At 49.2% G+C, this 57,242-nt stretch carries 49 protein-coding genes, 2 tRNA genes and 1 pseudogene (1 of these 52 running past the window's edge); 10 read left to right on the top strand and 42 right to left on the bottom strand.

From position 1 onward, the window contains the following. Positions 1 to 165, top strand: a pseudogene (locus C7U56_RS16060) (IS110 family RNA-guided transposase); the annotation flags it as partial. A 219-nt stretch (positions 166 to 384) separates the two neighbouring features. Here C7U56_RS16060 and queA read toward each other — a convergent pair. Next, the gene (gene queA, locus C7U56_RS12615) at positions 385 to 1,410 is read right to left on the bottom strand and encodes a tRNA preQ1(34) S-adenosylmethionine ribosyltransferase-isomerase QueA (RefSeq protein WP_107001497.1); all 1,026 of its coding nucleotides are present in this window, start codon (positions 1,408 to 1,410) and stop codon (positions 385 to 387) included. Between the two features lie 170 nt (positions 1,411 to 1,580). Then, positions 1,581 to 2,366, bottom strand: a complete 786-nt coding sequence (locus tag C7U56_RS12610) for a hypothetical protein (RefSeq protein WP_107001496.1) — start codon at positions 2,364 to 2,366, stop codon at positions 1,581 to 1,583. 120 nt (positions 2,367 to 2,486) lie between these two features. Between C7U56_RS12610 and C7U56_RS12605 the strand changes: the two genes are divergently transcribed. Together C7U56_RS12605 and C7U56_RS12600 are read left to right on the top strand one after the other, a co-directional pair. Next, positions 2,487 to 2,558, top strand: a tRNA-Arg gene (locus tag C7U56_RS12605). Between the two features lie 75 nt (positions 2,559 to 2,633). Further along, positions 2,634 to 3,533, top strand: a complete 900-nt coding sequence (locus C7U56_RS12600) for an MBL fold metallo-hydrolase (RefSeq protein WP_181357244.1) — start codon at positions 2,634 to 2,636, stop codon at positions 3,531 to 3,533. Between the two features lie 33 nt (positions 3,534 to 3,566). Here C7U56_RS12600 and C7U56_RS12595 read toward each other — a convergent pair whose 3' ends face one another. The 22 genes from C7U56_RS12595 to C7U56_RS12490 form a co-directional block, all read right to left on the bottom strand. Continuing rightward, positions 3,567 to 4,169 carry a DedA family protein gene (locus C7U56_RS12595; protein WP_107001494.1) on the bottom strand — a complete coding sequence of 201 codons (603 nt, stop codon included), beginning with the start codon at positions 4,167 to 4,169 and terminating at the stop codon, positions 3,567 to 3,569. 148 nt (positions 4,170 to 4,317) lie between these two features. Next, complete coding sequence (phoU, locus tag C7U56_RS12590) at positions 4,318 to 4,980, bottom strand: phosphate signaling complex protein PhoU (protein WP_107001493.1); 663 nt, start codon at positions 4,978 to 4,980, stop codon at positions 4,318 to 4,320. A gap of 104 nt (positions 4,981 to 5,084) precedes the next feature. Next, positions 5,085 to 5,840, bottom strand: a complete 756-nt coding sequence (pstB, locus tag C7U56_RS12585; protein ID WP_107001492.1) for a phosphate ABC transporter ATP-binding protein PstB — start codon at positions 5,838 to 5,840, stop codon at positions 5,085 to 5,087. A gap of 21 nt (positions 5,841 to 5,861) precedes the next feature. Then, positions 5,862 to 6,737: a phosphate ABC transporter permease PstA gene (gene pstA / locus C7U56_RS12580; protein ID WP_107001491.1), complete on the bottom strand. Its 876-nt coding sequence runs from the start codon at positions 6,735 to 6,737 to the stop codon at positions 5,862 to 5,864. Beyond that, positions 6,730 to 7,665 carry a phosphate ABC transporter permease subunit PstC gene (gene pstC / locus C7U56_RS12575; protein ID WP_107001521.1) on the bottom strand — a complete coding sequence of 312 codons (936 nt, stop codon included), beginning with the start codon at positions 7,663 to 7,665 and terminating at the stop codon, positions 6,730 to 6,732. Before pstC ends, pstA begins: the two co-directional genes overlap by 8 nt. A 197-nt stretch (positions 7,666 to 7,862) precedes the next feature. Then, positions 7,863 to 8,780: a phosphate ABC transporter substrate-binding protein gene (locus C7U56_RS12570; RefSeq protein WP_107001490.1), complete on the bottom strand. Its 918-nt coding sequence runs from the start codon at positions 8,778 to 8,780 to the stop codon at positions 7,863 to 7,865. A 301-nt stretch (positions 8,781 to 9,081) separates the two neighbouring features. Then, complete coding sequence (tyrS, locus tag C7U56_RS12565; RefSeq protein WP_107001489.1) at positions 9,082 to 10,305, bottom strand: tyrosine--tRNA ligase; 1,224 nt, start codon at positions 10,303 to 10,305, stop codon at positions 9,082 to 9,084. A gap of 511 nt (positions 10,306 to 10,816) precedes the next feature. Beyond that, on the bottom strand, positions 10,817 to 11,041 hold the full coding sequence (locus C7U56_RS12560) for a hypothetical protein (RefSeq protein ID WP_107001488.1): 225 nt from the start codon (positions 11,039 to 11,041) through the stop codon (positions 10,817 to 10,819). Positions 11,042 to 11,043: 2 nt separating this feature from the next. Next, positions 11,044 to 12,111, bottom strand: a complete 1,068-nt coding sequence (locus C7U56_RS12555) for a M56 family metallopeptidase (protein WP_107001487.1) — start codon at positions 12,109 to 12,111, stop codon at positions 11,044 to 11,046. Continuing rightward, on the bottom strand, positions 12,108 to 12,503 hold the full coding sequence (locus C7U56_RS12550) for a BlaI/MecI/CopY family transcriptional regulator (protein ID WP_107001486.1): 396 nt from the start codon (positions 12,501 to 12,503) through the stop codon (positions 12,108 to 12,110). The genes C7U56_RS12555 and C7U56_RS12550 overlap by 4 nt, the downstream gene beginning before the upstream one ends. A 64-nt stretch (positions 12,504 to 12,567) precedes the next feature. Next, positions 12,568 to 12,873, bottom strand: coding sequence for a hypothetical protein (locus C7U56_RS12545; protein WP_107001485.1), 306 nt, complete (start codon positions 12,871 to 12,873; stop codon positions 12,568 to 12,570). Between the two features lie 17 nt (positions 12,874 to 12,890). Next, a complete protein-coding gene (locus C7U56_RS12540) occupies positions 12,891 to 13,475 on the bottom strand; it encodes a hypothetical protein (protein ID WP_107001484.1) in 585 nt (194 codons plus the stop codon). A 195-nt stretch (positions 13,476 to 13,670) separates the two neighbouring features. Next, complete coding sequence (gene mfd, locus C7U56_RS12535; RefSeq protein ID WP_107001483.1) at positions 13,671 to 17,201, bottom strand: transcription-repair coupling factor; 3,531 nt, start codon at positions 17,199 to 17,201, stop codon at positions 13,671 to 13,673. Next, positions 17,198 to 17,827, bottom strand: a complete 630-nt coding sequence (gene pth, locus C7U56_RS12530; RefSeq protein ID WP_107001482.1) for an aminoacyl-tRNA hydrolase — start codon at positions 17,825 to 17,827, stop codon at positions 17,198 to 17,200. The genes mfd and pth overlap by 4 nt, the downstream gene beginning before the upstream one ends. 239 nt (positions 17,828 to 18,066) lie before the next feature. Next, positions 18,067 to 19,335 (bottom strand): S41 family peptidase, encoded by a 1,269-nt coding sequence (locus C7U56_RS12525; protein ID WP_022359888.1) that lies wholly within the window; start codon positions 19,333 to 19,335, stop codon positions 18,067 to 18,069. 212 nt (positions 19,336 to 19,547) lie between these two features. Continuing rightward, the gene (locus C7U56_RS12520; RefSeq protein WP_107001481.1) at positions 19,548 to 20,825 is read right to left on the bottom strand and encodes a murein hydrolase activator EnvC family protein; all 1,278 of its coding nucleotides are present in this window, start codon (positions 20,823 to 20,825) and stop codon (positions 19,548 to 19,550) included. 67 nt (positions 20,826 to 20,892) lie between these two features. Continuing rightward, positions 20,893 to 21,801: a permease-like cell division protein FtsX gene (gene ftsX / locus C7U56_RS12515; RefSeq protein WP_107001480.1), complete on the bottom strand. Its 909-nt coding sequence runs from the start codon at positions 21,799 to 21,801 to the stop codon at positions 20,893 to 20,895. Continuing rightward, positions 21,791 to 22,474 (bottom strand): cell division ATP-binding protein FtsE, encoded by a 684-nt coding sequence (gene ftsE, locus C7U56_RS12510; RefSeq protein WP_022359885.1) that lies wholly within the window; start codon positions 22,472 to 22,474, stop codon positions 21,791 to 21,793. Before ftsE ends, ftsX begins: the two co-directional genes overlap by 11 nt. Positions 22,475 to 22,553: 79 nt before the next feature. Next, the gene (locus tag C7U56_RS12505; protein ID WP_107001479.1) at positions 22,554 to 23,642 is read right to left on the bottom strand and encodes a PucR family transcriptional regulator; all 1,089 of its coding nucleotides are present in this window, start codon (positions 23,640 to 23,642) and stop codon (positions 22,554 to 22,556) included. A gap of 293 nt (positions 23,643 to 23,935) precedes the next feature. Further along, positions 23,936 to 24,310 carry a RidA family protein gene (locus tag C7U56_RS12500; RefSeq protein WP_107001478.1) on the bottom strand — a complete coding sequence of 125 codons (375 nt, stop codon included), beginning with the start codon at positions 24,308 to 24,310 and terminating at the stop codon, positions 23,936 to 23,938. A 21-nt stretch (positions 24,311 to 24,331) separates the two neighbouring features. Continuing rightward, entirely contained in the window at positions 24,332 to 25,165 is an 834-nt protein-coding gene (locus tag C7U56_RS12495) for a CvfB family protein (RefSeq protein ID WP_107001477.1), read from the bottom strand. 135 nt (positions 25,166 to 25,300) lie between these two features. After that, complete coding sequence (locus tag C7U56_RS12490) at positions 25,301 to 26,059, bottom strand: acyl-[acyl-carrier-protein] thioesterase (RefSeq protein WP_353956889.1); 759 nt, start codon at positions 26,057 to 26,059, stop codon at positions 25,301 to 25,303. Positions 26,060 to 26,300: 241 nt separating this feature from the next. On the opposite strand from C7U56_RS12490, the gene C7U56_RS12485 reads away from it, so the two are divergent. Further along, positions 26,301 to 26,373 (top strand) — tRNA-Gln (locus tag C7U56_RS12485). A 183-nt stretch (positions 26,374 to 26,556) separates the two neighbouring features. On the opposite strand, the gene C7U56_RS12480 is transcribed toward C7U56_RS12485, so the two are convergent. After that, positions 26,557 to 27,057: an HAAS signaling domain-containing protein gene (locus C7U56_RS12480; RefSeq protein ID WP_107001476.1), complete on the bottom strand. Its 501-nt coding sequence runs from the start codon at positions 27,055 to 27,057 to the stop codon at positions 26,557 to 26,559. Positions 27,058 to 27,147: 90 nt separating this feature from the next. Next, positions 27,148 to 29,085 (bottom strand): fructose-1,6-bisphosphatase, encoded by a 1,938-nt coding sequence (locus tag C7U56_RS12475; protein WP_107001475.1) that lies wholly within the window; start codon positions 29,083 to 29,085, stop codon positions 27,148 to 27,150. Positions 29,086 to 29,317: 232 nt separating this feature from the next. On the opposite strand from C7U56_RS12475, the gene C7U56_RS12470 reads away from it, so the two are divergent. Continuing rightward, on the top strand, positions 29,318 to 30,130 hold the full coding sequence (locus tag C7U56_RS12470; RefSeq protein ID WP_107001474.1) for an MBL fold metallo-hydrolase: 813 nt from the start codon (positions 29,318 to 29,320) through the stop codon (positions 30,128 to 30,130). 15 nt (positions 30,131 to 30,145) lie between these two features. On the opposite strand, the gene C7U56_RS12465 is transcribed toward C7U56_RS12470, so the two are convergent. Next, the gene (locus tag C7U56_RS12465; RefSeq protein ID WP_181357243.1) at positions 30,146 to 30,595 is read right to left on the bottom strand and encodes a PaaI family thioesterase; all 450 of its coding nucleotides are present in this window, start codon (positions 30,593 to 30,595) and stop codon (positions 30,146 to 30,148) included. A gap of 318 nt (positions 30,596 to 30,913) precedes the next feature. On the opposite strand from C7U56_RS12465, the gene C7U56_RS16055 reads away from it, so the two are divergent. Next, positions 30,914 to 32,179 (top strand): M23 family metallopeptidase, encoded by a 1,266-nt coding sequence (locus C7U56_RS16055; protein WP_338108868.1) that lies wholly within the window; start codon positions 30,914 to 30,916, stop codon positions 32,177 to 32,179. A 199-nt stretch (positions 32,180 to 32,378) separates the two neighbouring features. Here the strand turns inward: C7U56_RS16055 and C7U56_RS12450 are convergent, their stop codons facing one another. The 10 genes from C7U56_RS12450 to scfA all read right to left on the bottom strand — a co-directional run bounded on the left by C7U56_RS12450 (position 32,379) and on the right by scfA (position 45,212). Then, complete coding sequence (locus C7U56_RS12450; RefSeq protein WP_022359875.1) at positions 32,379 to 33,542, bottom strand: phosphoglycerate dehydrogenase; 1,164 nt, start codon at positions 33,540 to 33,542, stop codon at positions 32,379 to 32,381. A gap of 140 nt (positions 33,543 to 33,682) precedes the next feature. After that, the gene (serC, locus tag C7U56_RS12445; RefSeq protein ID WP_107001472.1) at positions 33,683 to 34,768 is read right to left on the bottom strand and encodes a 3-phosphoserine/phosphohydroxythreonine transaminase; all 1,086 of its coding nucleotides are present in this window, start codon (positions 34,766 to 34,768) and stop codon (positions 33,683 to 33,685) included. A 54-nt stretch (positions 34,769 to 34,822) separates the two neighbouring features. Further along, positions 34,823 to 36,505 carry a biosynthetic-type acetolactate synthase large subunit gene (gene ilvB, locus C7U56_RS12440; protein WP_107001471.1) on the bottom strand — a complete coding sequence of 561 codons (1,683 nt, stop codon included), beginning with the start codon at positions 36,503 to 36,505 and terminating at the stop codon, positions 34,823 to 34,825. Between the two features lie 92 nt (positions 36,506 to 36,597). Next, entirely contained in the window at positions 36,598 to 38,274 is a 1,677-nt protein-coding gene (ilvD, locus tag C7U56_RS12435) for a dihydroxy-acid dehydratase (RefSeq protein ID WP_107001470.1), read from the bottom strand. A 145-nt stretch (positions 38,275 to 38,419) separates the two neighbouring features. Then, positions 38,420 to 39,505 carry a 3-isopropylmalate dehydrogenase gene (leuB, locus tag C7U56_RS12430; RefSeq protein ID WP_107001469.1) on the bottom strand — a complete coding sequence of 362 codons (1,086 nt, stop codon included), beginning with the start codon at positions 39,503 to 39,505 and terminating at the stop codon, positions 38,420 to 38,422. Between the two features lie 342 nt (positions 39,506 to 39,847). Further along, positions 39,848 to 40,123, bottom strand: coding sequence for a preprotein translocase subunit YajC (gene yajC / locus C7U56_RS12425; protein WP_022359870.1), 276 nt, complete (start codon positions 40,121 to 40,123; stop codon positions 39,848 to 39,850). 17 nt (positions 40,124 to 40,140) lie between these two features. Continuing rightward, positions 40,141 to 41,277: a tRNA guanosine(34) transglycosylase Tgt gene (tgt, locus tag C7U56_RS12420; RefSeq protein ID WP_022359869.1), complete on the bottom strand. Its 1,137-nt coding sequence runs from the start codon at positions 41,275 to 41,277 to the stop codon at positions 40,141 to 40,143. 17 nt (positions 41,278 to 41,294) lie between these two features. Then, positions 41,295 to 43,457: a protein translocase subunit SecD gene (secD, locus tag C7U56_RS12415; protein ID WP_107001468.1), complete on the bottom strand. Its 2,163-nt coding sequence runs from the start codon at positions 43,455 to 43,457 to the stop codon at positions 41,295 to 41,297. Positions 43,458 to 43,476: 19 nt separating this feature from the next. After that, entirely contained in the window at positions 43,477 to 44,880 is a 1,404-nt protein-coding gene (gene scfB / locus C7U56_RS12410) for a thioether cross-link-forming SCIFF peptide maturase (RefSeq protein ID WP_107001519.1), read from the bottom strand. Between the two features lie 185 nt (positions 44,881 to 45,065). Continuing rightward, positions 45,066 to 45,212, bottom strand: a complete 147-nt coding sequence (scfA, locus tag C7U56_RS12405) for a six-cysteine ranthipeptide SCIFF (protein WP_022359867.1) — start codon at positions 45,210 to 45,212, stop codon at positions 45,066 to 45,068. A 336-nt stretch (positions 45,213 to 45,548) separates the two neighbouring features. Here scfA and C7U56_RS12400 point away from each other — a divergent pair, with 336 nt between their 5' ends. Then, positions 45,549 to 45,908 (top strand): TIGR04086 family membrane protein, encoded by a 360-nt coding sequence (locus C7U56_RS12400; RefSeq protein WP_107001467.1) that lies wholly within the window; start codon positions 45,549 to 45,551, stop codon positions 45,906 to 45,908. Here the strand turns inward: C7U56_RS12400 and C7U56_RS12395 are convergent. Then, entirely contained in the window at positions 45,843 to 47,171 is a 1,329-nt protein-coding gene (locus C7U56_RS12395; protein ID WP_107001466.1) for an HlyC/CorC family transporter, read from the bottom strand. The two genes, C7U56_RS12400 and C7U56_RS12395, sit on opposite strands and share 66 nt — an antisense overlap. Positions 47,172 to 47,816: 645 nt before the next feature. On the opposite strand from C7U56_RS12395, the gene C7U56_RS12385 reads away from it, so the two are divergent. Further along, a complete protein-coding gene (locus C7U56_RS12385; RefSeq protein WP_107001464.1) occupies positions 47,817 to 48,659 on the top strand; it encodes a BadF/BadG/BcrA/BcrD ATPase family protein in 843 nt (280 codons plus the stop codon). Here the strand turns inward: C7U56_RS12385 and C7U56_RS12380 are convergent. Beyond that, positions 48,589 to 49,128 (bottom strand): signal peptidase II, encoded by a 540-nt coding sequence (locus C7U56_RS12380; protein ID WP_107001463.1) that lies wholly within the window; start codon positions 49,126 to 49,128, stop codon positions 48,589 to 48,591. The genes C7U56_RS12385 and C7U56_RS12380 overlap by 71 nt on opposite strands. Positions 49,129 to 49,265: 137 nt before the next feature. Between C7U56_RS12380 and C7U56_RS12375 the strand changes: the two genes are divergently transcribed. Next, complete coding sequence (locus tag C7U56_RS12375; RefSeq protein WP_107001462.1) at positions 49,266 to 50,957, top strand: S8 family peptidase; 1,692 nt, start codon at positions 49,266 to 49,268, stop codon at positions 50,955 to 50,957. Between the two features lie 110 nt (positions 50,958 to 51,067). On the opposite strand, the gene clpX is transcribed toward C7U56_RS12375, so the two are convergent. Both clpX and C7U56_RS12365 read right to left on the bottom strand, forming a co-directional pair. Beyond that, positions 51,068 to 52,555: an ATP-dependent Clp protease ATP-binding subunit ClpX gene (gene clpX / locus C7U56_RS12370; protein WP_107001461.1), complete on the bottom strand. Its 1,488-nt coding sequence runs from the start codon at positions 52,553 to 52,555 to the stop codon at positions 51,068 to 51,070. A 291-nt stretch (positions 52,556 to 52,846) separates the two neighbouring features. Further along, positions 52,847 to 54,376 (bottom strand): S1C family serine protease, encoded by a 1,530-nt coding sequence (locus C7U56_RS12365; protein ID WP_107001460.1) that lies wholly within the window; start codon positions 54,374 to 54,376, stop codon positions 52,847 to 52,849. A gap of 290 nt (positions 54,377 to 54,666) precedes the next feature. On the opposite strand from C7U56_RS12365, the gene C7U56_RS12360 reads away from it, so the two are divergent. Continuing rightward, complete coding sequence (locus C7U56_RS12360; protein ID WP_107001518.1) at positions 54,667 to 55,875, top strand: class I SAM-dependent rRNA methyltransferase; 1,209 nt, start codon at positions 54,667 to 54,669, stop codon at positions 55,873 to 55,875. 538 nt (positions 55,876 to 56,413) lie between these two features. Here C7U56_RS12360 and C7U56_RS12355 read toward each other — a convergent pair. Further along, positions 56,414 to 57,242 carry the 3' portion of an AEC family transporter gene (locus C7U56_RS12355; protein ID WP_181357242.1) on the bottom strand. The gene runs 86 nt beyond the window's last position, so the window shows 829 of its 915 coding nt (coding positions 87-915); the start codon falls outside the window, past its right edge; its stop codon occupies positions 56,414 to 56,416.

Here is a 57,242-nt window from a genome sequence, read left to right as displayed (position 1 = left end):
ATTAAAACAATGCCGCAAGATGATCCTGTATATCAATTCATGGACAGAAAACGTGCCCAGGGTAAACCGTACTATGTTTACATGACTGCAGGCGCTAATAAATTTCTCAGAATTTATTATGGACGAGTGAAGGAATATCTCTGTATTCTTTCTGAGTCAAGCTAATTCAAAACTTTTATTTGCAGACCAGCACTGCTTGTGGTGGTCTTATTTTAGTGCCTAATTTTAACCATGTAAAATTTTATATTTTTTTCCCCATTAAGTCTTGACTTTTTATTTGCAGGCTAAAGTAACGAGAACGCGGTGTGCCGTTTTTCAAACATTTTTCGAAATAAAAAGACCCATAGCCTTTCACTATGAGTCTTTTTCATACATCCCTTTTCTCTACTGGATAAACATAGCATCCCCAAAACTAAAGAACCGATATCTCTGCCGGATCGCCTCTTCATACGCCGTGAGCACGTGTTCTCTGCCTGCCAGTGCGGATACCAGCATGACGAGTGTGGACTCCGGCAGGTGGAAGTTTGTGATCAGGCAGTCCAGAATCTTGAACTGGTAGCCTGGATAAATGAAAATGTCCGTCCAGCCGCTGCATGCGCGGATCGTGCCGTCCTCGGCTGCTGCGGATTCCAGCGTCCGGCAGCTTGTCGTACCGACACAGATAATGCGTCCGCCATTTTTCTTCGTCTCATTAATCATATTAGCAGCGTCTTCTTCGATGCGGTAAAACTCCGAATGCATATGATGATCTAAAACATTTGAAACCTTGACCGGTCGGAAGGTTCCCAGACCCACATGGAGTGTCACATGCGCGATCTTCACTCCCATCTCCTGAATCTGTGCCAGCAGTTCCTTGGTAAAATGAAGTCCGGCAGTCGGAGCAGCCGCGGATCCCTCATGTTCTGCATAAACGGTCTGATAACGGTTTTTATCTTTCAGACGGTGTGTAATATACGGTGGAAGCGGCATCTGGCCAAGCTGGTCAAGAATCTCCTCGAAGATCCCCTCGTAGGAGAACTGAATCAGCCGGTTTCCCTCTTCTACCACATCAATAACGGTTCCCTTTAACAGACCATCACCAAAATTAATCACGGTTCCCGGCTTTGCCTTTTTGCCCGGCTTTACCAGCGTCTCCCAGATATCGTTCTCACGGCGTTTCAGAAGAAGAATCTCGATGTGTGCATCCGTTCCCTCCTTGCTTCCGATCAGACGCGCCGGGATAACCTTTGTGTCATTGATCACCAGGCAATCGCCCGGATGAAGATAATTGACAATATCCTTAAACACCTTATGCTGCATCTCACCCGTCTTTTTATCCAGCACTAAAAGCCGGGAAGAAGAACGATCTTCCAGCGGATCCTGTGCAATTAACTCCTGTGGTAAATCATAATAAAAATCTTTTACATCCATTCTTTGTGCCTCTTTGTCTTTCTATATCTGTACTTTCACTTTTTATAAATCAATCGATTTTATATCTTATATACTATCAGCCATTTCTCCATACTCCGGCATATCCGCTTTTCAGCTTTCCATACCTTAAAAACTTTATTTTTCCAGCCAGACGAATTCAATAAAGCATTTTAAGGATTTGACGCAGCCGGTTCTGACTCCTCCTGCATATAAGATGCGCCCTGTTTCATAAATTCCACGCGCTCTTTCAGCGCTTCATCCTGCTCCATCGCCGCATCCATTGCTTCATCCGTCTGCTTGCTGAGAAGGCGCACATCCTCATTGACCGACAGCTCTTCAAAATACTGCGTCAGCTCTTCGGACATTTTCCCGTCATCGATCTGCCAGCTTCCGTCCTCCGCCCGGATCGCATAGATCCGCACCAGACTCGGTGCCGGTGTCTCCACGCCCGTATACAAAATCTCATAATACACATACGCTGCCATCTCACCGTCCCTAAGCCCCGGCGTCGTATAACATTTCACATTCTGGTACCCGGAAATGTACTGCTTCTGTTCTTCAAATTCCTGACGGTAGTGTTCTTCCTCACTCGTATCCTGTGAGGTAAACAACTTCACAAACGTATCCATATCACAGTCGGAAACCGCCTGAAAATAAGTATTCATCAGCTCTGTGATCCCCGGCTCGCCATTCTCTGTCAGAATACATCCGCCAAAGTCCTGAATATATTCTTTCGTGTCCGGCTCAATCACCATTCCAGATCCGCCTGTATCCACCATTTCTGCCGGTAAGCCATCCTTTTTCCCCAGAATGTTTGTTATTTTCCCGGAAAACATCGCCACCGCGCCAATCAGAATCAATACAATCACCGCCGCAAGCAGCATCACATAGCGGCGCAGTTCCCAGTCCGTTCCGTTCTTCCGGCTGCGTCCCGGTTTCTTTTTCGGTTCTCCCACCCGACCGCCTCCTGACTTATTCGATTGTTAATATTATAGCGGTGATTTGGTTACTCGGCAAGCGGTATTTCCGAAAAAAAACTTGCAATTTTCTAAATATTATAGTATCATACAAGTAATGCGTCTGTAGCTCAGTGGATAGAGCGCCGGCCTCCGGAGCCTGAGGCGTAGGTTCGATTCCTATCAGACGCATTCTTAAAAAGCGACAGCGGAGATATCTCAGCCGTCGCTTTTTGTGTTATTCATGATAAAAGGAGGACTCTTTCCGTGGAACTCATACACGTTTCTGGAAATACAGACTGCCTGCTTGGCAAAACAGCCGTCGGCGTCTACCGCATCGACGACACCCGCTGCATCCTGTTTGACAATGGTTACTCAAAGGAATATGACGAGCTGGTCGGCTCTCTGAAAGACGCCGGGCTGACCCCGGCGGGGCTGATCGTTTCCCACGCGCACATCGACCATCATGGAAACAGCAAACGCCTGCGCGAAGCCTTTCAGATTCCACTGGCTATGTCGCTTGGCGAAGCCGGGCTGATCGCCTCCCAGGCGGCGCTGGAACGGTATACCAATTATTTCGGGCGCTCCGAGGAGGAAAAGATTTCCATCGACACCGAGCAGCGCTGCCCGGTTGACTGTATCATCCAGCCGGAGGATACTTCCGTGACACTCTGCGGCGTAACCTTCCCGGTTCACCATCTGCCAGGGCATTCCCTCGACCACATCGTCATCGGCACACCGGACGGCGTCTGCTTTGCCGGAGACGCGCTTTTAACCGAAAATGTCCTGCGTCACGTCAAGCTTCCATACTGCGACCACGTCGGTCTGGATCTGGAAAGCAAGGAAGCAATCACAAAACTGCCTTACCAGCACTGGATTTTATCGCACAAAGGTCCATTTGATGGCAATATCCGGGAACTGGCGGACAAAAATATGGATCTTGTCCGTCTGCGTCTCGCAGAGCTGGCAAAGCTTTTGCAGAGACCAATGACGCGTGATGAATTTTATCAGGAAAGCCGACGCCTGATCGGAATGCACATCGGTACCTACGACCAGCTCATCCGTCAGGAACGCCACCTGCGCCCATATCTGGAACAGCTGGTGATCGATGGGACGGCACGGCTGGAAGTAAAGAATGACACGATATATTTTTACTTGAATGAATAAACTCTTTCTGCATGAATTATCACTCTCCTGTTGTTATCGTTTCCGAAAATACACACACGCCACCGCAAATCCCAAGATTCCCGCTCCCATCACGGCGAAGCGGGAATATGTCTTTAACAGCACCAGAATACGTTCCCACGATGCCCCCGCCACCGCGCCGGCTCCGATGAGCACCGTATTCCAGATAAGACTGCCCGCTGTTGTCAGCAGGAGAAACGGCAGCAGTTCCATCTTTGCCATCCCCGCCGGAATCGAGATCAGGCTTCGGATGATCGGAACGAACCGGCAAAAAAAGACGGCTGACCGTCCCGTTCTCTCCAGCCATCCGTCTGCATCTTTTACATCTTCCACTTCCACTCCGAGCCGTTTTCCCCATGCGCCGCCCAAAAAGAAATAAAACTTCTGGACAGGAATTCGTCTTCCCAGTTCATACAAAATCAGTGCTCCAAGTACCGATCCGGATGTTGCTGCCAGGACAGCCCCTGCGATTGACATCCGTGTGTACGTTGTCATAAATCCGCCGAATGTCAGAATCACTTCTGAAGGAATCGGCGGAAAGAGATTTTCAATCAGAATCAAGGCAAACATCCCCGCATACCCGTAAGAACTGAGAAGTTCCAGAACTATATCACGCATGATATATTACTCCTGTTGACTGCCGCATACTTACTTAATTTTATGCACAATTAAGATAGTTCAGCCATACAATTTTGCACTCTGGCCGTTCGCCTTCATTCTTCCCTTGTTGTTTTCAAGCGCTGCCTTTCACAAAATGATTCCACCTTTAGAGAATCATCACATCCCCCACGGCCCCTGTGTCCGAAAACTCTGTCCACTCGCACACATTGACCGCGTGATCGGCGATTCGCTCCAGATACTTGGCAACCATCAAAAGATCGACTGCCACATCGGATTTATCCCCGTCTTTTTTCAGAAACTCAATCACTTCCCGTTTTACCCGTTCAAAGAAGGCATCGATCAGATCATCCCTCTGTTCGAATGTCTCCGCCGTCTCGGTGTCACGCTCAATAAACGCGTGAATCGCATCCTTTACCATCGTTTTCACATTTGCCACCATGGCCGGAAGATGTTTGCTTACAAGACTAATATCTGCATCCTCCAAACGCAGGGACAGATCGGCAATGTCCGCCGCCTGATCGCCCATCCGCTCCAGATCGGTCACAACCTTCAGCGCCGTCGAGATATGGCGCAGATCACTGGCGACCGGCTGCTGCTTTAACATCAGCGTCAGGCAGTGTGTCTCGATCTTTCGCTCCATATTGTCCACATCCCGGTCTCCTTTGATAACCTTCTGTGCCAGCTCTTCATTATGCTCGGTAAGCGCTTGAAAACTACTGTCAATCGCATCCTGCACCATCTGGCTCATCGCGTTCAATTCCTGATTCAGCCCTTCTAACTCCTGTATAAATGCCTCTCTCGTCGCCATCCCGTATCTCCTCTCCATCTCCCCTGTTTTCTGCCCAGAAATTTTCCACTTCTGAACAACAAACTGATTTTCTACTTATTTTTAAATCCTCAATCTTACACCTATCATCCAAACCGTCCGGTAATATAGTCTTCCGTCTTCTTCTCCCGCGGATGCGAGAACAGATCCGTCGTCGGTGCATACTCGACTATCTCACCCACCAGGAAAAATGCCGTGTAGTCCGCAATACGGGTCGCCTGCTGCATATTGTGAGTAACGATGACAACGGTATAATTCTTCTTAAGCTCGCCCATCAGATCCTCGATTTTCAGCGTGGAAATCGGGTCCAGTGCCGAGGTCGGCTCATCCATCAGGAGAATCTCCGGCTCAACCGCCAGCGCACGCGCGATGCAGAGACGCTGCTGCTGTCCGCCGGAAAGTCCCAGTGCAGAACGTTTCAGGCGATCCTTGACCTCATCCCACAGGGCCGCGCCGCGCAGACTCTTCTCCACAATCGCGTCCAGCTCTGGCTTTCCCTTAATGCCGTGAATCCGCGGTCCATACGCGATATTGTCATAAATACTCATCGGAAATGGGTTCGGCTGCTGAAATACCATGCCGACCTTCTTGCGAAGAAGCGTCGTATCAACCTTCGGATCATAGATATCCTCGCCGTCGATCCACACCTTTCCATTGATTGTTACATTCGGCACCAGATCGTTCATGCGGTTCAATGTTTTTAAATAGGTAGACTTACCGCAGCCGGACGGTCCGATAAACGCTGTGATCTGATTTTCATATATATCCAGATTGATATTTTTTAATGCATGATTGTTTCCATAGTACAGATTCAAATCCGACGTAGAAATTTTTGTCTCCATATCATTTCCTCATTTTTTACTTTATTTTAATTTTGTCACATCAAACCGGTTGGTCAAAAATCTCGTCAGCAGGTTGATTCCCAGCACGATAATCAGAAGCACGACCGCGATTCCAAACGCCTGATCGTATTTTGCTTTCTGCATCGACAGGTAGAGCTGGATGGTCAGCGTGCCGCTCGACTCAAACAGTTTTCCAAACAGGTTTTTCGGAAGCTGGAAGCCGCTTCCGGCAGTAAACAGAAGCGCCGCCGACTCGCCCACGATACGGCCAATCGAAAGGATGACGCCGGTCAGAATACCCGGTGCCGCGCTCGGCAGCAGGATCGTCCGGATCATATACCATTTCGTTGCACCGATTCCCAGTGCGCCGCTGCGGTAGCTGTCCGGAACGGTTTTGAGTGCTTCCTGTGTGTTCCGCGTAATCAGCGGAAGCACCATCAGGGTCAGCGTGAAGGATCCGGTCAGAACCGAATAACCCAGCTTCAGCGTCATTCCGAAAAAGACCATCCCGAACAAGCCAAAAATAATCGACGGAATACCGGACAGGATCTCGGTTGTAAATTCAATCGTCCGCACCAGTTTTCCCGGCTTTGCGTATTCGTTCAGATAAATGGCGGAGCCGATTCCGATCGGCGCTGCAATGATAAGGGTAATTACAATGATGTAAATCGTGTTGATGATATTTCCCAGAATACCAAAGGTGCCCTTGAGGGAGCTCTGTACCGTGGACAGAAGCTGCCAGGAAACCTGCGGCAGGCCGCGCACAAACACATACCCCATGATGCCAACTAACAGCGCGATCGCCACGCCAGCTGCCAGATAAATCAGCACTTTTAAGATATTGTCCCCGATGCGGGTGCGCTTCTGGTAAATACTTTTCATTCTATTATCAGTCATTTGCGCCGCCCTCCTTCACAAACATCCGGCTGAGCACCGTGTTGATAAACATGATAAATACGAACAGCACCAGACCGATGGTAAAGAGCACTTCCCGGTGAAGTCCCTCTGAATAAGACATTTCCGCCACGATCGCGGTTGTCAGGAAACGGACGGAGTTAAATGGAAGCGGCAGATTGACTGAACTTCCAGATACCAGGCTGATCGCCATTGCCTCCCCGATCGCACGTCCGCAGCCTAAAACCACCGCCGTGATGATGCCGGAGTGCGCCGCCGGAACGATTACTTTGAAAATCGTCTGGATATGCGTTGCACCGAGCGCCAGCGATGCGCTTTTTAAATGTTTCGGGACTGCCCTAAGCGACGCTTCACTGATATTGATGACAGTCGGAAGAATCATGATTGCCAGAACCAGAACCGCTGATATCAGGTTCGCACCGCCGGTAAACTGATGCGTCGTGGAACCGGCAAAGAGTTTCATTTCCAGCTTATACATCAGGGGATTTAAAATCAAAATTCCTAAGAGTCCGTAGATAACCGACGGAATACCTGCCAGAAGCTCAACTGCCGGGCGGACCACTGCCGCTACCTTCGGCGGTGCAACCTCTGCCAGAAAGATGGCGGTAAACAGCCCAATCGGAACACCGATCAGGATCGCCAGAAAGGTTCCGACGATGGAGGTTAAAATAACGTAGAGGATTCCGAAAGACGCCGGATTTCCAGTCGGCTTCCAGACGGTTCCAAATAAGATTTCCGGAACCCCCACCTTAAAAAGTGCCGGAGTACCGCTGATAATCATGTATAAGGTAATTGAAAAAACTGCCACCACCGCCAGCAGGCCGCAGGCGGTAAAAATAATTTCCGCTGCCCTCTCTACCGCTGATTTCGTGGCATGGCTTCCAAAAATGGTAAATTTCTTTTCGTGCATATGTCTCTCCTGTCTCGGATTGAACAGCGAGCCGCTTTCGGTCAAAGCAGAGTTTCCTTTCTGCGGCTTGACTGCAAGCGACTCGATATTATTTGAATCTATTCAATATTATGTGTATTCGTGAATTTCTGATTTTTCTATCCTTACCTGTCTCCACCGGTAATTTTATCCACATTCACAAATTCCGATGCAGTTTCTTACTTCGTAGTAATCAGGCCTACAGATTTAATCAGGTCATCGCCTTCTGCAGAGTATACATAGTCAAACAGAGCCTGTACCAGCTCGTTCTGCTCAGAAATTTCTCCCTTGGTTGCCATAACGAATGGACGGCTTAAGAAATAGCTGCCTGCCTTGATGTTCTCCTCCGTCGGCTCTACATCATCCAGTTTAACTGCCTTAACGGTATCATCGACTACATCCAGGGAAACGTATCCGATGGAACCCGGTGTAGATGCTACTTTTGCCATAACTGCACCGGTGGAATCCAGCTCGTTTGCATATTTGCAGGCATCTTCCAGACCCAGAAGCTCCTCAAATGCGCCTCTTGTACCGGAACCTGCTTCCCGTCCGACTACGACAATCGGCATATCGCTGCCGCCTACATCCTTCCAGTTTGTGATGCTTCCGTCGTAAATGCCGGTCAGCTCGTCCTTGCTCAGACCATCTACTGCGTTGGACGGGTCAACGACAACGGCAATACCATCGATGGCTACGATATTTTCAACGGCACCTTTTGCCTTCTCATCGTCCTTTAACGCTCTGGAAGAATCACCGACATCACACTGACCTGCCAGTACGGACTCGATACCTGCGGAAGAGCCGGTAAATTCAGCCTGTACGGTCACGTTCGGATATTTCTCCATGAACGTTTCTGCCAGTGCATTCGCAAATTTTTCCATCGAAGTGGAACCTGCTAAGGTGATAGAACCACTTAAATCTTTTGCATCTGCGCTGTTCTCAGTTGTATCCGCTGCCGCATTACTTTCAGCTGCGCTGCTGTCTGCGCTTGTGTCTGCTGCACTTGTATTTGTATTGCTGGAACCACATCCTACCATTCCAGTTGCCAGAACGGCTGCTCCTAATACTGCGATTGTTTTCTGAACATTTTTCTTCATAATAAAATTCCTCTTTCCTCTCTCTTTTTTCTCTCAGAGTTTTTTATCCTTGATTTCTTACAGTACGCAGTATAAAAGATTCCTGGATTTACAGAAATCATGATTTGGTATCGTTTATGTAAAATTTGGGTAATTTTTGTGGGAGTGAATGTAAGATATGGTTTCGGATTTGCTCTGCTTCTCTCCATGATCGGAACCGCCGCCGGACATCTCTCCGGGCTTCGCTTGAAAGCCCGGCAGAGATCGCCGGCGGCGTGATTCTGATTTGTATGGGGTGAAGATTCTGGCGGAACATCTCCACTTATTTTAAAACAACCTTCTTAAAGTTCTTCTTACCTCTCTTGACAACCATTCCTTCGCCAGCGAGCTGATCCTTCGTGAAGACTGCCTTGATATCTTTTACCTGGTTTCCGTCTACAGATACGCCGCCCTGCTCGACATTTCTTCTTGCCTCGGAACGGGACGGAGCCAGACCGGATTTCTGCAGGATGGAGAGAATATCGATCTCATCACCGTTGAAATCATCCTCAGTCAGTTCGTAGGTCGGCATATTGGCTGCATTTCCGCTGGAGAACAGTGCTTTCGCTGCTGCCTGTGCCTTCTCAGCCTCTTCCTCGCCGTGTACCAGCTTGGTCAGCTCGTAAGCCAGGATCTCTTTTGCAGTATTTAACTGGCTGCCTTCCCATTTGTCCATCTCATCGATCTGCTCAAGCGGCAGGAAGGTCAGCATACGCAGGCACTTTAATACATCGGCATCGGCTACGTTTCTCCAGTACTGGTAGAACTCGAACGGGGATGTCTTGTTCGGATCCAGCCATACAGCGCCGGACTGGGTCTTACCCATCTTCTTGCCCTCGGAGTTTAACAGCAGGGTGATGGTCATTGCGTGTGCGTCCTTGCCAAGCTTTCTGCGGATCAGCTCGGTACCGCCTAACATATTGCTCCACTGATCATCGCCGCCGAACTGCATGTTGCAGCCGTATTTCTGGTATAACATATAGAAGTCGTAGCTCTGCATAATCATGTAGTTGAACTCTAAGAAGCTTAAGCCTCTCTCCATTCTCTGCTTGTAGCACTCAGCGGTCAGCATACGGTTGACGCTGAAATGCGGACCAACCTCGCGCAGTAAGTTTACATAATTCAGATTCATCAGCCACTCTGCGTTGTTGACTAAGAGCGCCTTGTCATCAGAGAAATCGATGAAACGGCTCATCTGCTTTTTGAAGCAGTCGCAGTTATGCTGGATCGTCTCCGGTGTCAGCATCTGGCGCATATCCGTACGTCCGGACGGATCGCCGATCATGCCGGTGCCGCCGCCAAGTAATGCGATCGGCTTGTTGCCTGCCATCTGCAGACGTTTCATCAGGCACAGTGCCATGAAATGTCCTACATGAAGGCTGTCTGCGGTCGGGTCAAAACCGATGTAGAAAACGGCTTTTCCTTCGTTGACCAGTTTTTTGATCTCTTCTTCGTTTGTAACCTGGGCGATCAGACCTCTGGCTACTAATTCTTCGTAAATCTGCATCTTCTCTCTACTCCTTTATTAAAATTTGGGGTACAAAAAGCCCCGTCCTCCAAAAAGGACGGGGCAAAATTCCCGTGTTACCACCTTTGTTCACAGATAGCTCGCGCCTATCTGCCTCTGCCGGTACCCTCTGATACCGTGACCGGATAACGTGTGTCTCTCACGTCGCAGCCTACCAAATCAACCGCCGCACATTTTCCACGCAGCCTTTTCATCGGATCCGATTTTAGATTCTTCGGTGCGAAGCTCCGGGATGTATTCGAATATCCGGTTCACGCGCGCCTCTCATCATCCGGCTGCTTTCTGTGCGCTCTCCTGCGGATCTCTACTTGTTCCCTTCATTGCCTTTGTAAGGTTATTGAGTATATTCTGTATTATAAGCGAAATTTATTATTTGTCAAGGCAATTTCTCAACTTCAAACTTCACGCTATAAAATTTTTACATTACTTTAAATTCAAAGCGTAAAAAGGAGTGTACATATTTATTAAATATAATTATCATATTATTACTTTAGTCACACAGTTCCCAATCTCCCAGCCACGTATCCTTAGAATAATTATATAATCTTCTATATAATTTCCCGTTTTCAACTTTATAAACATATTTTATAACATCTGCTCTAGCTATTGAACTCGATTTTTCAACAGCCACCTCTTTCTCTTGTGCAAACGCAGTCCCTGAAAAAATACATGTCATAGCAATTATTACTGCTAAAATTCTGATCGTTTTTTTCATTTTTATTTCCTCCTAATATTAATATTCTTTAATTCATTTGGTATTTCATCCAATGTTCCTATATATGTACCATTCATATATAATTCATACCCGTTTTCTGTCTTTACAAAAAAGTTATTTTTTTTGACTATATCATCTTCTTCAAAATACGGTGCATGCAACTTCAAATCAGCTACTGGTTCTATTACTATTGTACCAGACAATATAATAGCAATTAAGAAAAAGAACAACTTAATATTGACCTGTTTTTTTTGTTCTTCATTCAATATAGAAGAAATTCTAATTTTCAAAAAACTTCCATTAAAAAAAGATAGTGTTCCTCTCCTTTTTAACGCTTTTGTCCTAGACATTTTTAACAATATTTCAACATAATGAATTTTTTCTATTTCAGATAACTCATTACAAACAATTAAATCATTTCTTATTTCTAATATGTTAGAAAAATAATACCGAACTATGTATACTAACGGATTCCACCAGTATAAAAGACATAATATTTCAAAAAAACACTTTAAAAATAAATCTCTTTTAATGTAATGTCCCACTTCATGCAAGAGTACTATTTTTTTTGTTTCTTCATCTATATTCGGTATTATTATATACGGATTTTTTATACCAACAATAAATGGATCTTCTATACTATCAACTTTCAATATTGGTATTTTTTTCACTTTTTTATACTTTTTAACACGAATATACTCTATCGGTCTTATTTCTTTTATTAATTTTATAAATGATATATATGATAAACTTTTTTGCACTAAGATAAGAAAACTTCCAAGTAAACTAATCAAAAAAAGTACAGAAAAATGACTTAAAAATCCTATTTTCCCCCGCATAAAGCGACAAAGTTCTGGATATAATATTTTTATTCCTATCGTATGACTTATTCCGCAAATATCTATTGGAAAAAATAATCTTACTCCTGTTAGTACAGTGCAAAAAATAAGTAATTTTACTTCATACAAGCTATAATTTTCTTGCTTTTTCCATATATAAACCGACAAAAAAACCAATAGCAAAATTGAACTACATATTGCCGATAAAATTGATGTATATGTTATTTTCATAAAATCTCTTTTTTTCTTTTTTGAACTATACGTTCTAATTCGTCAATAACCGACTCTTCATCTACTGCTCCATTCAACAAAGCTGCTGTTATTGTATTTACAAAGGACATAGGATTTCTAGAATTTTTCATACATTTTTCTATTTTTTCTTCTATTTCTTCATCCTGAGTCTTTTTCGCTTTATATCGCCTAGCAAAAACTTTTCCAGTCTGAACTGTATCAATAACCTGAACATAACCCTTATCAAGCAATTTTCTTAACACAGTATGGACTGTTGGCGTTGTCAATTCTTTTTCAGATTCTACAATTTCTGTCACCGTCATGGGTTTTTCATACTTCCACAAAACCTGCATAACATTCATTTCTCGTTCACTTAAATAATTATTCTTCATAAAATTCCCAATCTCATAATTTATAGAAACAAAGGGAGCAACTGACGCCCCCTTTGTTTTTCACTCAAGTTCCAATACTACTAACTAATATTATCATTTCCAAGATCCACATTCCATAAATCACTCTATCTTTTTTCATTAGCTCATACCATTCAGGCGTATCTAATAATCTTGGTTTTTTAATTATATAATAATAACAAAAAATCAAAATACAAAGAAAAATTCTAACAGTTCCCACCTGATCATACCAATTTCTAATTCCCATTATGGAAGCAATTCGCTCCCCACAAAGACACAGTTCCATTAATAAAGCGGCAAACGTTGCTTCTCTTCCTTGACGGAATTCATTTGATACTCTATTCTCTTTCATTGCATCTCCCTTTTTTATTACCAATACTCATACTTGGTATAACCTGGCGTCCACCCTAATACTCCATCATTATTATAGCCATATGTATAAGATATTGTAACTTTTGCATAGTTTATGCCACCCTTTTGTGCAGCTGCTAAAACTGTTTTAGCAACAAGTGCTGCCACTGCTACCCCTGCTCCTGCTCCGCCTACCTGTCTTGCGATAAAATTAGTTATTGTCGCTAAATCTTTCATTTCTTGCAAATCAATTGTATACACAATATTTACAACGGTTCCTATAGCAGCTGTTGCTGGTAATCTTCCAGTTATACTAGATGCCCTCGAAGCACCTGTAGATCCTCCACTACCACTTTTGCTTACTTCCAATAATTCTTTAACTTCCGATCTTGAAAAACCAAAATCTTCCATTAACATATCTTCCACAACAGTTTCATCCGTTACCGAAGCATATTTATCATAAATATCTCTCAATTCATGTTGATCAATCACAACCTTTGTTGCCACTTTATCTATTGAATATGGCGGCGCTTCCGCAAATGTTGGGATTACCAATGAAGTTGACATAACTATCGACAATAAAATACTCATAATTTTTTTCATAAAACCACTTCTTAACGTTATTCACATTATTAATGAGCATCCCACATTTTTGCTGCATTGGAATCCCTCCCTTCTTTAAATTTAGTAAACAAGCTTTAATTTGATTATATATTATCATCTTTGATTATATATGTCAATATTAAAAATATATTTTCATTTCAAATATACTTTCAATCTTTTCTACACAATTAAAAACTACTCTTTCGCCAGCGCCGCGAGCCCGGAAAGAATCTCCCGCGCCTTCACAAGCATCGTCTCGCAGTCCGTATGTTTCTGCCGCACATCGCGGTAATAGAACGACGGTACATCGCCCGTCCTGAAGGTCAGCGTGCCCTTGTACTTCTCCATCAGCGCCGGAATGCCGGAGACGTCCAGATTGGCTTTCTGGTACATCTGGATCGTGATATCCTGCTTCTTCACATCGACCTCCACGACGCCCGCCTGATGAGCAAGCGCTTTCAAATCGGCGATCTTTAACAGATTCTCCACTGAACGCGGAAGCTCGCCAAAGCGGTCGATCAGCTCATCCTGCATATCCAGGTACTCTTCCTGGTTCTCGATACCGGAAATCCGCTTGTAAACGTCGAGTTTCTGGTACTCATTCCGGATGTAAGACGGCGGAATATACGCGTCGATGTCGCAGTCCACCACCGTTTCGAAATCCTCCGCTTCCTTCTCCCCGCGCAGCGCCAGCACCGCCTCGTTTAAAAGTTTACAGTACAGATCGTAACCGACCGCCTCCATATGACCGTGCTGTTCCGCGCCCAGAAGATTTCCGGCACCGCGCAGCTCCAAATCACGCATCGCAATCTTGATACCGCTTCCCAGCTCCGTAAATTCACGGATCGCCTGCAGACGTTTTTCCGCCTCCTCACGCAGCAGCTTGTCGCGCCGGTACATGAGAAACGCATACGAAGTCCGCCCGGAACGTCCGACGCGACCGCGGATCTGGTAGAGCTGCGACAGCCCCAGCCGGTCGGCGTCGTGGATGATGATCGTGTTCGCATTCGGAATGTCCAGTCCCGTCTCAATGATGGTCGTAGACACCAGAACGTCGATATTGCCCTCAACGAAATCCAGCATAATTTTTTCCAGTTCATGTTCGTGCATCTGCCCGTGGGCGAACACGACGTTTGCCTCCGGCACCAGAGCCGCCACATGGTTTGCCACCTCGTCGATGTTATTGACACGGTTGTAGACATAATATACCTGTCCGCCCCGCGCCAGCTCCCTGTGAATCGCCTCGCGCACCATCTCGTCGTTGTACTCCATGACGTAGGTCTGAATCGGCAGGCGGTCCACCGGCGGTTCCTCCAGGACACTCATATCCCGGATGCCAATGAGACTCATATGCAGGGTACGCGGAATCGGCGTCGCCGTCAGCGTCAGAACGTCTACATTTTCCTTTAATTTCTTGATCTTTTCCTTATGTGCCACACCGAAGCGCTGTTCCTCATCGATGATCAGAAGCCCCAGATTTTTAAAGACAACATCCTTAGAAAGGACGCGGTGCGTTCCGATCACGACGTCCACCTGCCCTTTTTTCAGATCTTCCAGCGTTTTTTTCTGCTCGCCCGCCGTGCGGAAACGCGACAGCATATCGACCCGCACTGGGAAATCCTTCATCCTCTGCACAAAGGTATTGTAATGCTGCTGCGCCAAAATTGTGGTCGGCACCAGATACACAACCTGCTTACCCTCCTGAATCGCCTTAAATGCCGCCCGGAGCGCTATCTCCGTCTTGCCGTATCCAACGTCGCCGCAGATCAGGCGGTCCATGATGCGGCGGCTTTCCATGTCTTTTTTGGTCGCCTCGATCGCCTCCAGCTGATCCTCCGTCTCCTCAAACGGGAACATTTCCTCAAATTCCCTCTGCCAGACCGTATCCGGTCCATACTGGTAGCCCTCGCTCCGCTGACGCGCTGCATAAAGCTCGACGAGATCCTTTGCAATATCACGGACCGCACCGCGCACCTTGCTCTTCGTCTTATTCCATTCCATTCCGCCCAGTTTATTGAGCTTCGGCGTCCTGGCATCCGAACCGGCATATTTCTGGATTCCCTCCAGGCGGGTCGCCGGAAGATAGAGATTACCGCCGTCGCGGTACTCAATCTTGATGTAATCCTTGACGACCTTGTCCTGCTCGATCTTCTCAATGCCCCGGTAAATGCCGAGTCCGTGGCTCTCATGCACCACATAATCGCCGATCGAAAGCTCGGAAAAGCTCTGGATTTTCTTACCCTGGTAGGAGGTCTTTTTCTTCTTTTTCCGCCCCCGTCCGCCGCCGAACATGTCTCCCTCGGTGATCACGACGAACTTAATCAGCGGATATTCAAATCCCCGATGCAGCTTTCCGTAAGTCACCAGGATTTCACCCGGTTTCACGGTGTTTTCGCCCTCATCCGGGCAGAAGGCACTTAAATCATACTCCCGCAGATCGCCCGCCAGACGGCTCGCGCGCGTCCGCGAACCAGCCAGCAATACCACCCGGTATTTTTCCTTCTTCCAGCGCGCCAGATCGCTGATTAAAAGCTCAAATCCATTCTGGTAGGAATTGACATTTTTAACGCTCAGACTGTATTTTTTCTTAACCGTCATGCCGGAGAGCTTCTGATCCAGCCCCAGCAGTAAAAGAGTGCGCGGGCGCATTGCCATCGCCAGCGTCTCCTTCGCCGAATAGAGGAAGGAAGTCTGCCCCGGAAGCAGATAGCCGCCCTCGAGACGGTGCGACATGCTCTCCCGGAACTCCGTCTCGGTCGTCTCTGCTTTTTCCTTCAAGCGCAGCGGCTCATCCAGGAAAATCGTCAGCTCATCGACTGGAAAATAGTTTAAAAACGATACCGTTTCCTTGCAGAAATACCGGATATAGCTTCCCAGCCCATGCACCCGGAAGCCCTCGCGAAGCCCCTCTAAGACCTCCGAGACAGCCGAATCCATCCGGTACGCCTCTTCCGTCTTCATGGCATCCCGGAGCTTTTTCACGTATTTCCTGCGGTCTTTCTCGATCGCCTCGGTTCCATCCTGAATCTGCTCCGGCGTCAGCGCCATCTCCGTCGCCGGATAGATCACTGCCTCATCCACCTGCTCGATCGATCGCTGGCTCTCCGGGTCGAAGGTACGGATCGAATCGACCTCGTCGCCCCACAGCTCGATCCGGTACGGCACCTCCTCCGTCAGCGGGAAAATGTCAATGATACCGCCGCGCACCGAAAACTGCCCTGATCCCTCAACCTGCGCGACCTTCTCATATCCCATTTCTGCCAGGGCGTGCGTCAGCTTCCCGACCTCGACCACATCTTCTGTCCCGATCGTGAGACTCCGCTCTTTCATCCACGCAAGCGGCAGCAGATGTTCCATCAGCCCGTCGATCGTCGTGACCACCACGCCGCCGGAACTCTCCAGGACCCGCCGCATGACCTGAATCCGCTGTTTCGTCAGCAGGTTTCCGTGGATATCCGACGTATAAAACAGCAGATCCCTCGCCGGGTACAGCGAAATATCCGTATCAAAGCACCGGTAATCCTCACAGATCTCCCGCGCCCTCGAATCATCGTAGGTGACAATCAGCTTCCAGGGCGTCAGATCCGAAAGCTCGGACAGCAGATGCACCTTCTGCGAATCCAGGCATCCCGTGACAAGAAGCGGTCCCTGTCCGCGCTGTAAATCCGTCTTGAGATCCTGAAACTCGATCATCTCCTCTAACGGATTTGCAAATAAATCGCTCATTGTGTCTTGACTTCCTCCTTCCTCTCCGCCTTCTGCTTCTCTAGCTTCTCCTTCTCCCCGCGCGCCGCGCCGTTAAAATGGTTCATCGCCGCCTCAACGCCCTCTGTCATCATATCCACGACTGCCGCCGCACCGTCCTTAAACGCCGTCGTCATCGTTTCGGCTTCCTCTTTCGGAAAACGTCCCAGCACATAGTCTGCCAGATCCATGCGCGCCGGCTTCTCGCCCACACCGATCCGCACGCGTGGAAATTCCTGCGTTCCCAGATGGGCGATGATATTTTTGATTCCATTGTGGCCGCCCGCGCTGCCTTTTTTGCGGATCCGGATGCCGCCCGGAACCAGGCTGATATCGTCATAAATCACGATAAACTCCGCTGGATCTACCTTATAATAATCCATCACCTGACGGATGCACTCGCCGCTCAGGTTCATATACGTCTGCGGCTTTACCAGAATGACCTTATTTCCCTCGATCACGCCTTTTCCGATCAGTCCCTTAAATGCTTTCTCCCGGACATCAATGTTATACTTGTCCGCCAGCGCATCCAGCGTCATAAATCCCACATTGTGGCGGGTTCCCTCATATTCTCTTCCCGGATTTCCAAGTCCTGCAATTACATACATAATTCTATTTCTCCCTCTTTTTCTATAGTATCAAAAATACCAGATTCTTCACTCATCGTCTTTCTCAAAAAGCCAAAACAGACACGACTTTAAGCGTTAAATCCTGAAACTGCCACTTTTTCAAGCTGTTTCAGGATCTAACGCACTTATTTTTCTGGATACTTTTAAAGTTACTGTTCACGGATAGGCACTTTTGGAATCGAAAGTGCCGTAAGTTTTGGGGTCGTGTAAATAAGAAGTTACTTTCCCTTCACAACCTCAACCGCCTTCTGCAGCTGATTATCCTTCTCCTCTGGAATCACGACTTCCTGCGCCGCCTCTTCATCCAGCTCCACCTCGAGATCCGGCTCGATGCCTTTTCCATGGATATCATTTCCATTCGGCGTATAATAATGGTCGGTCGTCAGCTTGATCGCGCTTCCATCCGAAAGCGGCATCAGCGTCTGCACGATACCTTTACCGAAAGTCTTCGTTCCGACGATCGTCGCCACGCCGTAATCCTTCATCGCACCGGTAAATACCTCCGACGCGCTGGCGGAATTGCCATTTACCAGCACAACCATCGGGATCTCCAGGCTGTGTCCATCCTCAGCGTCGTATGTCTCCTCCGTGCCCTTCTTATTTGCCACGGTCAGGATCCGTCCGCCATCTTTCAGGATATAATCCGCCATTGAGACAACCGTCGTCACCTCGCCGCCCGGGTTGTTCCGCAGATCGATGATCAGGCGCTTCATGCCCTCGCCCTGCAGTTCCTCGATCTTGGATTTAAACTGATCGGCAGTCACACGGTCAAACTCTGCAACGGAAATATATCCGATCTCTTCATCCAGCATCTTGCCTGACACCGTCTGCACATCGATCGGTCTGCGGGTCAGGGTGATATCCTTGTACTCGTCGCTATTTTCACGATAAACCGTGATCGTCAGCTGGCTGCCTTCCTCGCCCTTGACGTAATTATTGACCAGAAGCGACAGATCCATGCCAATCACCTCGGTGCCGTCTACCTTATAAAGCGCATCACCCGGAAGGATGCCTGCCTCCTCGGCCGGGCTGCCCTCAAAGACGCGCACGATCGTGCTGACGCCGGTCTGGACATTCTGGGATACCAGAGCGCCGATGCCGCAGTAAGAACCATTTGTCTCATCCAGGAAGCTTGTCAGCTCGTCCGGCGTATAGTAAACCGCATACGGATCATTTAAACCACTCAAAAAGCCCTGATAAATGCCGGCTTCCTCCTCGGATGTATCAATTTTTTCCTCAAACAGGTACTTTTTATCGATAATATCCTGTATCTGCTCCAGCTTTTTCGTGACATTCTCAAAATTGACCGGCTCCTGTGCCTGCGACGGTGTTCCCTCGGTCTGTACCTGTACCTGTGTCTGATTATCGATCACACGGCGTCCAAACATGTAAATCCCCGCCGAAGCACCGACCGTGATCAGACACACCAGTGCTGTCACCAGCACACCGACCATCACACCGCGCCAGAATTTATTTTTACTGTCCATCTCTTATGCCTCCTGATTCCTGTCTATTCCTTCCGGATTTGTAACTGTTCAGTACCTTCACAGTCACGCGCAAAAATCCATCAAAAATTGCCTACGGCAATGGGATTTTTGCCTGCTGGTCCATGTTTTCGTACGGTCAGCGCAGTAAATGCGCAGACCTACTGAACAGTTACCCGGATTTCATCTTTTGCAGCCACCTGATACTTTCCGCACTACGGACTTACATAGCTCGAAGGGTTTACATAACTTCCGTTCTTGCGGACTGCAAAATGCAGATGAGAACCTGTCGAATATCCGGTCGAACCTACCTTCGCGATCGTCTGTCCGGCTTTTACCGTATCCCCTGCCGATACCAGAAGCTGGGAACAGTGCATATACACGGTTGAAAGTCCATTTCCATGGTTGACCACAACATAATTTCCAGCCGAATAACTGTAGGTTGCAATCGAAACCGTTCCTCCGGCGGCTGCCACGATGCTGCTGCCGGTCGAAGCGCTGATATCAATGCCCTTATGGTTCGAGGACGCGCCCGCCGTCGGTGATTTACGTTTTCCGAATCCAGATGTAATGCGTCCGCTTGCAGGGCACGGCCAGCGCAGCGAAGAACTTCCCGTCGAAGTGGTAGTCGTACTGCCAGTATTCCCTTTCGCGGTCGAATTATTCGTTTTTCCCGCTGCGGCGGCTTTTCTGGCAGCTTCCTCTGCCGCTTTTTTCGCCGCCTCTTCCGCTTCCTTCTTCTTAATCTCCGCCTCCATCTGCGCGATCTTGGCTTCCTGCGCCTTGATATCGTCCTCATACGCTTTCGCCTGCGCTGATTTCTCGCCGATCTGCGCGTTGACGTTCTGGAGTTCTTTATTTTTCTCATTCAGGAGAAGCTGGACTGAATCCTGCTTTGCCTCCGTCTGCGTCTTCATCTCTTGCAGCTCCGTCTTCTCCGTCTCCAGCTTTTTCTTGCTGTCCGCGATGGACTCTTTCGTCGCCACATACTGGTCGAGCATCTTCCGGTCATACTCCGAAATCTTTGAAACATACTCTGCCCGGTTTAAAAGCTCCGAGAGCGAACGGGCTTCCAGAAGCAGATTTAAGTAGCTGCTATCGCCCTTCTCATACATATATTTGATACGCATTTTCATCGAAGCATACTGCTTTTTTTCAGTTTTCTGCGCTTCCTCCAGCTTTACCGCCGTCTCATTGATGCTTTTCTGCTTGCTGGAAATATTATTTTCCAGCTTCGTGACCTGCGACTGCAGATCATTCATCTTCGTGTCCAGCTCCTTGACATAGCTCTCGGTGTTACTTTTCAGACCCTGAAGGCTTTTGATCGCCTCCTCGGTCTTCTTTTTCTCCTGTTCCAGGGCGCTTTTCTTATCCTTGGCGCTGCTTACATCCTTTTTCGTCGCTGCCGCCACCGAGGTCAGCACTGGGGAAGACGCCAGCGCCGCCGTCACAAGGAACAGAGCCGCACGTATTTTCAATCCCTGTTTTTTCATGTTCTCATCCTTTTTACCGCAAATTTTCGCTGCCGCCGCATTCTCCTACAGCAGCCGCCAATGTTTCTTACACCTTTAAATGTCTGCGGATCGTAAAGAAACTTCCGACAAAACCGATTCCCACGCCCAGCGCCATCGCCACGGCTACCATGCTCGGGAAAATGGTCTGAATCGGGATAAATTCAATCAGGTTCGACAAGATATCAAACCGTTCCATCATATATACAACCGCCTGGCGGTACAGAAAATACGTGATCGCCAGCGGAATCAGCGCGCCAACCAGACCGATCATCACACCCTGTACAACGAACGGCGCACGGATCATGAAATTCGTCGCACCGATCAGGCGCATGATCCGGTTTTCCTCCCGCCTAAATGCAGCTGCCGTCGTGATCGTATTGCTGATAAGGAAGATAGCAACTGCCAGCAGAATAGCGATGATCACCCCCGACAAAAGTCCCAGCATCTTGTTGAAGCTTGAAAGCCCGGACGCCGTATCGCTCGAATAATTGATCTTCCGGATCCCCTGCACCGTGCCAAGCCATGCAACCATGTCATCCTGCATGTCAATGTCTTTCAGATAGATCTCGTAGGACGCCGAACCGGCTAACGGGTTGTCATCCGCAAATCCTTCTGCCAGATCCTCGACTCCCTTAAAATATTCTTTCTTAAAATTCTCCCATGCCTCCTCGGCAGAAACATACTTTACTTCCTTGACCTCATCGCGGGCGCGTATCTCATCCCCGATTTTCTGTATATCGTCCTCACTCATATCTTCATTGAAGAAAACCGTGATTCCTACTGTAGATTCTGCATTCAGCACCATATACTGTACGTTGGCAATCAAGCCAAAAAACATACAGAACAGGAAAATACATGCCGAAATAATCGCCACCGACGCCAGTGAAAACCAGATATTCCGGATGATATTGCGCATGCCCTCCTTGGTGCAGTAAATCAATGTACTAATTTTCATGCCAGATACCGCCTTTTTGATCTCCCGTCAGCACGCCGCGCGTCAGCGTGATCACACGTTTTCCCATCTCTGCTACGATCTCCCGGCTGTGCGTTACCACAAGCACCGTCGTCCCGCGCCGGTTTATCTCCTCCAGAAGCTCCATGATCTCCATGGAATTATGTACATCCAGGTTTCCCGTCGGCTCGTCCGCCAGAAGTATCTCCGGCGAGTTGATCAGCGCACGGGCAATCGCAACACGCTGCTGCTCGCCGCCCGAGAGCTGGTTAGGGTATGCTTTATATTTTGAAGAAAGCCCTACCAGTCGGAGCATTTCCGGCACATTTTTCTTAATCTCACGGGGCGATACGCCGATGACCCGCTGTGCAAACGCGACATTTTCATATACCGTCTTATCCTTCAACAGACGGAAATCCTGAAACACCATTCCCAGCCGTCTGCGGTACTTCGGGATGTAGCGTCTCGGCATCTTTTCCAGATCCATATCGTTGACGATAATCTGACCGGAAGTCGGCTCCAGCTCCTTCAAAAGAAGCTTTAAAAGCGTCGATTTGCCGGAACCGCTTCGTCCCATGATGAAAACAAACTCGCCGTCCTGAATCTGAATATTGATTCCCTTTAAGGCTTTATTCCCCGTCTTGTACGTCTTGGTGAGATTTTTAACCTCTATCATGCGTAAATCCTCTTTTTCAATTCTCCAAATGAAATTGCTGCGGCAAAGGCAATCTTCCTCCCCGCCACAGCAATTTGGATTAATAATCCAGGTTTTCCATGTATTTCATATATTTTACAACCATCAGGGCAATCTTAAATGTGATCGCATCCTCAAACACCCGCAGATCCAATCCCGTGCTCTTCTGGAGCTTATCCAGACGGTATACCAGGGTATTGCGGTGGATGTAAAGCTGTCGGGAAGTCTCTGATACGTTCAGGCTGTTCTCGAAGAACTTGTTGATTGTCGTAAGAGTCTCCTCATCAAACTCATCCGGCGATTTGCCATCAAAAATTTCCTTGATAAACATCCGGCACAGCGGCAGCGGCAGCTGATAGATCAGACGTCCGATTCCCAGCTTGCTGTATGCGACCACATTTTTGCTGCTGTAGAAAATCTTTCCTACATCCAGCGCCATCTTCGCCTCTTTATAAGAACGCGATACGTCCTTGATCTCGTTGACGATCGTACCGAATGCCACGCTGACACGTGTCAGTGACTCGGTATTGAGCATATCTACGATGGATGTGGCTGTCTTTTCCAGATCGTCGTAAGTCTCGCCCGGTTTCACTTCCTTGACTAGAATAATGTTCTTCTCATCCACTGCCGTGATGAAATCCTTCGTCTTGGTCGAGAACAGGCTGCGGACGGTCTCAAGTGCATTCACATCCTTCTCATGCTGCGTCTCAATGATAAATACGATCCGCTTGACGTTCGTCTCGATGTGCAGCTTCTTCGCACGGTTATAAATGTCAACCAGAAGCAGGTTGTCAAGCAGCAGGTTCTTGATAAAATTGTCCTTGTCAAAGCGCTCCTTATAAGCTACCAGCAGGTTCTGAACCTGAAATGCCGCCATCTTGCCGACCATGTATACGTCGTCGCTTCCGCCCTTGGCAAGAAGTATATATTCTAACTGGTGATCGTCAAACACCTTGAAAAACTGATATCCCTGTATCACCTGGCTGTCCGCCGGAGAGTCTACGAAAGCCAGAATTGCACTCTCATATTCCTCAGCGCCAGTAAATGTGGATGCCAGCACCTTGCCTTCCGTATCACAGATACAGAGATCGACACGCGTAATTCCTTTTAACCCCTCAATGTTTGTCTGGAGTATCTGGTTCGAAATCATATTCCTCTCTCCTTTTCTTTTATCCTCCGTCCAGCTGTGTTTCCGGGTCTTTCAACCTGTCATTCCCCAAACCCGTTTGTTACCCCTCCGGCAATCTGTGCCTGTGGACCATAACCGTTCCCCATCTGAATCTTGGACGGATCTTTCCCTTTATTTTAAAGCAAAGTGACGAAAAAAAAAAGAGGGCGGACGAAAAAAAGTGAATTTTTTCGTCATTTTGCCCTCACACGCCGGGATTTTCACAGACTGGAACTTGTTTTTCCGGCGAAATTTTCCAAATATGCGATTCATTCTTATTTTGCTGCGATCGCTTCCATCTCCATCAGGACGCCCTTCGGAAGTTTAGATACCTCGACGCAGGAACGTGCCGGGCATGCGCCCTCGAAATATTTCGCATAGATTTCATTTACTTTTCCGAAATCATCCATGTTCTGGATAAATACGGAGGTCTTTACAACCTGCTCCATGGAAGCACCTGCTGCCGCCAGAAGATTCTTTACATTGGTTAAAACCTGCTCTGCCTGAGCCTCGATTCCCTCCGGGATCTCGCCGGTTGCCGGATTGACCGGAATCTGACCAGATGCAAATACCATTCCATTTACTTCGATTGCCTGGGAATACGGGCCGATCGCTGCCGGTGCATTGGTTGTGCTGATTACTTTCTTCATGTCAAATCTCTCCTTTGTCTTTTATTTTAAACGGATAGAATCTTCGTTTACCTCTACTTTTCCTTCTTTTAAAAGGTGTCCAACCGCACGCTTGAACGCGTTTTTGCTTAGATTAAATTCGCGGCGGATAATCTCCGGCTCCGCGCGGTCATTAAACGGCAGAACGCCGTTTTTTTCTTTCAGACGTGCCAGCACCGCCTCGGCATCCGCATTCATCTGACGGTACGCCACCTCGCGCAGGCTCAAATCCATTTTTCCATCCTCGCGCACCTTCGTCACGCGTACCTTTAAAACCTCGCCCAGACGGCATTTTCCATACAGCTCACGGTTCGGAATCAGACCGAAATAGCGGTCTGCCACTGCCACGAACACGCCCAGATTTTCATTGATCTCATAGACGCGTCCCTCGGTCCACTCGTCCTTCTTGTACGGCGCATCACTGCAAAGATACGAATATACCTTCATCGTCGCCGCCAGACGACCGCTCTTATCGATATACAGCGCTACCAGGCACTCTTCCCCGGCGCGAACCGGATATACCTGCTCTTTAAACGGGAGCAGCAGATCTTTTTCCAGCCCCATATCGAGAAAGGCGCCGATCTTCGATACATCCTTGACCTTCAAAACCGCCGTCCCGCCCAGTTCCAGCTTCGGCATCGAGGTCGTCGCAATCAGGCGATCCTCGGAATCTTTATAAATAAATACCTTGAGCTTATCGCCCACTTTTGTGCCCTCCGGCACCTGTTTCTTCGGAAGCAGGACCGCCGCCGCATCATCTTTCTTCTGTCCCAGATACACGCCGAAGTTTTTCTCCCGCACTACCATCAGTTCCTGTACTCTTCCCAGTTCAATCATGTCATTCGTCCTCTCTTTTCTGCCGATCTCTTTTTTTATTTAACGGTTGCATTTTTCATTCACTGGCAGACAATCCACGCCGAATCTTTCTTCGGCTGCAATGATTCAGTTTCTTCACTGCTACATACAAACTCTTTACAAACCAGTCCTTGCCAGCCACAAATTCGCATACACCTGACCTTCCGCATCCTGCAGCGATACCACGTATCCTTCCGGCACCTGCGCCAGTTTCGGGTACATCACATTCCCAAGCACTGCCGCCTTCCGGTACTCCACTCGCAGTTCTCCGAGTGCAAAGTCCACAGGCAGCAATTCACGCGCAATCGCCACATACTGTGCATTGTTCACGTGCCGGTTCGTATCGAGATGATGGCGTTCCACCGTGACCGGCGCCGCCGTCTCATACGTCTCAGGCAGGCGGATTTTCTTCGGCGCTGGCGGCATTGCAAGCGGTTTATCTTCAATCTGGTAGCCCTCCAACTGGCTTTCCGGCACCCGCACCGGGCATCCTTTTTCCAGATCGTAGTAAAACCAGGTCGAATCCGCCCGCACCAGCGGGTTTCCCATCTCATCCTCGATCGTGAAATTCCGGTAGCCATAGATTCCCTTAAACCCATACGGCCAGGTCGAAATACGGATCCGCTCGCCCAAATGCGGCTGTCTGAGAATCTCTATCTGCCATCCGCTCAGCCACCACGCCCGTTTTTCCTCATTCAGATAGGAAATCCCGAGTTTCAGATCCTCCGACTGGAACGTCGAACAATCCTGAAGATAATTCATGATTCCCACCACAGAAAGATTTCCCTCTTCATCCGTCTCACTGTACCGGACCCGGCTGTCAAATGTATACATATCGCTCTCTTTTCCTTTCCGGCTTCCGGCTCTCCGCACCATCTCCGCGCATCCGCCATCTGCCGTTTCGTCCTATACTGCCTTAACATTCTGTCATGAAACTCATTATATCCGATTCGAACCACGTTGTCTACTTACAGACCCAGAATATTGCAGAATTTGCCGGACGCATGGCGCGGTTTCTGCCACAGCAGCCGCCCAAACAAAAAAAATTATCAAAAAAGCGAAAAAAGTAGTTGACGAATCTGTTTCCTTACAGTATAATACAAATCGTTCAATTCATTGGGCTATCGCCAAATGGTAAGGCAACGGACTCTGACTCCGTCATTTTCAAGGTTCGAATCCTTGTAGCCCAGCTAAAAAGCATTTGTTTGCCAAAGACGGCATGACAAGTGCTTTTTTTGTATTATGGAAACTCCCTCTGAAATGTTCCATAATACAACATTTTTCAACTCAATAAACCTCCATATGTTTGCGAAAAAACAAGAAAAGAACCCCCGCTCCGGTCATCCCTCACAGCCGGCGGCAGGGGTTCTTTTCTATTTCCAAATACTCTTAATAACTGTATAGATCAGCCAAATCAGAAGAATCGGCCCCGCCAGATGAATCAGGATGGTAAAAATACCTCCGACCAGTGCAAACAGCACAAATAAGATCGCAATAACCACCACGCTGAGAATCACCTTCCAGTACCATTTGTTCAAATCGATGTAATGGAAGTTCGGCGGCAGACCGCTGTCGTCCCGCTCCGAAAAACCGCCGTTGTAGGAGGACGCTGTGCGCCCGCTCCCGGCAGCGTCTCCCGAAGTGTACGAACCGCCCTGGCCGGTCTCCCCGGCGCCCTCGCTGCTGTCGATAATGGTTTTCGCAATCAGGCGTGGGCTGCCGATCTCCTCGATCACTTCTTCCTCCCGGCGCCCTTTCGCCGCCTCCTGGCTGATATACTGATCGTAATAGCTTATGTTGCTCTGGATGACTGAAGCCGAAACCTCGCCGTCCAGCGCCTCCCGAAGCTCCTGTAAAAACTCTGTCTTTCTCATCTTGTCTCCTTATTCCTCAAACCGTCCCGTTTCTCCCGTTTCACCCAGCCGAAAGAAACAAGCTTCCAGTTCCCGTCCCTTTCAACTGCCTCAGCGTATGCGCTCTTTCAAAAGTCCGCTCCGGTACGCTTTCAAGAGCTCTTTCAGATCCTCGATGCGGCCCGCCAGCTCCTTGCCCTCATCGGTATCCGCCACTGTGATGCGCTTCTGCATTTTCTCCACAATATATACCTTCGGCGTCCGCTCGCGCTCCGGGTCAAATGGCTTGTGTTCCGCAAGCGCGAGATGGTGCGAATTGAAAATCAACGTATATCCGGCGATTCCCGTCCGCTCCTGGTAGGCTTTCGACAGCCCGCCGTCAATGATGAAGAGCTTGCCGCCAGCCCGGATCGGTGTCTCTCCACTCTTAATCTTCACCGGCATATGCCCGTTGATGATATGCGATCCTTTCGTCGGAAGCCCAAATTCCTTCAAAATCATATCGCAGGTTTCTTCTTCCTCACTGAGCTGGTAATACGGGTTCATCGTCTCTCTCATCACTTCCGGATCCTCGATGAAATAATGCTCAAAGCTGCGGTTTTTGTCCTTTCCAAATACCGGCGATTTCGCACCATTCCACAGATACCACATAAAATCGCGGCACGCCTCCTTCTCCGGCGCGTCCTCTGGAAGAAAATAGGCATTTTTAACCTGTGTGTCAATAAAATCCATCAATTCCTTGCCGCGGTACATCTTGCCACCCACCATCAGACCGTCAAATTCCCGATTCTCCGTCATCGGGATACAGCCGTGATAGAGCAGGTTGGAATTGCAGCATTTATACATGCTTCCGTTGGAATACAGGAAACGGACATGCTCATGCAGCCGCGTATTGTGGCGGAACGACAGCTCCAGCGTGTGAAGCAGCTCTTCCTCTTCGTCCGTCAGCCGCAGCGGATCCGCCGGATCCACCGTCGGGAAATTCATGTCGCGCATCGGATACTCTTTTCCATCGATCGTGACCGTGCCGCGGTCATAACGAATCGCTGACAGAAGTATCCGCTCTTCCATCCCGTACTCCGGATGGCGCTTGATGATCTGTCCCTCTTCCTTATACTGTAACACCGCGATCGCCTTGTGCATCTTCGCCGCCAGCTTCGGATCCACTGCGTCGTAAATATTTTTGTCAAGAATCTGCGGCAGAAAACAGGTACACGGATCGTCCCGGTACACGCGCTCCGCAAACATCGACAGCGGGCGCAGGTTAATTCCGTAGCCGTCCTCCAATACATCAAATCCATTGTAACCGAGCGCCATACGCAAAACATTGCAGATACACGCCCGGTTGCCCGTCGCCGCGCCCATCCACGAAATATCATGATTTCCCCACTGGATATCCACATCATGGAAATGCATCAGTTCCTCCAGAATGATATCCGGTCTCGGACCACGGTCAAATATATCGCCCAGGATATGAAGATTATCGATCGTCAGACTCCGGATCAGGCTGCAGATCACGACAATAAAGCTGTCCGCCACCCGGACGTCAATCAGGGTATTGATAAGTTCGCTGTAATACTCCGTCTTATTGTCATCGGTATTATCGACATATAAAAGCTCATCGATCACACCCGAAAATTCCCTCGGCATCTTTTTTCTTACCTTGGAACGGGTGTATTTCGACGAAACCTCCCGGCAGATCTGCACCAGACGGTAGACCGCCGTCTTCTGCCAGTCCTCCGTGTATTCGTTCGCCTGTTTGATCTGATTGATCATTTTTTCCGGATAATAGATAAGGTTCGCCAGCCGTACCTCGTCCTCCTCCGAAATAATATGTCCAAATGTCTCGCGGATCTTCTCCCGGATAATACCCGACGAACTGCGGAGCAGATAAATAAACGCCTCATGCTCACCGTGCAGGTCACTGAAAAAATATTCCGTGCCCTTCGGAAGTCCACAGATTGCCTGTAAATTAATAATATCACTCGCCGCCGCCCGGATATTCGGATACTCCCGCGAAAGCAGCTTCAAATATGCTAAATCCCTCATGTTATCAGCTCCCAAACTGCGCTGTCTGCCCGGATATTGTCGTGACTCGTTATCGTCGCGCTCGCTTTGGGTAAACAGCACATTATCTACATTGCATTTGCCTTTTTGATAGATTTATAGTAGCATAGATTCAGATCAGGGTCAAAATATATTTTCGGCACTTTCAGTTCCTAAAGTGCCTACCCGTGAACAGAAACATTTTTTTCCATACATAAATACAGGAGGAACATTCATGACAGAACCACACACTCTCTACGTGTTTGGCACCGGCAACGCCACGATGACACGTTATTATAATACCTGCTTCGCCATCCGCTCCGGCGAGGAATATTTCATGACAGACGCCGGCGGCGGCAATGGCATCCTGCGGATTCTGGAAGAAATGCAGGTTCCATTAAACCGCATCCATCATCTCTTCGTGACACACGAACACACCGACCACATTCTCGGCGTGATCTGGATGATCCGGATGATTGGCACTGCCATCAAAAAGGGAAATTATGAGGGAATTTTTCATATTTACTGCCACGACGGCCTGATCGACACGATTCAGACCTTCTGCCGCCTGACACTCCAGAAGAAATTCTGCGACCTGATCGGCGATCCGATCCAGCTCATCCCGATTTCTGACCGAGAAACCCGGCAGATTCTCGATATGGAGGTCACCTTCTTTGACATTCATTCGACCAAGGCGCGCCAGTTCGGCTTCCGCGCTGTGCTGCCGGACGGCAAGATCGTCTGCTGCCCGGGCGACGAACCGCTGAACCCGCTCTGCGAAGAATTTGCCAAAGGCGCCGACTGGCTTTTCCACGAAGCCTTCTGCCTCTACCGCGACCGGGAAATCTTCTCCCCTTATGAAAAACACCACAGCACCGTCAAAGATGCCTGCGAACTCGCCGAACGCCTCGGTGCGCGGCATTTGATTCTGTGGCACACTGAAGATAAGACTTATCCGGAACGCGCTGCTTTGTACCGCGCTGAAGGGGAAGCCTATTATCATGGGGATTTGCTGGTACCGGAGGATGGGAGTGTGATAGAGCTGTGATTGTATCTTGCAGCTCTACCTCTTCCTCAAATGATAATACGTCATCGTCGCCGACGCCAGCAGCGTCTCCTTATCATCATAAATCTTGCATTCGCACACCGAAAATGCATAACCATTCTGTATTTCCTGCGCCCGGGCGATGATTTTGGATGTGTTTTTTCCAGCTTTCAGATAATGGATCGTGCCATCCACGGTCGGGACTGCGTAGTCGCGCCCGGTCATCGCTGCGGTGCCGCCCACGGTATCCGCCAATGAATACAGGACGCCGCCGTGCACGATACCTAAGATATTCATATGCCACGGTTTCAATACAATCTCTCCAACTGCATAGCCCGGGCGTGCCTCGGTGATCTCCATCTCGATTTTCTTCCGGAAATCATTGGCTGCATCCGTCTCCTGTCCGCGCTTCTCCCAGACTTCTGAGAATGAGCCGGACGGCTTTTTCTTTTCTTCCTTCTTTTCCATTTCATGTACCTCCTTGTATATATGATTTACTCTCTTTTTTATTTCTCTGCAGGTCATCTATTATTTTCTTCTATTTTTTCTATCACTTTTCTCTCTGATATAATCTGTTTGTATAATCTGTTTGCCTGAATCAGCCCATCCTTTTTCCTCGTCTCAAACGCTTTTTCTCATATTTTTCCAAAGATGACTCATACTTCCTCCCATCCTCTCATACAATCTTATCAGATTGCAAAAATGTTATTGTTCACGCATACGTGCCCACTAACGGAATTTGCCGTGGCTTCGCATTTAAATACTATCGCACAGGAGGGATCTGTCTTGAAACGAAGTTCTGTTATCATTGCACTGGAAATCTGCGCCATTGCGGCGCTCTTTGTCAGCTGGTCCTTCCAGCGTCCGAACAGCCGTCAGGTCACGGTCGGGAATGCGTCGGAACATTTTATCCGCTGGGTGGATTTCGATGTGACCGCCGACGCCATGACACAGGCGTTCCGCTATGATGTTGATACCTGCCAGCAGGATCTCCACCTGAACTGGGTCGATCTGCTCGCCTACCTGGGGGCGCGCTACGGGGGCGATTTTTCGCATTATCAGGCGTCCGATATGACGGAAGCTGCCGAACAGCTCCAAAATGGCGTTACAGTGGAAGAATTGACGAAAAATATGACCTCTTTTGCCTATTATCGTGAGGCTTACGGCGCGGTTCTGGATGGAATGGTCGGACTGTATGAAATTGAGATTCCGAAATCGGAAGCACCGGCTTTTGCACTGGCGGACGCGCAGATACAGGAAGGGGATCCGGCTGCCAATACTTCCTACGCAACGACACCACCACCAACAACAGCAACCACAACTGGTACAGACACAATCGACTCAGCCAGTCAAGCTTCACCAGAAACTTCAGCCTCATCCAACACACAAACTTCTCTCGAAACCCCAGTCCCCACTCTCTCCGATCCCGACGCTGTCCCCCTGACTCCCTCCGGTGAGGAAAAAGTCTGGGTTACCAAATATGGTCTGAAAGCGTTTCTCCCACTGGCGAAAAACTTTCCCTACAGCCACTATGACGATTTCGGTGTCTCCCGCAGCTACGGTTACCGGAGACGGCATCTCGGGCATGATATGATGGGGCAGACGGGAACGCCTGTGATTGCTGTGGAATCCGGGCGCGTCGAGGCGCTCGGCTGGAACCAGTACGGCGGCTGGCGCATCGGCATCCGCAGCTTTGACGGGAAACGATACTACTATTATGCACATTTACGCAAAGACTACCCCTACCAGTCAAACCTAAAAGAGGGCAGCCTTGTCACCGCCGGGGACGTGATTGGTTATCTCGGGCACACCGGCTACAGCAGCACTGAAAACACCAACAACATCGCTGAACCGCACCTGCATTTCGGATTGCAGCTCATTTTTGACGAATCCCAGAAAGAAGGAAACAACGAAATCTGGATTGACTGCTATGAACTGATCCGTTTTCTGGCGATAAACCGCTCCGAGACCGTCAAGAAAGAAGGCACCAAAGAATGGACGCGTGTTTATGAAATGAAAGATCCTAGTATCGATCAATTTTCCACCCCATGACAAAGTTTTCTTACCAAGTCAATCCTGTCGCTTAATATAACCCGCCACTGACAGTTTCTCACCAATATATACATATAATTATCACGTTAAAAAGCCATGCAGAGATTCTTCAATAAAAACATTCTGCAATCCATAAAAATACAGCCGGAAAAGGTGCACCCAAAACCGCACTTTCTCCGGCTGTTTTCAATAAAACTTATTATTTGATCACGCGCACGCGCATCATACCCTGAATAGCTTTCAGCTTCTCAATCGTCGCCGCGTCTGCCTTGGTCTCCAGATCAACCAGCGTATAAGCGTATTTATCACGGCTCTTGTTCGTCATGTTTGCGATGTTCATGTCAGTCGATGCCAGGATCGAGGAAATCTGTCCGATCATGTTCGGCACGTTCTTATGAAGAAGTGCAAGACGACCTACGGTTGTGCACACGCCCATATCGCAATTCGGGAAGTTGACGGAATTCTTGATATTACCATTGTCCAGGTAATCCATCAGCTCTTTGACTGCCATCACGGCACAATTATCCTCGGATTCTTCTGTGGATGCGCCCAGATGTGGGGTTGCGATGACGTTCGGCATCTGCATTACTTTTGCATTCGGGAAATCGGTGATATAGCGTTTTACACGACCGGAAGCCAACGCCTCTGCCATATCGTCGTCATTTACCAGAAGGTCACGCGCAAAGTTTAAGATAACCACGCCGTCCTTCATCTGTCCCAGGCTGTCTTTGTTGATCATCTGGCGGGTGCTGTCAAGCAGCGGTACATGAACGGTGATGTAATCGCATTCCTGATAGATCGTATCAACAGATGTGATGTGCTTTACGTCTCTGGAAAGCATCCACGCTGCTTTGACAGAAATAAACGGGTCATAGCCGTATACTTCCATGCCAAGCGCTGCAGCTGCGTTTGCAACCTCTGCGCCGATGGCGCCCAGTCCGATAACACCAAGCTTTTTGCCGCGGATCTCATGACCGGCAAATTTCTTTTTCGCCTTCTCCATATCTTTGGAGATATTTTCATTGTCCTTCTGCTCCTTGCACCAGTCGATGCCGCCGACTACGTCTCTGGCTCCCAGCAACATGCCAGCCAGCACCAGCTCTTTGACACCGTTTGCATTGGCGCCCGGTGTATTGAATACGACAACACCAGCCTCCGCACACTTGTCAAGCGGAATGTTGTTGACGCCCGCTCCGGCACGTGCAACGGCACGCAGTCCCTTCGGAAGTTCCAGATCATGCATGGCAGCGCTGCGGACCAGAATGCCCTCTGCCTCCGCCAGGTTGTCAGTCATCTCATAATTTTCGGTCAGTAAACCGGTTCCCAGCTTGGAAATCGGATTCAGGCAATGGATTTTTCTCATTTTTTAACTCTCTTTTCTTTCAAAATTTCAAATCTTCCCATACGCGGGCTGTTTTTGTTTTAAAAAGTCCACTGCTGCAGCAGAAAGGAACGGATTCCCCCTCCCTTTCGCCGCAGCAATGGCATAAATTTTAAAATTGATTAATTTGTATGTTTTTTCTCAAATTCGCGCATGAAAGCAACTAATTTCTCAACGCCCTCGATCGGCATTGCATTATAGATGCTAGCACGCATACCGCCGACGGTACGGTGACCTTTTAAGTTCACAAAGCCTGCCTCTTTGGCTTCCTTGACAAACAGGGCATCCAGATCTGCATCGCCGGTGACGAACGGTACGTTCATCAGGGAACGGTCCTTTTTCTCAACGGTACCCTTGAAGAGCTTGCTCTCATCGAGGAAATCGTAAAGGATCTTCGCCTTCTTCTCGTTGCGCTCCTTCATGGCACTTAAACCACCCATTTTCTTGAGCCATTTAAATACCTTGCCGCACATATAGATGGTGTATGTAGGCGGTGTGTTGTACAGAGAGTCATTGTCTGCGTATGTTTTGTAGCGCAGCATGGTTGGTGTTCCCGGAAGAACATCCTCAGTGATCAGATCCTCGCGGATGATGACGATCGCCATACCAGCCGGACCTACGTTCTTCTGGACACCGCCCCAGAGAATACCAAACTTACTCACATCCAGCGGCTCTGACAGGAAACAGGAGGAGATGTCTGCTACCAGTGTCTTGCCCTTGGTGTTCGGAAGCTCGTGGTATACGGTTCCGTAAATAGTGTTATTTAAGCAGATATACACGTAATCTGCGTCCTCATCCACTGGAAGGTCCGAACAATCCGGGATGTAGGAAAAGGTCTTGTCAGCGCTGGATGCAATCGCGTTGGCGGTACCAAACATCTTTGCCTCCTGATATGCTTTCTTTGCCCACTGTCCGGTGATGATGTAATCCCCCACCTTATTTTTGAACAGGTTCATCGGAACCATGGCGAACTGCATATTGCCGCCGCCCTGTACGAATAATACTTTGTAATTGTCCGGAATCTGCATCAATTCGCGCAGATCCTTCTCTGCATCATCAATGATGGCCTGGAAATCCTTGGAGCGGTGGCTCATCTCCATGACGGACATGCCGCTGCCCTGGTAGTCCAGCATCTCTGCCGCTGCCTCTCTCAGTACCTCCTCCGGAAGTACTGCCGGACCTGCCGAAAAGTTATAGACTCTGCTCATAATAAATCTCCTCCTGTCTTACACAAAAATGTGATAATTGCCCCCATTTTACAACTATTCGATGCGTAAGTCAATCTCATCAAACGCTTCCTCGATCGGTTTTCCAGCCGGAACCATCGGGAATACCTTGTCATCGCTGCCGATCTGGCACTCGATCATAACCGGGATATTTAAGCTGATCGCCTCGCGCAGCACCGGCTCCACATCCTCTTTCTTCGTGATACGGTATGCTTTCGCGCCCATGCCCTCTGCCACCTTGACGAAATCCATCTGATCGTAAAGCTCCGTCTGGGAATAGCGTTTTCCATAGAACAGGGTCTGCCACTGGCGCACCATACCCAGAACATGGTTGTTAAATACAACCTCGATAACCGGAATATTGTAGCGAGTTGCCGTCGCAATCTCGTTCATGTTCATACGGAAACAGCCGTCTCCGGCAATATTGATAACCGTCTTATCCTTACAGCCCATCTTCGCACCAATCGCTGCACCCAGACCGTAGCCCATGGTGCCCAGACCGCCGGAGGTCAGAAGCTGTCTCGGACGTTTGTATTTATAATACTGTGCCGCCCACATCTGATGCTGTCCGACATCGGTACAGATGATCGCATCGCCGCCGGTTACCTTGTAGATCTCTTCCATGATATACGGACCGGTCAGAACTTCCTTATTGTAGCGGAGCGGGTACATATCTTTCAGACGCTCAATGTGACTCAGCCACTCGTCATGGTTCATCGGATCCAGACGCGCGTTTAACTTACGCAGAATAATCTTGACATCGCCAATAATGCTCGCATCGGTCTGGATATTTTTGTTGATCTCCGCCGGATCGATATCTATGTGTAAAATCTTTGCATTGGTTGCAAAATGGTTCGGATCGCCCACAACACGGTCACTGAAACGCGCGCCTACAACGATCAGCAGATCGCACTCTGCCACACCGAGGTTGGATGTCTTGGTTCCGTGCATACCGATCATACCGGTATAAAGGACATCGGTTCCGTCAAATGCACCTTTACCCATCAGGCTGTCACCCACCGGTGCCTGAATTTTATGTGCAAATGCACTTAATTCATTGGCAGCATCTGACGCCACTGCACCGCCGCCGACAAAAATAAACGGTTTTCTCGCCGCCTTGATCATCTCGATCGCCTTTTCCATGTCTTCCTCACGGATCAGCTCTGTCTCGCGCTCGATCGGCTGCGGTTCCTTCGGCTCGTACTCGCAGGCCGCTGCCGTCACATCCTTGGTGATATCCACCAGAACCGGACCCGGACGGCCACTCTTAGCAATCACGAACGCACGACGGATCACATCTGCCAGCTTCGTGACATCCTTTACGATAAAATTATATTTCGTGATCGGCATGGTAACACCCAGAATGTCGATCTCCTGGAAGCTGTCTTTTCCAAGAAGCCCTGTCGTTACATTACAGGTGATGGCTACCATCGGAATGGAATCCAGGTTAGCTGTTGCAATACCCGTAACCAGGTTCGTAGCTCCCGGACCGGATGTCGCCATACACACACCGACCTTACCGGTTGCTCTCGCGTAGCCGTCTGCCGCGTGGGACGCTCCCTGTTCATGAGAGGTCAAAATATGGGTGATTTCATCCTTGTGTTTATAAAGTGCATCATAAATGTTGAGGATCGCGCCGCCCGGATAACCGAACACCGTGTCTACCCCCTGCTCTTTCAAGCATTCAATGACAATCTCTGCTCCTGTCAATGTCTTCATCTGTCTAACCTGCTTTCCTTCCTTAAACCATTTTAAATGCATATCAAGCAGTACTTTTCGTCTCAAAAGCACCTGTCTGAAGCCCGCAATGATTACTTCTGTGTCTTCGGAACCTCCAGGATTGCGCCCCGGTTTCCGCTTGTTACAAGCGCTGCGTAACGTGCCAGGTATCCGGTCGTAACCTTCGGTTCTCTCGGCTGCCATTTCTTTCTTCTCTCTGCCAGCTCCTCGTCGGATACGAGTACGTTCAGGGAGTTATTGTTGATATCGATGGAAATAATATCGCCTTCCTCAACCAGCGCGATCGGTCCGCCGACTGCCGCCTCCGGAGAAACGTGTCCGATGGATGCACCTCTGGATGCGCCGGAGAAACGTCCGTCTGTGATCAGAGCTACGCTGGAACCAAGTCCCATACCTGCGATGGCAGAAGTCGGGTTCAGCATCTCACGCATGCCCGGACCGCCCTTCGGTCCCTCGTAACGGATGACAACAACATCGCCAGCCACGATCTTGCCGCCCTTGATCGCTGCAATCGCGTCTTCCTCACAGTCAAACACACGCGCTGGTCCCTGATGTACCAGCATCTCCGGTGCAACGGCAGAACGTTTTACAACGCCTGTATCCGGTGCCAGGTTTCCTTTCAAGATCGCAATACCGCCAGTCTGGCTGTACGGATTGTCGATCGGTCGGATAACCTCCGGATTCTTGTTGACACAGCCCTTGATATTCTCGCCAACGGTCTTGCCGGTTACGGTCATGCAGTCCAGATTCAGAAGGTTCTTCTTGGACAGCTCATTCATAACCGCATACACGCCTCCTGCCTCGTTCAGATCCTCCATATAGGTCGGACCTGCCGGCGCCAGATGGCACAGGTTCGGGGTGCGCTTGCTCATCTCATTGACCAGCTCCATGTTCAGGTCTACGCCTGCCTCATGTGCAATCGCCGGAAGATGCAGCATACTGTTGGTAGAACATCCGAGTGCCATATCCACGGTCAGTGCATTTAAAAATGCCTTTTCTGTCATAATATCTCTCGGACGGATGTTTTTCTCATACATCTCCATAACCTTCATACCAGCGTGTTTTGCCAGTTTGATTCGCTCGGAGTAAACTGCCGGAATCGTACCGTTGCCCTGAAGACCCATGCCGAGTACCTCGGTTAAGCAGTTCATGCTGTTGGCGGTGTACATACCGGAACAGGAACCGCAGGTCGGGCAGACCTTACATTCGAATTCTTTCACATCTTCTTCCGTCATGGTGCCTGCTGCGTAGGAACCAACTGCCTCAAACATGCTGGAAAGACTTCTCTTCTGTCCCTTTACATGACCGGCTAACATCGGACCGCCGCTGACAAATACAGTCGGTACATTGACGCGGGCTGCTGCCATCAGAAGTCCCGGTACATTTTTATCACAGTTTGGAACCATAACCAGCGCATCGAACTGATGTGCCAGCGCCATACATTCGGTGGAATCTGCGATCAGATCACGGGTAACCAGGGAATATTTCATGCCGACATGTCCCATGGCGATACCATCACAGACTGCGATCGCCGGAAATACAACCGGTGTGCCGCCAGCCATGGCTACGCCCAGCTTCACGGCATTTACAATCTTATCCAGGTTCATGTGTCCCGGAACAATCTCATTATAAGAACTTACGATACCGACGAGAGGTTTGTTCATCTCCTCTTCCGTCATACCGAGTGCATTAAACAAAGAACGGTGAGGTGCCTGCTGCATTCCTTTTCTTACTGCATCACTTTTCATCTTTTCGTCTCCTTCTATCTCTTTCGACGACCTCCGCCCCTGGTGGCAGGGGCGGTTTTTACGTTTATCTTTGATTCTATCGCATTTATGGAATTTTTGCAATCATAACTGTTCAGTGGCTTCGCAGCCATATACAATAATTCTTCTATTTAATTCTCTCGCAAATCAGTTTACCCATCTCTGTCGTTCCAACCTGCTTGCAGCCATCCGCCATGATATCCACGGTACGGTAGCCCTCGGTCAGTACCTGCTGTACGGCATCCTCGATGGCTTTTGCTTCCTTATCCAGATCGAAGGAATAGCGGAGCATCATCGCTGCAGAAAGAATAGTTGCGATCGGGTTTGCGATGTCCTTGCCTGCGATGTCCGGTGCGGAACCGTGGCTCGGCTCGTAGAGACCAAATTTGCCCTCGTTTAAGCTGGCCGAAGACAGCATACCGATGGAGCCGGTAATCATGCTTGCCTCGTCAGAAAGGATATCACCAAACATGTTCTCAGTCAGGATCACGTCGAACTGTCCCGGATTCATGACAAGCTGCATCGCGCAGTTATCAACCAGCATATGGGTCAGGGTAACTTCCGGATAATCTTTAGCAACTTCCTCGACTACCTTTCTCCACAGGCGGGAGGAATCCAGTACGTTTGCCTTATCGACGCTAATAACGCTCTTGCGGCGCTTCATCGCGATATCGAATGCCTTGATTGCGATCCGGCGGATCTCATTTTCATTGTAGGTCAGGGTATCTACCGCGGTCGTCACGCCATCAATCTCCTTCGTGTAACGGTCGCCGAAGTACAGACCGCCGGTCAGCTCACGCATGATAACCATATCGAAGCCGTCGCCGATGATCTCTTTCTTTAGCGGGCAGGCATCTGCCAGCTCTTTGTAGAGGTATGCCGGGCGGATATTCGCGAACAGTCCCAGACCTTTACGGATGGCAAGAAGACCGGCCTCCGGACGCAGGTTCGGAGCCACATCGTACCAGCGGGAATTTCCCACGTTGCCGCCGACTGCACCGAGCAGGACGGAATCACTCTTTTTCGCGGTCTCCAGTGCCTCATCGGTCAGCGGTACGCCGTACTCGTCGATGGAACAGCCGCCCATCAGGATTTTTGTATAATTAAATGTATGACCGTAGACGGCGCCCACCTTGTCCAGCACGCCGCATGCCTCTCTCACAATCTCCGGTCCGATTCCGTCGCCCGGAATCACAGTAATATTGCAATTCATAATAAAATACCTCCCTTGTTTCAAACGGTTACTTTTTATCATATCGGATTCCGTCCTATTTTGCAATCTTCTGACGAAGGAAAACCGGTATTCCCCATATAGTAATTTGGAATTTATTCTATAACCTGGGGTTATCTGTAAAATAAAAAAGAATGTGCCTTGGCACATTCTCGCGCCGAGCGCGGTCGCTTGCGACATGTTTCTGCTTCGCGCGAGTGCGCATCATTGGCACGTTAGTGCCTTTTTGTGTAATAGGGAATTCCAAGGAATTTCCTGTTACACAAAAAAAGGACCGCCGCCCCCATCGGGAGCTGCGATCCTCTCACTTTCTTACCGTTCTTCTTAGACTTCCGGTTTCTCAACCTGAACGATTGCATCCTTACGCATCGGGATGCGGCAGTTCTTGTTGCTTCCGAACTCTACGATTACAGTATCATCGGTCATATCGATAATCACGCCGTAGAAGCCGCTGGATGTCAGAACGCTGTCGCCTACTGCTACGGTTGCCATCAGTTCTGCCTGTTTTTTCTTTTCCTTGGACTGTGGACGGATTGCCATAAAATAGAAGATGGCAATGATAAATACAAGGTAAACGATCATTCCGCTTGTGCTGCTCATGTGGTATATTTCCTCCTTTAGTTCGATTCACCCATCATGCCTGCAAGTTTCTTTGCTTTATACTCAGCATAACAGTGATGTTCGATCGCGTCGCGAATCTCTTCCATCATTTTATTATAAAAATACAAATTATGCAAGACGCATAATCTCATCCCCAGCATTTCCTTCGCCTTAAACAGGTGGCGGATATATGCGCGGGAGTAAGAACGGCATGCCGGGCAGCCGCAGCCTTCCTCGATTGGGCGCGGATCCAGCTCATATTTGCTGTTCAGGAGATTTAATTTGCCATGGTTCGTGTATACATGGCTGTGGCGTCCATTCCGGGACGGGTACACACAGTCAAAGAAATCGACGCCCCGGTCTACCGCTTCCAGGATGTTTGCCGGTGTGCCAACGCCCATAAGATAAGTCGGCTTGTCCTCCGGCAGGTGCGGAACGACTGCATCCAGAATCCGATACATTTCCTCATGGCTCTCGCCAACTGCCAGACCTCCGACCGCATAGCCATCGAGGTTCATTTTGCTGATTTCCTTCGCGTGTTCGATACGGATATCCTCGTAAATCGCACCCTGATTGATACCAAACAGGAGCTGTTCCCGGTTGACCGTATCCGGCAGTGCATTGAGGCGTGCCATCTCATCCTTGCAGCGCGCCAGCCAGCGCGTCGTGCGCTCCACTGATTTCTGTACATAGTCCCGATCGGCAAGACTCGGCGGGCACTCATCAAATGCCATCGCGATCGTCGAACCTAAGTTGGACTGAATCTGCATACTTTCCTCCGGTCCCATGAAAATCTTGTGACCATCGATGTGGGAGTTAAAATAAACGCCCTCTTCTTTAATCTTCCGCAGTCCCGCCAGGGAAAACACCTGAAATCCGCCGGAATCCGTGAGGATCGGGCGATCCCAGTTCATAAATTTGTGCAGACCGCCAAACTGTCGGATCAGCTTGTCGCCGGTACGGACATGGAGGTGGTAGGTATTGGAAAGTTCCACCTGCGTGCCGATCGTGCGGAGATCATCGGTCGAAACCGCGCCCTTGATCGCCGCCACCGTGCCGACATTCATGAAAACAGGCGTCTGGATGGTTCCGTGGACCGTTTTCATTTCCGCGCGTTTTGCGCGGCCATCTTTGTATAAAATCTTGTATTCCATCTTTTTTCCTATACTTTTTACTTCTCTGCCTTTGCCTTCTTACCAACCGGTTTGGCATTCTTCTCCATGCGCTTTTTATTCAGCACATACCAGACAGAGCCGGACAGGCATACGGACGAATACGTACCGCAGATCAGACCTACCATCAGCGGAAGAGCAAACTCACGGATGGAAGATACACCCAGGATGTAAAGAATCAGGACCATGACGAAGGTCGTCAGCGTCGTGTTGATGCTTCGCGTCAGGGTCTGGCTGATACTGGTGTTGACGATCGTCTCAGCGGACTCTTTATTGCCCAGAAGCTTCATATTCTCACGGATACGGTCGAAGATAACGATCGTCGCGTTGATTGAGTAACCGACAATCGTCAGCATGCAGGCGATGAACGTCGAACCAACCGACCAGCGCAGCATCGCATAGCAGGTCAGGACAACCAGTACATCGTGCATCAGGGCAAGAACCGCGCCCGCCGCGAACGTGATATTGCTGAAACGGAACCAGATGTAGATCAACATGCAGATCGTCGCAATCGTAACCGCCACAATCGCATCGCGCTTCATCTCCTGGCTGACTGCACCGGAGATACTATCGGCTGTGATCTTCTCTTTATCCACACCAAACTGATCCGCCAGCGCCTGGTTTAACTCTTCGCGCTCGTCCATGTTCAGGGTACGTGTCTTGATGATAACCTCGTTGCTTCCGGCTACCTTCTGGGTCTGTGTGCCAGCTTCGCCGGTAATCTTTTCTACCACCGGAACCACCTGGGAGGAAATATCTTCCAGAGACATATCCTCGTTAAAGGTAACGTTTGTAGAAGTACCGCCTCTGAACTCCATGCTGTAGTTGAGCGGCACACCCATCGAAGACTGATTGTGAACCATGCTACCGACGCCTGCCAGAATGATCACGAGCGACAGAGCAAAGTAAAGCTTGCGGAATTTCAGGAACGGACGCGTCTTCATATCCTTGCGGCATCCGTAGAATTTCGCATCCTCAAAGCCCATCTCATAGAAGCAGTTCAGGGCAAATTTGGTTACAAACAGCGCCGTGAACATAGAAAGCACGATACCGATTGCCAGCGTCGCCGCAAAGCCCTTGACGGTACCGGAACCTCTCCAGAACAGAACCGCTGCCGCAATCAGGGTGGTTACGTTTCCGTCGATGATCGCGGAAAGTGCCTTGGCGAAACCTGCCTTGATCGCATTCTTGACGGATGTTCCCAGACCGATCTCCTCTTTGATACGGGTGAAAATGATAACGTTCGCATCCACCGCCATACCAATCGACAGGATGATACCAGCCACGCCCGGAAGCGTCAGAGTCACCTCAAATGCAACTAACAGGATCAGGATCAGACCGACATACAGGCACAGAGCCAGAGATGCAGCCAGACCCGGAAGCAGATATACGGCAATCATAAATACAATGACAATGGCAAATCCGATCAGACCTGCCTTTAAGCTGGTGGAGATCGCCTCCTGGCCCAGCTTCGCGCCAACTACGTTGGAACGCAGCTCTTCCAGCTCCAGGGACAGGGAACCGATACGGATCGTGGACGCAAGATTATTTGCCTCTTCATAATCCGCCATGCCGTCGATCTGGCACTGTCCGCCTGTGATCGCCTCACGGACGGTCGGAGCAGAAATAATCTGGTTATCATAAATGATATAAATTGGTTTTCCGACGCCATTCGTGGTCGCCTCAGCAAATGCCTGTTTACCTTCCTCGGTAAAGGTCAGAGAAACGACATACGCCTTGGAACCGGTCGCCTTATCCTCGGTCATGCCGGCTTTCGCGCTGGCAACCTGTTTACCATCAAGGATCTGATTTCCTTCAGAGTCCACGAAAATCAGGGAACCCGGTTTTCCTAACTCTTCCAGAATCGCGTTGGCATCCGATACACCCGGAATATCTACGTTGATACGGTTATTACCCTCCTGGTAAACCTCCGCCTCGGTACTGTAATTCTGTACACGCTGCTGGAGCTTGTAGATCGTATCCGCCATATCCTCGGAAGACGGATTTTCTTCTTTCGCCTGATAGGTAATGCTGACACCGCCAGCCAGGTCAAGACCCAGCTTGATCTGATTCATCGTCGAATAGCCGAAATAGCCGAATACGCCGATGGCAATCAGAAGGAGCAGCATCCCCAGGAAGCTTTTTCCTTTTTTGTTCTTCATTCCTCTCTCTCCTTGTTCTCTACTCGTCAGAGCCGTCTGCAAGAGCAGCTTTTATCATGATCGCGCACTCGATACGTTTTTTCTGCATCTCGCACCCGATATCATACGCATCCGTGATGGAACCGTGGAAGTTGTAGGAATTGGCCGCACAGCCGCCACTGCAGTAAAATCTGGCAAAGCAATCCCGACATTTGTCTTTCGCATAGACATTGCAGAGCTTGAACTCGTCGCGGACTGCCGTGTTGGTCACGCCCGTATCCACGTTGCCGAGCAGGAAATCTTCGTTTCCTACAAACTGATGGCACGGATAGAGGTCGCCCCACGGGGTAACTGCCAGATACTCAGTTCCTGAACCGCATCCGGACAGACGTTTTGCCACGCACGGTCCCTGTGTCAGATCGAGCATAAAGTGGAAGAACGTGAAGCCGCGTCCCTCTTTGTGTCTCTTGACATACTCTGCTGCCAGACGGTCATATTCCTCGAGAATCTGCGGAAGATCCGCCTCTTTGATCGCGTAAGGCTCTTCATCCGGTGCTACGACCGGCTCAACCGACATTTTCTTGAATCCAAGATCGGCAAAATGCAGAACATCTTTGCCAAAATCCAGGTTGTTGTGTGTGAAGGTACCACGCACGAAATAATCGCGGTCTCCGCGCTTCTCTGCAAATTTCTGGAACTTCGGCACGATCAGGTCGTAGCTTCCGGTTCCGTTGCGGAATGGGCGCATCTTGTCGTTGACCTCTTTTCGTCCATCCAGACTGAGCACGACGTTTGACATCTCGCGGTTGCAGAATTCCATAATTTCATCGTTTAACAGAACGCCGTTGGTGGTCAGTGTGAAACGGAATTTCTTGTTGTGCGCCTCTTCCTGGGAACGTCCGTACTCGACTAACTGTTTAACCACCTGCCAGTTCATCAGCGGCTCGCCGCCGAAGAAATCGACTTCCAGGTTCCGGCGGTTTCCAGAATTGGCAATCAGGAAATCCAGCGCTTTCTTGCCGACCTCAAATGTCATCAGCGCTCTGCGTCCATGATACTCGCCCTCTTCTGCAAAGCAGTACTGACAGGCAAGGTTGCAGTCATGCGCGATATGCAGGCAGAGTGCCTTGACAACCGTCTGGCGCTTCTTGAAATCCATAACGAAGTTTTTGTAAATGTCAGCGGTAAAGAGTTCTTCCTGATCGATGAGCTCCTGAATGTCCTCAAACGCCTCTCTGATCTCTTCCTGGCTGTATTTCTCTTTTAATGCTGCCGCCGTCTCGTCTTTCAGAGACTGGGCAATCTGAAACGGCTTCTCGCTATCCGGAATCCGCTCCGATAAAAAGGAAATCACATCGTACAGAAGCGGATCGACCGAATGGACGGAGCCACTGTTGACATCCAGTACGATATAATATCCATTATTTATATACTGATGAATCACTGTCTTTCTCCTTCTATAAGACATAGGCAGGCAGACAACCCGGAACATATGCAGTCCTCTCCTCGGACCGCGCTCCGTCTTGTCTGCCTCCCTGTGTCAACTCTGCGTTTTCTCAGACTCCAGCTCTCCCACTCATGAAAAGCTCTGATTTATCAGAAAACGCCTCATTTGTTTTGTACTGCCAATTAGCGGTTCTGGTTCTCGCAGCTCTGGTTACCTACAGTACAGGATGTCTTACATGCAGACTGGCAGGATGTCTGGCACTCGCCGCAGCCGCCTTTCTTCATGCTGTTCTTCAGTGTGCTTGCGCTCAGTGTCTTTACGTGTTTCATCTCTATGTCCTCCTTCATTTTTTTAGTATATAAAGTCCTACAGATTATATCATATGTTGCCCGCTTGTGCAAGCATTTCAATTTACCGTGTTTCTCACAGATTCCGGCTTTTTTGGAACTGTTCACGGGTAGGCACTTTTGGAACCGAAAGTGCCGTAAGAAAACGTGGTGGCAGCAGGAATTTGCCGTATTGAGATGCGAAGCCACGGCAAATTCCGTTACTGGGCACGTATGCGTGAACAGTAACGCTTGTTTGTAACAATGTTTCATTCTGCAGGCATATTTGTCCTTCTTTGTTCATACGAATAGAAAAAGAATGCACACAGGTATTTTATCATGGAAAAATCAGCTATCCAGATTCTGCTCCGTTCTTCCCTCTTCTCCTACGCGGCAACCGCTGTCTTTCTGCTTCTGCTCGCGTTTGGGATGTACCGGTTTCAGTGGGGTGAAAAGGAAATCACGCTAGGAGTGCGCGGCATCTACATTCTCGCCTGCTTTCTGGCAGGACTCGTCGCCGGAAAGAAAGCAAAAAGGCGCCGGTTCCTCTGGGGATTCTGTGCCGGCGCCCTTTATTTTCTTATTTTTCTAGCCCTGTCTTTTGCGATCCGACAGTCCCTCAAGGAGACTGCCTCATCCCTGCTGCTTTCCTTCGCCCTCTGCGCCGGAAGCGGCACCATCGGCGGTATGTTTAGCTAACGCCGCCTCCGACGGGCTTAACAGGTACAGATGAATCTTATCGATCCGGTTCTTATCCACACATTCGACGACGAGGCGGACGTTTTCCACCACAACCTCTTCTTTTTCCTGTGGAAGATGGTTCAAAAGTCCGATCACCAGTCCGCCAATGGAATCATATTCGTCTGACTGGAGTTCCAGATTCAGGCGTTCATCCAGATCGTCAAGTTTGACCGAACCGTCTACCATGTATTCCCGCGGGGCGATGCGCTGTATGGACTTTTCCTCGTCTCCATCGTACTCGTCCCGGATATCTCCGACAATCTCCTCCAGCATATCTTCCAGCGTGATAAGACCGACCGTCGAACCGTACTCGTCGAGCACGATCACGATGCTGATCGCTGCTTTCCGCATCTCGCGCATCAGCTCAGCAACCTTCTTAAACTCATATGTATAGAGAGGTTTCCGCAGATATTTCCGGACAGAAAAGCCCTCTTCCCCGCCTTTTAAGAAAATATCCTTGATGTTCAGAACACCGATGACATTGTCCGTCGTCTCCTCATAGACCGGGTAACGCGTGTATTTCTCACTGCGGAATACCTCCATCAGCTCGTCATACGTCGCATCCACGTCCACAAACGTCATGTTGACCTTCGGAAGCATGACATCGCGCGCCACGGCGTCCCCAAAATCAAACACATTGTTGATCATCTTCTTCTCTTCGGACTCGATGACGCCCTCTTCGTGGCTGACCTCCACGATCGTCCGCAGCTCATCCTCCGTGATGGACTCGCCCTTTGCCTTCACATCCACGCGAAGCAGCTTCAACACTAAAAACGAGAGCTGGTTGACCACAAAAATGACCGGTGTCAGCACCGTCATGATATAATAAATGATTTTAGCGAACCGAAATGCAATCCGCTCAGCCTGTATAGTCGCAACCGTCTTCGGCGTGATCTCGCCGAAAATCAGGATTAAAAGCGTCAGAATGCCCGTCGCAATCCCTACGATCTTGTTACCCCAGATGTGGGTGGCAAGAACCGTCGCAAGAGAAGACGCATACAGGTTTACCACATTGTTGCCGATCAGAATCGCACTCAGCATTTTGCTCGGATCCTCTATGATCTTCAATACATACTCTGCCTGCTTATCGCCATTCTCCGCCAGCGTCCGCACCCGGATCTTGTTGACCGTCGTCAGCGCCGTCTCCGTCGAAGAAAAGAAAGCCGACATCAAAAGCAGAAGTATCAAAATCAATAGCTGTATCCCATCACCAGAACTCAAAAAACTCAACTCCTATCTCCCCATGTAGGGGATTACTCTTTTTTAAGGTTGATTCTACCGTATTTCATAGGTTCTGTCAATAAATACAGGCTTGCATTTCCATACTTCTGCCGTCTCCGGGAGTTTGACCGTTGAATAATAGAAAAATACCTTGCAGGCCGCATAGAACCTGCTTTTTTTTGTGTCAAAAAAATTCGGAGTCTTTTTATATTGCAAAAAGCTATATTAATAACGAGGGAAAAAGTACATCTGTTAATGTGCGTAAACTGGGAACACTTAAAGAACTCCTTATTAAACATGGACCTCATACTCTCTGCTCCACCATGCCTGATATCCCGTATTTTCGGTCACTATTTCCTTATCATTAAAGCATATTTCAGTCTCTGCCGGAATCTCAACAAAGCTTGGGCGTGACATATAAATCTTTATGTTATCCATTTGAAATATCATTTTAAGAACATTCGGACCACATTCTTCCATTGCACTTTATTTTACTTTACCCTATAATGTTTATAAAAACAATCCAATTCTTACAGTCATAAAAGATACAAACCAGCGTTACTGTTCACGGATAGGCACTTTTGGAACCGAAAGTGCCGTAAGGAAACGCGGTGGCAGCAGGAATATCATAAAGGAGATAAGCAAATGAATTTATCCCTCGGAATCGACATCGGCAGTTCCAGCACCAAGGCGGCGGCGCTGGATGAGCATGGCACTCTGCTTGGTACGCTTCAGGTTCACGCGGATGACCCGCGCACCTCGGCTTACGGTGTTCTCGGGCGTTTCCTGGATCAGCAGGGCGCTTCGTTTGACGATGTTGAAAAAATCGTCCTGACCGGGCTCGGTTCGACGTATTTCCATGAAAATATCTTCGGCATCCCGACCATCCATGCCCTGGAACTGGATGCCATCGGACACGGCGGCCTATACCTGTCCGGGCTTGACGAAGCGCTGGTGGTCAGCCTTGGAACCGGCTCTGCCTTTATCCGCGCTTCCAGGACAAACGGCTTCCGTCATCTGGGCGGAAGCGGCGTCGGCGGTGGGACACTTGCCGGCATGGCGGAGCGCTTTCTCGGCGTCACCGACATTTTTGCCCTCTCAGAGATGGCGCTGCGCGGCAATAAGGCCATGGCAGATCTCCGCATCGCCGACGTGCAGGAGGAAGATGTCCCGGGACTTGCCGCCGACTTAACCGCTGCCAATTTTGGGCGAATCAAAAGCGGCGCCTCGGATGCTGACCTGGCTGCCGCTCTTTTCAATATGATTTATGAAAATGTGGGTGTGATGGCGTCCCTGGCTCTCAGCCAGGACACCACCCGGAATGTCGTCCTGACCGGTTCTCTCGCCAGCCTTGCACCTGCTGCAAAGACCTTTGACATTTTCAATCAGATGCACGATGTCTTTGGAATCGACTATATCATTCCGCCTCATCCGTCTTTCGCCACGGCAGTCGGAGCGCTTTTATGTGAGCCTCTGCCGGAGAACTAAGATCACGGACGGCTCCCAGCAGATCGGAGGCTGCGATCAGGGCGCTTCCTGCGAAGATAAAAAAGTCTCCCAGATTAAAGACGACCTTTTCCAGGTATTTACACCGGATGCTGAAATAATCTACCACATAACCGCGTTTGAGGCGGTCATACAGGTTACTTAAACCACCCGCCGTGATGAGGGCAAAACCGATCCGATCGGCTTTTCTGCCTTCGTCCCGGCACAATAACCATGTCAGAATGCCCGCTGCCGCCGAGGTAAAGACAACCGGCACCATGCGGACCAGTTCTTTCTTTTCTTTTTTTACTCCAAAACAGAAACCGTCGTTGTGATTGCGGTACAGGCGGATCTTTCCATGGCTTTTTTCCATGTCGCGCGGAAAATCTTCCGGTTTCTGGGCTTCTATGTTTTCCTTGCAGAAATAATCGATGCCGAACAGGGCAGCTATCATATACAGGTATTTTTTCATAAGGGCACCTCCTCATATAAATGTCATTATCTAACTTATATTTATTATAACAAGTTTTTCCGACAGAGTATAGGGAAGCTTTCGTATTTTACCGCATATCTTATCTTAAATTCTAAAAAATCTCTATGGAAAACGCTATGAATTGCTCTTCTCTTCCAGACAACCAAACCGCCGATTTTATCGAACGTTTTTTTCCTTTTACCTATAACCAGATTTTGGAAAATGATTCCGGCTGCTATGATTTTGTCAATCATGAGTATGTGATCTGGCACCGGTCTCTGGCGGAGGCGCTGCCGCTCTCAGTCCAGCAGTATGGCTATGACTCGATCCCGAATCTTTATACCATATTAGATACATCCAGCCTGGACAGCGCAGGAATTTCCCGGACGGCAGAACAGCCCTTCCTGGGAAACAAGGGGCGCGGGACGCTGATTGGAATTGTGGATACGGGGATCGATTATACAAATCCCTTGTTACGCGATCCGGATGGAAGCACGCGCATCGCCGCCATCTGGGATCAGACGGTTCCGGGCACGGGGCTTAGCACGCCGGATCCGATCGATGCGCTGCACTACGGAAGTGTCTACCAGCGTTCCCACATCAACGAGGCGCTGCGCTCGGAAGATCCGCATTCCATCGTCCCCACCTCGGATCCTCTCCGCCACGGCACGCAGATGGCGCTGGTCGCCGCCGGTTCCGAAGATGCCGATGCTTTTTTCTCCGGGGCGGCGCCGGAATCGGAACTGGTCGTTGTACGCTTGAAACCAGCCAGAACCTATCTTCGCGATTTTTTTCTGATCCGCGAGGATGCCATCGCCTTTCAGGAGGACGACATCATGCTCGGAATCAAGTTTCTTCTTTATATTGCCAGGCAGGAGAAAAAGCCCCTTGTGATCCTGCTGGGTCTTGGCACCAATACCGGAAGCCACAGCGGCACTTCGCCGCTTGGTCTATATCTGAACAGCCTGTCGCGCGCCAGCGGGCAGATTCTGGTCGCCGCCGGAGGCAATGAAACCGGGCGCGGGCACCATTTTCGCAGTGTATTTCCTGCTTCCACCTCCTATGAGGATGTGGAACTGCGGGTCGGTCCCGGCGAACGGGGATTTACGCTGGAACTGTGGGCGCGTGAATCGGAGCTTTACAGTGTCGGATTTTTATCCCCCTCCGGCGACGAAACGGGACGCATCCGGCTCTCCGGCGACGAAGAACGCCGGATTCCCTTTCTTCTGGAAGGAACGACCATTCACCTCAACTATACCAGCTCCGAGCTGGCGACCGGAAGCGAACTGATCCTGATGCGCTTTGATGCCCCCGCCGCCGGAATCTGGAAAATCCGCGTCTACCATACGCTCTCGATTCAGGGTGAATATCATATGTGGCTGCCGGTGCACGGCTTTATCTCGGATGAAACCTTCTTTCTGCGCCCGGATCCGGACACAACCATCACCGATCCGGGCAATACAGCAGCCATCATCACCACCGCCGCCTACAGCCACCAGACGGGCGGGATCTATCTGCATTCCAGCCGCGGTTTTACCCGCACCAGAACTATCAAGCCCGACCTTGCCGCCCCCGGCGTCCGGCTCCCGCTTCCCGATTATCAGGAGGTAACCGGAACCTCATTTGCCGCCGCCATGACCGCCGGAGCCGCCGCGATCCTGCTCTCCTGGTCTGCCTATACGCCATCAGCCCCGCGGATCAACACCTCGATTGCCAAGGCATTTCTGATCCGCGGGGCTGACCGCCGAAATTCCATCGAATATCCCAGCCGGGAGTGGGGGTATGGGACGTTAAACCTATATAACTCTTTTTTATCCATGAGAAGTTAATTAACTTCTGCTGTTTTCTCTTCACACACAAATTGCTTTTCCGGATCCTTACATCGCTAACTTTCACCACATACATGACACCGTTCACCGATCATGTTCCTGAAAAACTATTATCCCCGCATCTCTATCCGCGGACCGCCATTCTTCTCCAGATACGGGCGCGTAATCACAACGGATCCGATATTCGGATCTTTCGGGATCTCATACATGATATCCATCATAAAATCCTCTAAAATGGCACGCAGCGCACGGGCACCCGTATCTTTTTCCAGCGCCCGCTCGGCGATCCACTCCAGTGCATCGTCCTCAAACACCAGTTTGACCTCATCCAGCGCCAGCAGGCGCTCATACTGCTTGAGGATCGCATTTTTCGGTTCTTTCAGAATCCGCATCAGCAATTCCTTTGTCAGCCCCTGCAGGCTCACAAGCACCGGCAGACGTCCGAGAAACTCTGGAATCATGCCAAAATTCCGCAGATCTTCCGTTGTCACCTGGCTCAAAATATCCGGATCATTGTCAAATTCATCCTTCAAATGGGAGTTGAAGCCCATCGTGGAACGCTTTTTCAGGCGCTCCTTGATGATATCATCCAATCCCGGAAACGCGCCGCCACAGATAAACAGGATGTTGTTCGTATCCACAGTCGCCATCGGCGTGAGTGCATTCTTCTGGTTTGAGCCGACCGGCACCTCTACCTGGCTGCCTTCCAGAAGTTTTAAAAGCTCCTGCTGTACCGACTCACCGCTGACATCGCGGCTCATCGTATTTTTCTTTTTCGCAATTTTATCGATCTCATCGATGAAAATGATGCCTTGCTCAGCTTTCTCCACATCATTTCCAGCCGCTGCCAGAAGCTTGGAGACTACGCTTTCTATATCATCTCCGATATATCCAGCTTCCGTGAGCGCCGTCGCATCCGCGATCGCCAGCGGCACATCCAAAAGCTTCGCCAGCGTCTTGACCAGGTACGTTTTTCCGCTTCCGGTCGGTCCCAGCATCAGGATGTTGGATTTCTCAATCTCCGGCTCGCCGCCCTGCATCTGCATTCCCTGTGCCGCCGCGTTTTCCGCCTTTTCTTCCGTATTTTCATTTGCCCGGAGCTCGTCCTGCTGCCGGAGAATCACGCGCTTATAATGGTTGTAGACTGCCACTGAAACTGCCCGTTTCGCCCGCTCCTGCCCGATCACATACGCATCCAGCTGCGCCTTGATCTGGTGCGGTGCCGGAACACCCTTCATCGTCAGAAGTTTCTCCGCGTCTTTTGCCTTGCTCTTTTTCTTGATCTTATTCTTCTCTGGAATTTCTGTATTCGGCATCTGCATGCCCGCAAAATCATTGAGATTCATGTTCATAAACGGCATATTTTGAAGCTTGGAAAAGTCCATGCCCGACTTGGAAATCGAGTCAAATGCTTTCTGCATACACTCATGGCAGAAATTCATCCCGCCCGGCATCGTGATCATCTCTCCCGCCTTGCTCTCCGGGCGGCGGCAGACGTAGCAGATTTTCTCGTAATCATCCGAATGATCTGTACTGGTTTTATTTGTATCTGTTTCGTTTATATTGGTTGTCGTATCTATATTCTGGTTATCACTCATATTTTTATATTTCCTCCAATCTGAAAGCACCTTTTCATTTTATCATAGCTTGCGAAAAACGTAAATCATAACAGCAGCCGTCATTTCATTTTAAAAATAAAAAAATTTCCTATGAAACAAAAAGACAGATGAATCACCGCCCTCTCTGATTACAAGAGGATCTACCGGCGGTTCACCTGCCTTCTTTTCTATATCTTCCTGATTTTATTCATTTCCGCTTCGCAACAGTTCCGTATCTTCACCGTTACGGGCAAATATCCATTCCAGTCCACTTCGCTGATGGGATATTTTCTATCTTTCCAGTTTTCTCTGCGGACTTGCCTGTGATTCACTCCGGCTCTCGTTCTGGCTATCCTGGCTCTGCGGCATATCGCTCTTGGAGCCCAGTGTAATCTGTACGTTTCTCTCGACATATTTGCCATTTTCCAGACTCTGTACCGTCATGGTAACGGTGGAACCTGCCTTATAGTAAGTCAGCATTTTCTTGAGATCATCACCATTCTTTACCTTCTCACCGTCAAACTTGGTGATAATATCGCGCTCCCGCAGATCCGACCTGGATGCCGCGCCGCCCGCAACAATCTTGTATACATAGATACCTTCCGGCATGCCATACGCCTGCGCCATCTGGCTGTCGATATTCTGAAGCTGGATTCCCAGATAGCCCTGCTCATTCTCATCGACAGCTACCTTCGTCGTCTTCGTCATCAGGTCGCTGATAATATCCTTTGCCTGTGAAATCGGGATCGCATAGCCGATGCCCTCAACACTGGTGTCCGAATACTTCGCCGCATTGATGCCGATAACTTCACCGTTCATATTTAAAAGTGCGCCGCCGCTGTTGCCTGGGTTGATCGCCGCATCGACCTGCAGAAGTGTCCGCTCTACGTCGTTGATGGTTATCTTTTTATTTAAAGCGCTGACATAACCGACGGTAACCGACTGCCCCTGTCCCAGTGCGTTACCGATTGCCACAACACCCTGTCCCAGCTTCAGGGAATCAGAATCGCCCAGATCGGCTGCCTTAATCTGTTTTCTCGTTTCTTCCGGTATATCTGAAAGCTGTACGGCAATGACTGCCAGATCCGAATCGGAATCAGTACCTTTGACCGCTGCCTTAACGCTCTGGTTATCAATAAAGGTAACCGAAAGTTCCTCGGAATCTTCAACGACATGGTTATTGGTAATAATCAGAAGTTCCGTGTCATTCTGTCCGGCAATGATTCCTGAACCGCTGCTCGGCACCTCGTACTGCTGCTGACCAAACAGCCAGTTGTTCTGTGTATAAATCATCTTGTTGTTGATCGCTACAACGGACGGCATCGCTTTCTCTACAATCGAAGAAACATCGTTGCCAATGGAGGCCTGCGTTTTAGTGCCCGCATCTGCCTGTGTCTCCTGGGAAACCTGACCGATCGTTTCCTGTGCGGTCTCACCCGGAAGAAGCCGGTTTGAAAGTGCATTCACGCCAACCATGGTTCCGCCTGCCACACAGCCAAACAAAATGCCCGACATCACAAGTGCCGCAATTTTCTTACCAGTATTCTTAGAGCCATGTCCCCGGCCACTCCGTTCTTCCGGAATATAGCTGCGTTCCGGCTGCTTCTCTGCATTCTCTTTCGGGTCTGCTCCGGCTGCTGCCTCCGGTTCTCCATCGAGACTGCCCCGGTAACGGGAATCATGATAACCGCCATAATCGGAAGTTTCTTCTTTTTTAGCAGTATCGTTATTCTTTTCCTCATAAGCGCTGTCCGAATAAGCGCCCTCCGTATAATCTACATCCTGATCGTGTCTCTCATTTCTTTCATTCTCGTCATACATATATTCATACCTCCTGTTCTCAGGAATCACAGCCGCGTACTGTCCATTTTGCGAACCTTCCCGCAGCGGATTGTTCATACTCTTATATTCTGTCTCAGGCTTTCTGCCCTCTCTCTGTTTACATGAGATAGTCTATCAGTTATTTGTGATGTAATTGTGAAAATAAAATCATAAATCTGTGAAGCTTAAAAACATCTCTCGGTTTTCACTTGTCAGTCTTTCTCTCCTCTTGTATACTTAATGAATGAAACGAATTTTACATTTTATATGAAAGGACTGTTACATCCATGATGAATACACAGGCAGTTGTCCATATCCGCAAAGGCGAGGCTCGTTCCCTGAAAGCCGGCGGTATGTGGATCTATGATAATGAAATTGAACGAATTGAGGGCGAATTTGAAAATGGCGATATCCTTCGTGTCGAAGATTTTGACGGTTATCCGCTCGGATGTGGTTTTATCAACACCCGCTCCAAGCTTACCGTGCGGATGCTTTCCCGCAAAAAGGATACTGTCATCGACGATGCTTTTATCGAAATGCGCGTCCGCAATGCCTGGGAATACCGCCGTCAGACAGTTGATACCAGCAGCTGCCGCCTGATTTTCGGCGAAGCAGATTTCCTTCCGGGCATCGTGATCGACAAATTTTCCGATGTGCTGGTCGTTGAATCCCTGGCGCTCGGTATCGACCGTCTGAAACCGCTGATTCTGGAAAAACTCGTCAAGGTGCTTGAGGAAGACGGCATTCATATCCGCGGTATTTACGAGCGCAGCGACGCTAAGGTCCGCTTACAGGAGGACATGGAGCGCTATAAGGGCTTTATCGGGGAACCATTTGATACAAAAGTAGAGATCGTTGAAAATGGTGTCCGCTATCTGGTAGATGTCAAGGACGGGCAGAAAACTGGCTTTTTCCTCGACCAGAAATACAACCGTCTGGCAATCCAGCGTCTCTGCCCGGGCAAACGCGTTCTGGACTGTTTTACCCACACCGGCTCCTTTGCCTTAAATGCAGCCGTCTCTGGCGCCAAAGAGGTCATCGGCGTGGATGCGTCCGAACTTGCCGTCGCACAGGCGCGTGAAAATGCAGAGTTAAACGGTGTTTCCGGCACTACCACCTTTCAGTGCGCGGATGTCTTTGACCTGCTTCCGGAATTAGAGGCAAAAGGTGAGCAATTTGACGTCGTGATTCTCGATCCGCCTGCCTTCACAAAATCCCGCAGCTCGGTCAAAAATGCCATCAAGGGCTACCGCGAGATCAATATTCGCGGTCTGCGTCTGGTAAAGGACGGCGGCTACTTCGCCACCTGCTCCTGCTCCCATTTCATGACGCCGGAACTCTTCACAAAGGCGATTCAGGAGGCAGCCCGCAGCGCCCACCGCCGCCTGCGCCAGATCGAATACCGCACCCAGGCAGCCGACCATCCGATTCTGTGGGCGGGGGATGAGACGTCCTATTATCTGAAGTTCTACATTTTCCAGGTTGTGGATGAGAAGTAAAATTACAGAATGTTTGTAAGACTATAACCAAGCAATATGAACTGCTATTATAAATCATGAATATGCAAATCCTCTCAGAGCAATCTGAGGGGATTTGTTTCGTTTTATCATTGTCTGTTCTGATAAAATATGATATACTTCGTACATGGGAAAAACCAGAGAGCCAGGCGGCTTACCCTCTGTTATCGGAGGGTTGCTAGATTTCAGCAAAGCTTGTTTATCAAAGACTGGAACGAGGCACAAATCTAACCCTCCAGACGAAAGAAAGGAGGGCATTGCCAATGTATGTTACATACTCTGATTTGATTCAGATTGGAATATTCATTTGCGCCCTTGTTGGATTGTGTTATACAATTTTCAAGGGAAAACGAAAATAGCCGCCATTACTGCAATAATGACGGCTGTTAATAAAACAGTTGTTTAATTTATTCAGGTAAGCCGCTCCTCTGGCTTTTCCTTTTTTCTATCCCTAATATAACATATCTTTTCATCCAATGCAAGCGAAACCCCCTTTATAGAAATACGAACTCATAAGGGATTACCGCTGCAGCACCATACACCAAACCGGTGCCGACACCATCGAAAGCAGCGTCGTAAATACCACGCACTTCGTCGCAAAGACTTCATCCCCGCCATATTTCGCGGCAAGAATCGCCGTCGTGCTTGCTGCCGGCATCGCTGCCAGCACCACAGAAATCCCCATCACCAGTGTGTCGATATGGAACAGGAGGCAGCCGATCCACACAAGCGCCGGAATCAGGATCAGGCGCACGGCGGCATAGTAGCAGCTGAGTGGCGTGATCATCGTCTTCATATCTGCCTCCGCCAGAACGGTTCCGACAAAAATCATGGAGACTGCCGTGTTTGCCTTGTTTAAGCTATGTACCGTATCTCCCAGGAATCCCGGAATCTGCATCTGTAAAAGCATCAGCACAAAGCCGATGAATACGGAGACAATACACGGATGCGTGCATATCTTTTTAATCAGAGTCTTCCGATCCGGCGCCTTCGTAAAATACGTCATTCCCAGCGACCACATCGCAGTTCTCTGCGGAATCAGGTAAAAAGAGGCGTAGAAAAGCCCCATCGAGCCGAAGATGCCCTCCGCCACCGGATTTCCCAGAATCCCGGCATTGGACGCCATCGTCGCGTATTTGAGGACCTTCTTCTTTTCCTCTCCCACACCCGGGTACAGTACCATATTTAAGATATAACAAGTCACCTGAACCATACACGAGACGAGCAGCGCCTGTGCGCTGCTCTTTAAGATATCCATGCTCAGTTCTACTTCAAATGACTCGATGATACTGCAGGGAAGTGTCACAAAGATGACCAGATCCGCAATGACCCTTTTTCCCTCATCCGTG

Origin of the sequence: Clostridium fessum (assembly GCF_003024715.1) — a bacterium.
GTDB classification, from domain to species: domain Bacteria; phylum Bacillota; class Clostridia; order Lachnospirales; family Lachnospiraceae; genus Otoolea; species Otoolea fessa.
Note: the sequence above shows the minus strand (reverse complement) of the source record. Positions and strands in the feature narration are given on the sequence as shown.

Coding starts and splice junctions, on each gene's coding strand:
- C7U56_RS12360 (WP_107001518.1), top strand. CDS start 54,667: ATGAATACACAGGCAGTTGTCCATATCCGCAAAGGCGAGGCTCGTTCC.
- pstC (WP_107001521.1), bottom strand. CDS start 7,665: ATGCACGAAAAGAAATTTACCATTTTTGGAAGCCATGCCACGAAATCA.
- C7U56_RS12380 (WP_107001463.1), bottom strand. CDS start 49,128: ATGAAAAAATACCTGTATATGATAGCTGCCCTGTTCGGCATCGATTAT.
- C7U56_RS12505 (WP_107001479.1), bottom strand. CDS start 23,642: ATGATTTCGAACCAGATACTCCAGACAAACATTGAGGGGTTAAAAGGA.
- C7U56_RS12520 (WP_107001481.1), bottom strand. CDS start 20,825: ATGAAAAAACAGGGATTGAAAATACGTGCGGCTCTGTTCCTTGTGACG.
- C7U56_RS12595 (WP_107001494.1), bottom strand. CDS start 4,169: ATGCGTGATATAGTTCTGGAACTTCTCAGTTCTTACGGGTATGCGGGG.
- C7U56_RS12465 (WP_181357243.1), bottom strand. CDS start 30,595: ATGGAAAAGAAGGAAGAAAAGAAAAAGCCGTCCGGCTCATTCTCAGAA.
- C7U56_RS12365 (WP_107001460.1), bottom strand. CDS start 54,376: ATGTATGACGAGAATGAAAGAAATGAGAGACACGATCAGGATGTAGAT.
- tgt (WP_022359869.1), bottom strand. CDS start 41,277: ATGGAATACAAGATTTTATACAAAGATGGCCGCGCAAAACGCGCGGAA.
- C7U56_RS12475 (WP_107001475.1), bottom strand. CDS start 29,085: ATGAGGGATTTAGCATATTTGAAGCTGCTTTCGCGGGAGTATCCGAAT.
- C7U56_RS12570 (WP_107001490.1), bottom strand. CDS start 8,780: ATGAAGAAAAATGTTCAGAAAACAATCGCAGTATTAGGAGCAGCCGTT.
- C7U56_RS12400 (WP_107001467.1), top strand. CDS start 45,549: ATGGAAAAATCAGCTATCCAGATTCTGCTCCGTTCTTCCCTCTTCTCC.
- ilvB (WP_107001471.1), bottom strand. CDS start 36,505: ATGAAGACATTGACAGGAGCAGAGATTGTCATTGAATGCTTGAAAGAG.
- secD (WP_107001468.1), bottom strand. CDS start 43,457: ATGAAGAACAAAAAAGGAAAAAGCTTCCTGGGGATGCTGCTCCTTCTG.
- C7U56_RS12470 (WP_107001474.1), top strand. CDS start 29,318: ATGACAGAACCACACACTCTCTACGTGTTTGGCACCGGCAACGCCACG.
- C7U56_RS12545 (WP_107001485.1), bottom strand. CDS start 12,873: ATGAAAGAGAATAGAGTATCAAATGAATTCCGTCAAGGAAGAGAAGCA.
- C7U56_RS12450 (WP_022359875.1), bottom strand. CDS start 33,542: ATGAGAAAAATCCATTGCCTGAATCCGATTTCCAAGCTGGGAACCGGT.
- clpX (WP_107001461.1), bottom strand. CDS start 52,555: ATGAGTGATAACCAGAATATAGATACGACAACCAATATAAACGAAACA.
- C7U56_RS12500 (WP_107001478.1), bottom strand. CDS start 24,310: ATGAAGAAAGTAATCAGCACAACCAATGCACCGGCAGCGATCGGCCCG.
- C7U56_RS12490 (WP_353956889.1), bottom strand. CDS start 26,059: ATGGTGCGGAGAGCCGGAAGCCGGAAAGGAAAAGAGAGCGATATGTAT.
- ilvD (WP_107001470.1), bottom strand. CDS start 38,274: ATGAAAAGTGATGCAGTAAGAAAAGGAATGCAGCAGGCACCTCACCGT.
- ftsX (WP_107001480.1), bottom strand. CDS start 21,801: ATGAAAATTAGTACATTGATTTACTGCACCAAGGAGGGCATGCGCAAT.
- C7U56_RS12555 (WP_107001487.1), bottom strand. CDS start 12,111: ATGAAAATAACATATACATCAATTTTATCGGCAATATGTAGTTCAATT.
- ftsE (WP_022359885.1), bottom strand. CDS start 22,474: ATGATAGAGGTTAAAAATCTCACCAAGACGTACAAGACGGGGAATAAA.
- C7U56_RS12560 (WP_107001488.1), bottom strand. CDS start 11,041: ATGAAAAAAACGATCAGAATTTTAGCAGTAATAATTGCTATGACATGT.
- C7U56_RS12540 (WP_107001484.1), bottom strand. CDS start 13,475: ATGAAAAAAATTATGAGTATTTTATTGTCGATAGTTATGTCAACTTCA.
- pstA (WP_107001491.1), bottom strand. CDS start 6,737: ATGACTGATAATAGAATGAAAAGTATTTACCAGAAGCGCACCCGCATC.
- serC (WP_107001472.1), bottom strand. CDS start 34,768: ATGAGCAGAGTCTATAACTTTTCGGCAGGTCCGGCAGTACTTCCGGAG.
- C7U56_RS12550 (WP_107001486.1), bottom strand. CDS start 12,503: ATGAAGAATAATTATTTAAGTGAACGAGAAATGAATGTTATGCAGGTT.
- phoU (WP_107001493.1), bottom strand. CDS start 4,980: ATGGCGACGAGAGAGGCATTTATACAGGAGTTAGAAGGGCTGAATCAG.
- C7U56_RS12480 (WP_107001476.1), bottom strand. CDS start 27,057: ATGAGAAAGACAGAGTTTTTACAGGAGCTTCGGGAGGCGCTGGACGGC.
- leuB (WP_107001469.1), bottom strand. CDS start 39,505: ATGAATTGCAATATTACTGTGATTCCGGGCGACGGAATCGGACCGGAG.
- C7U56_RS12385 (WP_107001464.1), top strand. CDS start 47,817: ATGAATTTATCCCTCGGAATCGACATCGGCAGTTCCAGCACCAAGGCG.
- mfd (WP_107001483.1), bottom strand. CDS start 17,201: ATGAGCGATTTATTTGCAAATCCGTTAGAGGAGATGATCGAGTTTCAG.
- pstB (WP_107001492.1), bottom strand. CDS start 5,840: ATGGAGACAAAAATTTCTACGTCGGATTTGAATCTGTACTATGGAAAC.
- queA (WP_107001497.1), bottom strand. CDS start 1,410: ATGGATGTAAAAGATTTTTATTATGATTTACCACAGGAGTTAATTGCA.
- pth (WP_107001482.1), bottom strand. CDS start 17,827: ATGTATGTAATTGCAGGACTTGGAAATCCGGGAAGAGAATATGAGGGA.
- scfA (WP_022359867.1), bottom strand. CDS start 45,212: ATGAAACACGTAAAGACACTGAGCGCAAGCACACTGAAGAACAGCATG.
- C7U56_RS12375 (WP_107001462.1), top strand. CDS start 49,266: ATGAATTGCTCTTCTCTTCCAGACAACCAAACCGCCGATTTTATCGAA.
- yajC (WP_022359870.1), bottom strand. CDS start 40,123: ATGAGCAGCACAAGCGGAATGATCGTTTACCTTGTATTTATCATTGCC.
- tyrS (WP_107001489.1), bottom strand. CDS start 10,305: ATGCAGATTTACGAAGAATTAGTAGCCAGAGGTCTGATCGCCCAGGTT.
- C7U56_RS12495 (WP_107001477.1), bottom strand. CDS start 25,165: ATGATTGAACTGGGAAGAGTACAGGAACTGATGGTAGTGCGGGAGAAA.
- C7U56_RS12525 (WP_022359888.1), bottom strand. CDS start 19,335: ATGGACAGTAAAAATAAATTCTGGCGCGGTGTGATGGTCGGTGTGCTG.